General features: G+C 68.0%; 61 protein-coding genes (1 of these 61 only partly in view). 25 read left to right on the top strand and 36 right to left on the bottom strand.

The annotated features are described in order from the left end of the window. The 4 genes in view from gatB to gatC are tightly spaced (each overlapping or abutting the next) and all read right to left on the bottom strand, a layout consistent with a single transcriptional unit that may run on beyond the window. Positions 1–448, bottom strand: the start of a protein-coding gene (gatB, locus tag LRP66_RS14235) for an Asp-tRNA(Asn)/Glu-tRNA(Gln) amidotransferase subunit GatB (protein ID WP_230483263.1). The gene continues 1,034 nt to the left of window position 1, outside the view; 448 of the gene's 1,482 nt are visible here — the first part of the coding sequence; the start codon lies at positions 446–448; its stop codon lies beyond the left edge, outside the window. After that, the gene (locus tag LRP66_RS14230; RefSeq protein ID WP_230483262.1) at positions 445–861 is read right to left on the bottom strand and encodes a hypothetical protein; all 417 of its coding nucleotides are present in this window, start codon (positions 859–861) and stop codon (positions 445–447) included. The genes gatB and LRP66_RS14230 overlap by 4 nt, the downstream gene beginning before the upstream one ends. Further along, a complete protein-coding gene (gene gatA / locus LRP66_RS14225; RefSeq protein WP_230483261.1) occupies positions 855–2,336 on the bottom strand; it encodes an Asp-tRNA(Asn)/Glu-tRNA(Gln) amidotransferase subunit GatA in 1,482 nt (493 codons plus the stop codon). The genes LRP66_RS14230 and gatA overlap by 7 nt, the downstream gene beginning before the upstream one ends. Beyond that, complete coding sequence (gatC, locus tag LRP66_RS14220) at positions 2,336–2,623, bottom strand: Asp-tRNA(Asn)/Glu-tRNA(Gln) amidotransferase subunit GatC (protein ID WP_037568622.1); 288 nt, start codon at positions 2,621–2,623, stop codon at positions 2,336–2,338. The genes gatA and gatC overlap by 1 nt, the downstream gene beginning before the upstream one ends. 138 nt (positions 2,624–2,761) lie before the next feature. On the opposite strand from gatC, the gene LRP66_RS14215 reads away from it, so the two are divergent. The 4 genes from LRP66_RS14215 to LRP66_RS14200 all read left to right on the top strand — a co-directional run bounded on the left by LRP66_RS14215 (position 2,762) and on the right by LRP66_RS14200 (position 6,666). Continuing rightward, positions 2,762–3,868, top strand: a complete 1,107-nt coding sequence (locus LRP66_RS14215) for a DUF3089 domain-containing protein (protein ID WP_230483260.1) — start codon at positions 2,762–2,764, stop codon at positions 3,866–3,868. Continuing rightward, a complete protein-coding gene (gene ruvX, locus LRP66_RS14210) occupies positions 3,865–4,329 on the top strand; it encodes a Holliday junction resolvase RuvX (RefSeq protein ID WP_230483259.1) in 465 nt (154 codons plus the stop codon). Before LRP66_RS14215 ends, ruvX begins: the two co-directional genes overlap by 4 nt. 139 nt (positions 4,330–4,468) lie before the next feature. Beyond that, complete coding sequence (locus LRP66_RS14205; protein ID WP_230483258.1) at positions 4,469–5,452, top strand: aspartate carbamoyltransferase catalytic subunit; 984 nt, start codon at positions 4,469–4,471, stop codon at positions 5,450–5,452. Further along, positions 5,449–6,666 carry a dihydroorotase gene (locus tag LRP66_RS14200; protein WP_230483257.1) on the top strand — a complete coding sequence of 406 codons (1,218 nt, stop codon included), beginning with the start codon at positions 5,449–5,451 and terminating at the stop codon, positions 6,664–6,666. The genes LRP66_RS14205 and LRP66_RS14200 overlap by 4 nt, the downstream gene beginning before the upstream one ends. Before the next feature lie 638 nt (positions 6,667–7,304). On the opposite strand, the gene LRP66_RS14195 is transcribed toward LRP66_RS14200, so the two are convergent. Next, on the bottom strand, positions 7,305–9,050 hold the full coding sequence (locus LRP66_RS14195) for a DEAD/DEAH box helicase (protein WP_230483256.1): 1,746 nt from the start codon (positions 9,048–9,050) through the stop codon (positions 7,305–7,307). Positions 9,051–9,268: 218 nt separating this feature from the next. Between LRP66_RS14195 and LRP66_RS14190 the strand changes: the two genes are divergently transcribed. Both LRP66_RS14190 and LRP66_RS14185 read left to right on the top strand, forming a co-directional pair. Further along, positions 9,269–9,724, top strand: coding sequence for a GreA/GreB family elongation factor (locus LRP66_RS14190; RefSeq protein WP_230483255.1), 456 nt, complete (start codon positions 9,269–9,271; stop codon positions 9,722–9,724). Positions 9,725–10,351: 627 nt separating this feature from the next. Beyond that, the gene (locus LRP66_RS14185; RefSeq protein WP_230483254.1) at positions 10,352–11,539 is read left to right on the top strand and encodes an NAD(P)/FAD-dependent oxidoreductase; all 1,188 of its coding nucleotides are present in this window, start codon (positions 10,352–10,354) and stop codon (positions 11,537–11,539) included. A 4-nt stretch (positions 11,540–11,543) separates the two neighbouring features. On the opposite strand, the gene LRP66_RS14180 is transcribed toward LRP66_RS14185, so the two are convergent. Next, a complete protein-coding gene (locus LRP66_RS14180; protein WP_230483253.1) occupies positions 11,544–12,908 on the bottom strand; it encodes an SPOR domain-containing protein in 1,365 nt (454 codons plus the stop codon). 246 nt (positions 12,909–13,154) lie between these two features. Here LRP66_RS14180 and LRP66_RS14175 point away from each other — a divergent pair, with 246 nt between their 5' ends. Then, complete coding sequence (locus tag LRP66_RS14175; protein ID WP_230483252.1) at positions 13,155–14,186, top strand: SPOR domain-containing protein; 1,032 nt, start codon at positions 13,155–13,157, stop codon at positions 14,184–14,186. Between the two features lie 146 nt (positions 14,187–14,332). Here the strand turns inward: LRP66_RS14175 and serB are convergent, their stop codons facing one another. After that, positions 14,333–15,223, bottom strand: a complete 891-nt coding sequence (gene serB, locus LRP66_RS14170) for a phosphoserine phosphatase SerB (protein WP_230483251.1) — start codon at positions 15,221–15,223, stop codon at positions 14,333–14,335. On the opposite strand from serB, the gene miaA reads away from it, so the two are divergent. The 7 genes from miaA (at position 15,216) to LRP66_RS14135 (ending at position 23,746) form a co-directional block, all read left to right on the top strand. Further along, on the top strand, positions 15,216–16,154 hold the full coding sequence (gene miaA, locus LRP66_RS14165; protein WP_230483250.1) for a tRNA (adenosine(37)-N6)-dimethylallyltransferase MiaA: 939 nt from the start codon (positions 15,216–15,218) through the stop codon (positions 16,152–16,154). The two genes, serB and miaA, sit on opposite strands and share 8 nt — an antisense overlap. An 85-nt stretch (positions 16,155–16,239) precedes the next feature. Next, on the top strand, positions 16,240–17,997 hold the full coding sequence (gene ilvB / locus LRP66_RS14160) for a biosynthetic-type acetolactate synthase large subunit (RefSeq protein WP_230483249.1): 1,758 nt from the start codon (positions 16,240–16,242) through the stop codon (positions 17,995–17,997). A gap of 211 nt (positions 17,998–18,208) precedes the next feature. Beyond that, complete coding sequence (gene ilvN, locus LRP66_RS14155) at positions 18,209–18,724, top strand: acetolactate synthase small subunit (RefSeq protein ID WP_230483248.1); 516 nt, start codon at positions 18,209–18,211, stop codon at positions 18,722–18,724. Positions 18,725–18,790: 66 nt separating this feature from the next. Beyond that, entirely contained in the window at positions 18,791–19,810 is a 1,020-nt protein-coding gene (gene ilvC / locus LRP66_RS14150; RefSeq protein ID WP_230483247.1) for a ketol-acid reductoisomerase, read from the top strand. Positions 19,811–20,113: 303 nt separating this feature from the next. Continuing rightward, positions 20,114–20,719, top strand: coding sequence for a YceI family protein (locus LRP66_RS14145; RefSeq protein WP_230483246.1), 606 nt, complete (start codon positions 20,114–20,116; stop codon positions 20,717–20,719). A gap of 437 nt (positions 20,720–21,156) precedes the next feature. Then, on the top strand, positions 21,157–22,815 hold the full coding sequence (leuA, locus tag LRP66_RS14140) for a 2-isopropylmalate synthase (protein WP_230483245.1): 1,659 nt from the start codon (positions 21,157–21,159) through the stop codon (positions 22,813–22,815). Positions 22,816–22,936: 121 nt separating this feature from the next. Beyond that, entirely contained in the window at positions 22,937–23,746 is an 810-nt protein-coding gene (locus LRP66_RS14135; protein WP_230483244.1) for a hypothetical protein, read from the top strand. Between the two features lie 36 nt (positions 23,747–23,782). Here the strand turns inward: LRP66_RS14135 and LRP66_RS14130 are convergent, their stop codons facing one another. The 9 genes from LRP66_RS14130 to LRP66_RS14090 form a co-directional block, all read right to left on the bottom strand. After that, entirely contained in the window at positions 23,783–25,213 is a 1,431-nt protein-coding gene (locus LRP66_RS14130) for a porin (protein ID WP_230483243.1), read from the bottom strand. A 97-nt stretch (positions 25,214–25,310) separates the two neighbouring features. Beyond that, on the bottom strand, positions 25,311–25,664 hold the full coding sequence (locus tag LRP66_RS14125) for a dihydroneopterin aldolase (RefSeq protein ID WP_230483242.1): 354 nt from the start codon (positions 25,662–25,664) through the stop codon (positions 25,311–25,313). Beyond that, entirely contained in the window at positions 25,661–26,407 is a 747-nt protein-coding gene (locus tag LRP66_RS14120) for an SDR family NAD(P)-dependent oxidoreductase (protein ID WP_230483241.1), read from the bottom strand. Before LRP66_RS14120 ends, LRP66_RS14125 begins: the two co-directional genes overlap by 4 nt. Next, complete coding sequence (folE, locus tag LRP66_RS14115; protein WP_230483240.1) at positions 26,404–27,030, bottom strand: GTP cyclohydrolase I FolE; 627 nt, start codon at positions 27,028–27,030, stop codon at positions 26,404–26,406. Before folE ends, LRP66_RS14120 begins: the two co-directional genes overlap by 4 nt. Positions 27,031–27,111: 81 nt before the next feature. Further along, entirely contained in the window at positions 27,112–27,954 is an 843-nt protein-coding gene (fghA, locus tag LRP66_RS14110) for an S-formylglutathione hydrolase (RefSeq protein WP_230483239.1), read from the bottom strand. Next, positions 27,951–28,811 carry a formyltetrahydrofolate deformylase gene (gene purU, locus LRP66_RS14105; protein WP_230483238.1) on the bottom strand — a complete coding sequence of 287 codons (861 nt, stop codon included), beginning with the start codon at positions 28,809–28,811 and terminating at the stop codon, positions 27,951–27,953. Before purU ends, fghA begins: the two co-directional genes overlap by 4 nt. After that, positions 28,808–29,191: a VOC family protein gene (locus LRP66_RS14100; RefSeq protein ID WP_230483237.1), complete on the bottom strand. Its 384-nt coding sequence runs from the start codon at positions 29,189–29,191 to the stop codon at positions 28,808–28,810. The genes purU and LRP66_RS14100 overlap by 4 nt, the downstream gene beginning before the upstream one ends. Next, a complete protein-coding gene (locus LRP66_RS14095) occupies positions 29,191–29,577 on the bottom strand; it encodes a VOC family protein (RefSeq protein WP_230483236.1) in 387 nt (128 codons plus the stop codon). Before LRP66_RS14095 ends, LRP66_RS14100 begins: the two co-directional genes overlap by 1 nt. Next, entirely contained in the window at positions 29,577–30,689 is a 1,113-nt protein-coding gene (locus LRP66_RS14090) for an S-(hydroxymethyl)glutathione dehydrogenase/class III alcohol dehydrogenase (protein WP_230483235.1), read from the bottom strand. Before LRP66_RS14090 ends, LRP66_RS14095 begins: the two co-directional genes overlap by 1 nt. A 110-nt stretch (positions 30,690–30,799) precedes the next feature. Here LRP66_RS14090 and LRP66_RS14085 point away from each other — a divergent pair, with 110 nt between their 5' ends. Both LRP66_RS14085 and LRP66_RS14080 read left to right on the top strand, forming a co-directional pair. After that, positions 30,800–31,003 (top strand): DUF2945 domain-containing protein, encoded by a 204-nt coding sequence (locus LRP66_RS14085; protein ID WP_230483234.1) that lies wholly within the window; start codon positions 30,800–30,802, stop codon positions 31,001–31,003. Positions 31,004–31,060: 57 nt separating this feature from the next. Next, positions 31,061–31,321 (top strand): SWIB/MDM2 domain-containing protein, encoded by a 261-nt coding sequence (locus tag LRP66_RS14080; RefSeq protein WP_007405135.1) that lies wholly within the window; start codon positions 31,061–31,063, stop codon positions 31,319–31,321. A gap of 54 nt (positions 31,322–31,375) precedes the next feature. Here LRP66_RS14080 and LRP66_RS14075 read toward each other — a convergent pair whose 3' ends face one another. The 7 genes from LRP66_RS14075 to LRP66_RS14045 form a co-directional block, all read right to left on the bottom strand. Next, positions 31,376–31,792: a hypothetical protein gene (locus LRP66_RS14075; protein ID WP_230483233.1), complete on the bottom strand. Its 417-nt coding sequence runs from the start codon at positions 31,790–31,792 to the stop codon at positions 31,376–31,378. 250 nt (positions 31,793–32,042) lie between these two features. Next, on the bottom strand, positions 32,043–32,819 hold the full coding sequence (xth, locus tag LRP66_RS14070; protein WP_230483232.1) for an exodeoxyribonuclease III: 777 nt from the start codon (positions 32,817–32,819) through the stop codon (positions 32,043–32,045). Between the two features lies 1 nt (position 32,820). After that, on the bottom strand, positions 32,821–33,159 hold the full coding sequence (gene erpA / locus LRP66_RS14065) for an iron-sulfur cluster insertion protein ErpA (RefSeq protein ID WP_230483231.1): 339 nt from the start codon (positions 33,157–33,159) through the stop codon (positions 32,821–32,823). Between the two features lie 199 nt (positions 33,160–33,358). Continuing rightward, positions 33,359–34,105, bottom strand: coding sequence for a M23 family metallopeptidase (locus LRP66_RS14060; RefSeq protein WP_443026699.1), 747 nt, complete (start codon positions 34,103–34,105; stop codon positions 33,359–33,361). Positions 34,106–34,191: 86 nt separating this feature from the next. Further along, on the bottom strand, positions 34,192–35,022 hold the full coding sequence (locus LRP66_RS14055) for a ferritin-like domain-containing protein (protein ID WP_230483230.1): 831 nt from the start codon (positions 35,020–35,022) through the stop codon (positions 34,192–34,194). Next, positions 35,019–35,474, bottom strand: coding sequence for a peroxiredoxin (locus tag LRP66_RS14050; RefSeq protein WP_230483229.1), 456 nt, complete (start codon positions 35,472–35,474; stop codon positions 35,019–35,021). The genes LRP66_RS14055 and LRP66_RS14050 overlap by 4 nt, the downstream gene beginning before the upstream one ends. After that, entirely contained in the window at positions 35,461–38,133 is a 2,673-nt protein-coding gene (locus LRP66_RS14045) for a bifunctional [glutamine synthetase] adenylyltransferase/[glutamine synthetase]-adenylyl-L-tyrosine phosphorylase (protein WP_230483228.1), read from the bottom strand. Before LRP66_RS14045 ends, LRP66_RS14050 begins: the two co-directional genes overlap by 14 nt. Before the next feature lie 108 nt (positions 38,134–38,241). Here LRP66_RS14045 and LRP66_RS14040 point away from each other — a divergent pair, with 108 nt between their 5' ends. Next, positions 38,242–38,409 (top strand): hypothetical protein, encoded by a 168-nt coding sequence (locus tag LRP66_RS14040; protein WP_230483227.1) that lies wholly within the window; start codon positions 38,242–38,244, stop codon positions 38,407–38,409. Positions 38,410–38,519: 110 nt separating this feature from the next. On the opposite strand, the gene LRP66_RS14035 is transcribed toward LRP66_RS14040, so the two are convergent. The 3 genes from LRP66_RS14035 to LRP66_RS14025 all read right to left on the bottom strand — a co-directional run bounded on the left by LRP66_RS14035 (position 38,520) and on the right by LRP66_RS14025 (position 40,273). Beyond that, on the bottom strand, positions 38,520–39,167 hold the full coding sequence (locus LRP66_RS14035) for a sigma-70 family RNA polymerase sigma factor (protein ID WP_230483226.1): 648 nt from the start codon (positions 39,165–39,167) through the stop codon (positions 38,520–38,522). Between the two features lie 106 nt (positions 39,168–39,273). Continuing rightward, entirely contained in the window at positions 39,274–39,411 is a 138-nt protein-coding gene (locus LRP66_RS14030; RefSeq protein WP_230483225.1) for a hypothetical protein, read from the bottom strand. A gap of 61 nt (positions 39,412–39,472) precedes the next feature. Beyond that, positions 39,473–40,273, bottom strand: coding sequence for a response regulator (locus LRP66_RS14025; protein WP_230483224.1), 801 nt, complete (start codon positions 40,271–40,273; stop codon positions 39,473–39,475). A gap of 263 nt (positions 40,274–40,536) precedes the next feature. On the opposite strand from LRP66_RS14025, the gene LRP66_RS14020 reads away from it, so the two are divergent. The 3 genes from LRP66_RS14020 to LRP66_RS14010 all read left to right on the top strand — a co-directional run bounded on the left by LRP66_RS14020 (position 40,537) and on the right by LRP66_RS14010 (position 42,685). Further along, entirely contained in the window at positions 40,537–40,692 is a 156-nt protein-coding gene (locus tag LRP66_RS14020) for a NepR family anti-sigma factor (protein WP_230483223.1), read from the top strand. An 11-nt stretch (positions 40,693–40,703) separates the two neighbouring features. After that, the gene (locus LRP66_RS14015) at positions 40,704–42,290 is read left to right on the top strand and encodes a histidine kinase dimerization/phosphoacceptor domain -containing protein (RefSeq protein ID WP_230483272.1); all 1,587 of its coding nucleotides are present in this window, start codon (positions 40,704–40,706) and stop codon (positions 42,288–42,290) included. A 260-nt stretch (positions 42,291–42,550) separates the two neighbouring features. Continuing rightward, a complete protein-coding gene (locus LRP66_RS14010) occupies positions 42,551–42,685 on the top strand; it encodes an entericidin A/B family lipoprotein (protein ID WP_230483222.1) in 135 nt (44 codons plus the stop codon). A 142-nt stretch (positions 42,686–42,827) separates the two neighbouring features. On the opposite strand, the gene tatC is transcribed toward LRP66_RS14010, so the two are convergent. The 8 genes from tatC to argS all read right to left on the bottom strand — a co-directional run bounded on the left by tatC (position 42,828) and on the right by argS (position 49,495). After that, positions 42,828–43,625 carry a twin-arginine translocase subunit TatC gene (tatC, locus tag LRP66_RS14005; protein ID WP_230483221.1) on the bottom strand — a complete coding sequence of 266 codons (798 nt, stop codon included), beginning with the start codon at positions 43,623–43,625 and terminating at the stop codon, positions 42,828–42,830. Beyond that, positions 43,622–44,068 (bottom strand): Sec-independent protein translocase protein TatB, encoded by a 447-nt coding sequence (gene tatB, locus LRP66_RS14000; RefSeq protein WP_230483220.1) that lies wholly within the window; start codon positions 44,066–44,068, stop codon positions 43,622–43,624. Before tatB ends, tatC begins: the two co-directional genes overlap by 4 nt. A 29-nt stretch (positions 44,069–44,097) precedes the next feature. Further along, positions 44,098–44,334 (bottom strand): Sec-independent protein translocase subunit TatA, encoded by a 237-nt coding sequence (locus LRP66_RS13995; protein ID WP_230483219.1) that lies wholly within the window; start codon positions 44,332–44,334, stop codon positions 44,098–44,100. 141 nt (positions 44,335–44,475) lie between these two features. Continuing rightward, complete coding sequence (scpB, locus tag LRP66_RS13990) at positions 44,476–45,084, bottom strand: SMC-Scp complex subunit ScpB (RefSeq protein WP_230483218.1); 609 nt, start codon at positions 45,082–45,084, stop codon at positions 44,476–44,478. Continuing rightward, positions 45,081–45,803: a segregation and condensation protein A gene (locus LRP66_RS13985; RefSeq protein WP_230483217.1), complete on the bottom strand. Its 723-nt coding sequence runs from the start codon at positions 45,801–45,803 to the stop codon at positions 45,081–45,083. Before LRP66_RS13985 ends, scpB begins: the two co-directional genes overlap by 4 nt. Before the next feature lie 158 nt (positions 45,804–45,961). Then, positions 45,962–46,966, bottom strand: a complete 1,005-nt coding sequence (gene nagZ / locus LRP66_RS13980; RefSeq protein WP_230483216.1) for a beta-N-acetylhexosaminidase — start codon at positions 46,964–46,966, stop codon at positions 45,962–45,964. Positions 46,967–47,018: 52 nt separating this feature from the next. Beyond that, positions 47,019–47,759 (bottom strand): SPOR domain-containing protein, encoded by a 741-nt coding sequence (locus LRP66_RS13975; RefSeq protein WP_230483215.1) that lies wholly within the window; start codon positions 47,757–47,759, stop codon positions 47,019–47,021. Continuing rightward, positions 47,759–49,495, bottom strand: coding sequence for an arginine--tRNA ligase (gene argS / locus LRP66_RS13970; RefSeq protein WP_230483214.1), 1,737 nt, complete (start codon positions 49,493–49,495; stop codon positions 47,759–47,761). The genes LRP66_RS13975 and argS overlap by 1 nt, the downstream gene beginning before the upstream one ends. Positions 49,496–49,728: 233 nt before the next feature. On the opposite strand from argS, the gene LRP66_RS13965 reads away from it, so the two are divergent. The 5 genes from LRP66_RS13965 (at position 49,729) to LRP66_RS13945 (ending at position 52,083) form a co-directional block, all read left to right on the top strand. Next, positions 49,729–50,025 carry a hypothetical protein gene (locus LRP66_RS13965; protein ID WP_230483213.1) on the top strand — a complete coding sequence of 99 codons (297 nt, stop codon included), beginning with the start codon at positions 49,729–49,731 and terminating at the stop codon, positions 50,023–50,025. A gap of 178 nt (positions 50,026–50,203) precedes the next feature. After that, the gene (locus LRP66_RS13960) at positions 50,204–50,524 is read left to right on the top strand and encodes a hypothetical protein (protein ID WP_230483212.1); all 321 of its coding nucleotides are present in this window, start codon (positions 50,204–50,206) and stop codon (positions 50,522–50,524) included. Between the two features lie 44 nt (positions 50,525–50,568). Then, entirely contained in the window at positions 50,569–50,937 is a 369-nt protein-coding gene (locus LRP66_RS13955) for a CsbD family protein (protein ID WP_230483211.1), read from the top strand. 77 nt (positions 50,938–51,014) lie between these two features. Then, entirely contained in the window at positions 51,015–51,872 is an 858-nt protein-coding gene (locus LRP66_RS13950) for a hypothetical protein (RefSeq protein WP_230483210.1), read from the top strand. A gap of 67 nt (positions 51,873–51,939) precedes the next feature. Then, positions 51,940–52,083, top strand: coding sequence for an entericidin A/B family lipoprotein (locus tag LRP66_RS13945; RefSeq protein ID WP_230483209.1), 144 nt, complete (start codon positions 51,940–51,942; stop codon positions 52,081–52,083). Positions 52,084–52,173: 90 nt separating this feature from the next. On the opposite strand, the gene LRP66_RS13940 is transcribed toward LRP66_RS13945, so the two are convergent. Then, positions 52,174–53,340, bottom strand: coding sequence for a deoxyguanosinetriphosphate triphosphohydrolase (locus LRP66_RS13940; protein ID WP_230483208.1), 1,167 nt, complete (start codon positions 53,338–53,340; stop codon positions 52,174–52,176). An 8-nt stretch (positions 53,341–53,348) separates the two neighbouring features. After that, a partial coding sequence (locus tag LRP66_RS13935; protein WP_230483207.1) for an SPOR domain-containing protein occupies positions 53,349–54,477 on the bottom strand: 1,129 nt, incomplete at its 5' end.

Genomic DNA, 54,477 nt, shown 5'->3' with positions numbered 1-54,477 from the left:
GCTGATCGTGCATCAGCTTGCCCGCATCCTGCTCGACATGGATTCGCTCGACGCCGATCGACTTGGTCGGGCCGTCGGGGTTCTTCTCGTCCAGGCTGATCTCGACCGCGCCCTCGCCGACCAGCGGGTGGTAGAGCTGGCTGATCTGATAACCCTGCGGCAGATCGGCGTAGAAGTAATTCTTCCGGTCGAAGCGCGACCATGTGTTGATCCGCGCATCGATCGCCATGCCGGTGCGCACCGCCTGGCGGATGCACTCCATGTTGGGCACGGGGAGCATACCCGGCATCGCGGCGTCGACCAGCGAGACCTGGGTGTTCGGCTCCGCCCCGAACGCGGTCGCCGCGCCCGAGAACAGCTTGGCGTTGGAGGTGACCTGGGCATGGACTTCCAGGCCGATCACGACCTCCCATTCCCCCGTCGCGCCCTGGATGCGGTATTCGCTCATGTTCGATCTCGATGATGAAGATAGTTGATCGCCGTCAGGACGGCGTTGCTGCCCAGCAGCGCGACGATCCAGCAGGTCGACAGGATGCGCAGGATCGCGGTTTCGAAACCAAGATGCCGCGCCTCCATCAACCCCACATAGGCCGCCCCCGCGCCCAGCATCAGAAAGGCGATGCCCAACCGGAACTCACCCCGCAGGATCACGCTGTTGCCCACGCACAGGCACAGGATGAAGCCCGCCACGCCGAGGAAGAAACGCGCCAGCGTGTGATGGTCGAAGGGATGATTGTCGATATTGCTCAAGGATACGCCGACATAGGCGCTGAGGATCGCCCCGAACGCGACGTTCAGGGCGCCCTGCGCCTCCCGCAACACGGCGATGTTGCGGGCCGAGAAGGCGCGGTCGCTTACCACCAGGCCTGCGGACGGGCAGTGAAGCCCGCGCGCTGCTCGATGGCCAGCGCGGCGTTCAGCACGCCCTGCTCGTCCAGCGCCTTGCCGATGACCTGCAAGCCCAGCGGCAGCCCGTCCTTGTCCAGTCCGCCCGGCACCGACATGGCGGGCAGCCCGGCCAGCGAGGCGGGCACCGTGAACACGTCGTTGAGGTACATGGCCAGCGGATCGGCCTGCTTCTCGCCGAGCGCGAACGCCGCCGAGGGCGCGGTCGGGGTCAGGAGCACGTCGCAACTCTCGAACGCACGCTCGAAATCGCGGGCGATCAGCGCGCGGACCTTCTGCGCCTGGGTATAATAGGCGTCGTAGAAGCCCGCCGACAGCACATAGGTGCCGATCAGGATACGACGCTTCACCTCGTCGCCGAACCCGGCGGCGCGGGTCGCGGCATACATGTCCTGCAACCCCGCGCCCTCAGGCAGGTCGCGCAGGCCGTAGCGCACGCCGTCATAGCGGGCGAGGTTGGACGACGCTTCCGCTGGCGCGATGATGTAATAGGCGGGCAGCGCGTACTTCGTGTGCGGCAGCGAGACCTCGACGATCTCGGCGCCCGCGTCGCGCATCCAGTCGATGCCCTGCTGCCACAGCGCCTCGATCTCGCCGGGCATACCGTCGACGCGGTATTCCTTTGGCACGCCGACGCGCTTGCCCTTGAGGTCGGCCGACAGCGCGGCTTCCCAGTTGGGCACGTCGAGCTTCAGCGAAGTCGCGTCCTTCGCGTCGAAGCCCGCCATCGCCTCCAGCATGATCGCGCAGTCGCGCACGTCGCGTGCCATCGGCCCGGCCTGGTCCAGCGACGACGCGAAGGCGATCGTGCCCCAGCGCGAGCAGCGGCCATAGGTCGGCTTGATGCCCGAAATGCCGGTGAAGGCGGCGGGCTGGCGGATCGAGCCGCCGGTGTCGGTGCCGGTCGCGCCTGGCGCCAATCCCGCCGACACCGCCGTCGACGACCCGCCCGACGAGCCGCCGGGGGCGAGCGGAGCGGTGTCGTTCGGGCGGCGCCAGGGGGAGATGACATTGCCGAACGCGCTGGTTTCGTTGGACGAACCCATGGCGAACTGGTCGAGGTTCAGCTTGCCGAGCATCCCCGCACCGGCATTCCACAGATTCTGCGAAACCGTCGATTCGTAGGGCGGCACGAAGCCTTCCAGGATCTTGCTGGCGGCGGTGGTCGCGACGCCCTTGGTCGCGAACAGGTCCTTCATGCCGATCGGCACGCCCGCCAGCGGCTTCAGCGTCTCGCCAGCGGCCCGCGCCGCGTCGGCCGCATCGGCGGCGGCGAGGGCGTGGTCGGGGGTCTTGACCAGGAAGGCGTTGAGCGCGTCGGCGCCCGCGACCTTGGCATTGAAGGCCTCGGCGACTTCGCGCGCCTTGAACTGGCCGTCGCGCACGCCATCGCGGATGGCGGCGATGCCGAGTGTGGTGAGATCAGTCATTATTCGATCACCTTGGGCACCGTGAAGAAGCCATGTTCGGCCTGCGGCGCATTCTGCATGAGGAGGTCGCGGATGCCGCCGTCGTTGACGACGTCGTCGCGCAGGCGAAGCTGGTTCGGGATCACCGCGGTCATCGGCTCGACCCCCTGGGTGTCGACCTCACCCAGTTGCTCGATCCAGCCCAGGATGTTCCCAAGCTCGGGGGCGAGGCGCGTCGCGTCCTCCTCGGTGATCGCGATGCGGGCAAGGCTCGCGATCTTCTTCACGGTTGCGGTATCTACGGACATGGTTTTGCGGCTAGCATCGCCGCGCGGCTTCGCGCAACGCTTTTGCCATTCCGGCGATTGCATCGGAGACAAGCGGGGCATCATGGAGAGCAATTGCGGGCCTCGCCGATTTGCTGCACTGCACAACGGAGTGATGATTTGGCGCGCAAATTCCTTTACGTCGTGGCGGCGCTCATCGTGCTGACGATCGCGGCCGCCTTCGCCTACCGGCTGTTCGGCAACCAGTTGCTCCGCTGGTCGACCGTCCCGTCCGAGTCGTTCCGGCAACAGGCGGCGACGCGCGCGGAGCAATATGGCGACCGCAAGATGTGGCTGGCCCGGCCCGATATTTCGGGCAACCCCGCCTTGTGGACGCCGACCGGCTATACCCCGGGCCAGCCCGGCCGGGGCGCGGCGGTGTTCTTCATCCACCCGACATCGTACATCAGCAAGGCGCACTGGAACGCCCCGCTCGACGATCCCGAGACCAATGGCCGGGCGGAGCTGTTCCTGCGCGGGCAGGCGAGCGCGTTCAACGGGTCGGGCGATATCTGGGCGCCCCGCTACCGCCAGGCGACGTTCGGCGCCTTCCTGACCAGCATGGCGGATGCCGAGCGCGCGCTCGACCTCGCCTATCAGGATGTCGACGCCGCCTTCACCGCCTTTCTGCGACAGGTCGATCCCAGGCGCCCGCTGATCCTGGCCGGGCATAGCCAGGGCGCGCTGCACCTGTCGCGGCTGCTGACCGACCGGGTGGCCAAGGATCCGGCACTCAAGCGGCGGATCGTCGCGGCCTATGTCGTGGGCTGGCCGATCTCGATGACGGCCGACCTGCCCGCCATGGGGTTGCCGCCCTGCGCGACGCCCGATCAGGCGGGCTGCATCCTCAGTTGGCAGAGCTTCGGCGAGCCCGCCGATCCGTCACTGATCCTCGACGTGTTCGACAAGACCAACGGCTATACCGGCACGCCTCGCAAGGACACGGCGATGCTGTGCACCAATCCGCTGACCGGCACGCCCGGCGGCGTTGCGCCAGCGACCGCCAATCTGGGGACGCTCTTTCCCTCTTCCGACCTGACGACCGCGGCGATCGTGGCGGGCAAGGTTTCGGCCAGGTGCCAGGGGCGCGGTATCCTCAGCATCGGCGAGGGCCCCAGCGTCGGTCCCTATGTGCTGCCCGGCAACAATTATCACGTTTATGACTATAGCCTGTTCTGGGCGAACGTCCGCGCCGATGCGGAGCGCCGCTTGAAAGCCTTTCGATGAGCCTGATCACCACCGACCGTAGCGAATTCCGCGATGCCCTTCCCTCCGGCGGGCGGCTGATCGGGCTGGACGTCGGGACCAAGACGATCGGCACCGCGCTGTGCGATGCCGGGTGGAGCTTCGCCAGCCCCGCCACGCTGATCCGCCGGACCAAGTTCACGCACGACAAGGAACAGCTTGTCGCGACGATCGCGCAGCAGGGCTGCCGGGGCCTGGTCATCGGCCTGCCCCTCAACCTGGACGGCAGCGAGAGCCCGCGCTCGCAATCGACCCGCGCCTTCGCCCGCAACTGCGCCGATCTGGGGCCGATCCTTTTATGGGACGAACGCTGGTCGACCGTCGCGGTCGAGCGGACGATGATCGAACAGGATATGAGCCGCGCCAAACGCGCCGAACGCATCGACAACCTCGCCGCCGCGCACATCCTGCAAGCCGCGATCGACGCGCTGACAATGGCGTAACCCAAATCCTCCCCATCCTCGATGGGGAGGATTTGGGCGCGGCGGCAGTCGGGAAACCCCCGTCCTCCCCGTCCCCAAGCACGGCTTGGGGAGGAATTGGGTTGCCCATGGCCGCCTCCCTCGCTACCCGGCGGCTTTAATGCAGACCTCGGATCATCGCCCCGGCACGCTCATTCAGGGTGGCGCCGTTTTCCCGCACCGGCATCTGACCGGCATCGACGGCCTTCAACCGCATGAGATCATGTTCCTGCTCGACGAGGCGGAACATTGGCTCGATCGCGGCGCGACCGACACGCCGGACACCAGGCTGGCGGGCCTGACCCAGATCAACGCCTTTTTCGAGAATTCGACGCGGACGCTCCTGTCCTTCGAGATCGCGGGGAAACGCCTGGGCGCGGACGTGGTCAACATGCACGCCGCGCAGTCCAGCGTGAAGAAGGGCGAGACGCTGATCGACACGGCGATGACGCTGAACGCGATGCGCGCCGACGTGATCGTGATCCGTCATATGGCGAGCGGCGCGGTCCGCCTGATCGCCGACAAGGTCGACTGCCCGGTCCTGAACGCGGGCGACGGCCGGCACGAACATCCGACGCAGGCGCTGCTCGACATGCTGACCATCCGCCGTCGCCGGGGCAGCGTCGCGGGGCAGAAGGTCGTCATCTGCGGCGACATATTGCACAGCCGGGTCGCGCGGTCGGACATTCTTGCCCTGACCGCGCTGGCCGCCGAGGTACGGGTCTGCGCGCCCTCGACGCTGATGCCCAAGGGAATCGAGCGGATGTTCGTCACCCCCTTCACCGATTTCGACGAGGCGATCGAGGATGCGGACGTCGTCATGATGCTGCGCGTCCAGAACGAGCGGATGGCGGGCGGCTATATCCCCTCCACCCGCGAGTATCGGATGCGCTACGGCCTGACGGCGGAGCGGCTGAAGCGCGCCAGGCCGGGTGCGTTGGTCATGCATCCCGGTCCGATGAACCGGGGTGTCGAGATCGATTCGGAGGTGGCCGACGGCCCGCAATCGGCGATCACCGAGCAGGTCGCGATGGGCGTCGCGGTGCGCATGGCGTGCCTGGACGTGCTGACCCGCCGGGCTCGCAAGCTGGAGGGTTGGGCATGAGCATCACCGCGTTCACCAACGCCACTTTGATCTGCCCGGTCGGCGGAGAAACGCGCGGATCGACCCTGCTGGTCGAGGACGGCGTCATCACCGGGACCGGCGATGCGCCGAAGGGTGCGACCATCATCGACTGCGGCGGCAGGATGCTGGCGCCCGGTATCGTCGATCTCGGCGTCTTCAAGGTCGACCGGGCCGCGTTCCGGGCAGGCGGGATCGTGCGCATCGGCCTGATGCCCGACCAGTCGCCGGTGCTCGACGATCCCGGCGTGGTGCAGCGCGCCGCGCTGATCGGGCGGCCCGATTTGTGGATTCACCCGATCGCGGCGGCGACCCGCTCGCTGGCCGGGACGGACCTGGCCGAAATGGCGGTATGCGTCTCGGCGGGGGCCAAGGCGGTCGGGACCGGACGGGGCTGGATCGCCGATTCGGGCGTGATGCACCGCGTCCTCGCCTATGCGGGCGATCTGGGCCTGACGGTCATCGTCCATGCCGAGGATGGCGGGCTGGCGGCCGACGCGGTCGCGACCCAGGGCGAAACGGCCAGTCGCCTCGGCCTTCCCTCCGCCCCCGCGATTTCGGAGGCGCTCGCCATCGCGCGCGACCTGATGCTGGCGGAGGAGACGGGCGCGAAGCTGCATATCCGGCAGGTGACGACGGCGGCGGGGTTCGACCTGATCCGCGCGGCCAAGCGGCGCGGCGTGAAGGTGACGTGCGGCATCACGCCCGCGCATCTCCACCTGTCCGACATCGCGATCACCGACTTCCGCACCTTCGCCCGCCTCTCGCCGCCGTTGCGCGACGAAAGCGATCGGCAGGCGGCGCTGGCGGCAGTCGCCGACGGAACGGTCGATGTGATCGGGTCGGGCCACGACCCGCATGGCCCCGAGGCCAAGCGCCTGCCCTTCGTCGACGCAGAAGCGGGTATGGCGGGGGCCGAGACGCTGTTGCCGCTGGCGCTGATGCTGGTGCGTGACGAGCGGATCACGCTGCCCCGGCTCTTCACGCTGCTCGCCGCCAATCCGGCCAAGGTACTGGGGCTCGACACCGGCACGCTGGAGCCGGGCAAGCCCGCCGACCTGATGCTGTTCGATGCCGAAACGCCATGGATGGTGTCGGGCGAGGCCTTCGCCTCGGCGGGCAATACGCCGTTCGACGGCTTCCCCGTCCAGGGCCGCGCCCTGCGTCTGTGGAAGGCCGGGCGGGAAATTCTCTAACCCCAAGATCCTCCCCAGCTCCGATGGGGAGGAGGACCGCTCGCGTCAGCGAGGGGGCCCTGCCCCTCCACCACCGGGCTACGCCCGGCGGTCCCCCTCCCCAAGCAAGCTTGGGGAGGATTTGCGCGTGGCGGTGTCAGGGATACCCCAATTCCTCCCCATCTTCGATGGGGAGGGGGACCGCTCGCGCCAGCGAGGGGTGGTGGGGCTTGCAACGTCAGCGAGGGGCCCCGCCCCTCCACCACCGGGCTACGCCCGGCGGTCCCCCTCCCCAAGCAAGCTTGGGGAGGATTTGCGCGTGGCAGTGTCGGGGATACCCCAATTCCTCCCCATCCCCGATGGGGAGGGGGACCGCTCGCGCCAGCGAGGGGTGGTGGGGCGTGCAACCTCAGCGAGGGGCCCCGCCCCTCCACCACCGCGCTACGCCCGGCGGTCCCCCTCCCCAAGCAAGCTTGGGGAAAATTTGCGCGTGGCGGTGTCTGGGATACCCCAATTCCTCCCCATCCCCGATGGGGAGGGGGACCGCTCGCGTCAGCGAGGGGTGGTGGGGCTTGCAACGTCAGCGAGGGGCCCCGCCCTCCACCACCGCGCTACGCCCGGCCGTCCCCTTCCCCAAGCAAGCTTGGGGAGGATTTGGGTCAGCCGCGACGGGGCCCGCGTGGGGCGCCCTGGGTGGGGCGTGGCGAATAGCGGCGCGGACCGCCGCCGGGGCCACCGGCGGGACGGCCGCCCATCGGACGGTTGCCGCCGCCGGGCCCACGACGCGGACCGCCATGGCCCGAACCACCGGCGGGAGGACCATCGGCCTGCTCGATCGCGATATCGTCCTCGGCCTGATCCGCCTCGGTCCGCTTGAGCGCGGCGACGAAGCGCGACGCCAGCGCGGTCGGCACCTCGAACAGCGTCTCGGTCGGCTGGATGCGGATCGCGCCGATCTCGTTGCGCGTGATGTGCCCGCGACGGCAGATCAGCGGCAGCAGCCAACGCGGATCGGCATTCTGGCGACGGCCGACATTCATCCGGAACCAGACGGTGTCGTCAAAGCCTTCGCGACGCTCGCGCGGCGGCGGCGCATCGCCCTCGACCAGTTCCTCCGCCTGGGGCAGCGCGGCACGGTGCGCGCGGACCAGCGCGGCGGCGATGTCCTCGGCCGACTTCTCGGCGAGCAGGCGCGTCGCCAGTTCACGGTCGGCGTCATCGACTTCGACCGGCGCCAGTAGCGCGGTCAGCAGACGCTCGCGGTCCTGCTCGCGGATTTCCTCCAGCGTCGGCGCCCGGCGCCACTCGGCCTCGATCCGCGCGCCGCGCAGCATGCCCTCGACACGGCGACGGCGCGGATAGGGCACGATCAGGATCGCGGTGCCCTTGCGACCGGCGCGGCCGGTACGGCCCGACCGGTGCTGCAGCGCCTCGGCATCGCGGGGGATTTCGACATGGATGACGAGCGTCAGGCCCGGCAGATCGATCCCGCGCGCCGCGACGTCGGTCGCGACGCAGACCCGCGCGCGGCCGTCACGCAGCGCCTGAAGCGCATGATTGCGCTCGTTCTGCGAATGCTCGCCCGACAGCGCGACCGCCGAGAAACCGCGCTCGACCAGGCTGGCGTGGAGGTGGCGGACATTGTCGCGCGTGGCGCAGAACAGGATCGCGACCTCGGCCTCGTGCAGGCGCAGCAGGTTGACGACGGCGGCCTCGATATCGGCGGGGGCGACCGTCACCGCCTGATAGGCGATGTCGGCATGGCCCTTGTCCTCGCTGATCGTCTCGATCCGCTTGGCATTGGTCTGGTAGCGCTTGGCGAGCTGCACGATCGGGCGCGGCATGGTCGCCGAGAAGAGGAGCGTGCGCCGCTCGGACGGCGTACCGTCGAGGATCTGCTCGAGGTCTTCGCGGAAGCCCATGTCGAGCATCTCGTCGGCCTCGTCGAGGACGACGAACTTCAGCGACGACAGGTCGAGCGCGCCGCGCTCCAGATGGTCGCGCAGACGGCCCGGCGTGCCGACGACGATATGGGTGCCATGGCTGAGCGCGCGGCGCTCGCGCGAGGCGTCCATGCCGCCGACACAGGTGGCGATGCGCGCACGCGCCCCGGCATAGAGCCATTCCAGCTCGCGGCTGACCTGCAGCGCCAGCTCGCGCGTCGGCGCGATGACCAGCGCCATGGGCGCGCCCGGCTGCGGCAGGTGATCGCCGCCGCCCAGCAACTCGCTCGCCATCGCGAGGCCGAAGGCGACGGTCTTGCCCGAGCCGGTCTGGGCGGAAACGATCAGGTCGCGGCCTTGCGCGTCATCCTCGATGACGGCGGCCTGGACCGGGGTGGGCGCGGTATAGCCGCGCGCGGAAAGGGCAGCCGACAATACCGGCGGCAGAGCAGAGAAAGGCATGGGGACTCCAACAGAAAAAGGAGCGCGTACCGCCGAACCAAGGGACCCATCCCTCTTAGTTGGCGGATACACCCATGCGGCACGGGTGAATCTTTGCGTTCCGTGAAAGCGAGGCCCTATACACCCATTGGCGGAAAACTCAACCACCCATCCGGTGCTTGCGGCGAAACGATCCGACGGTCATGGAGCCACGCCATGTCCAGCCGCGTTGATCCCCGATGAGTGTCGCATTTCGCCGTGAATCCGATGAGGAACATCTCGAACCCAAGTTCGAGCTGCCGATCCCGCCCGGCCCCAATCTGGTCACGCCGCAGGGCCTGGCGCTGACCCGCGCCAGGGTTTCGGAGGTCGAGGCGGCGCTGGCGACGGCGTCGGAGGAGGACCAACGCACGCGGCTCCAGCGCGAATTGCGTTACTGGAACACCCGCGCCGCAACCGCCGAGATCGCACCGCCTCCGGAAGAGGGTGAGGTCGGGATCGGGAGCGTGGTGACGTTCCGGCTGAACGGCCAGACCCGGACCCTGACCATCGTGGGCCATGACGAGGCCGATCCGGCGCATGACCGGATCGGCTATGCCGCTCCGCTGGCCCGTGCGCTGATGGGCGCGATGGAGGGCGAGACGGTGACGTTCGGCGGCAAGGTGGATGCCTTGGAGATAGTGACGGTCGCCTGACCCGTTCTTCCTCTTGACCCGCGAGCGGGCGGGGATCGAGGGGGTGGAGAGGTGTCTCACAGAGCGCACCGCCCGTGGCCCGCCCCCTCCCCCATCCCCTCCCGCCTGCGGGAGGGCTGTGCGCGTGGCGAGCGGCAGGGACATTCGCCAGCCTTGCGCCCTTCTGCCTCCCCTCCCGCAGGCGGGAGGGGATCGAGGGGAGGGAAAGGTGTCTCGCAGAGCGCACCGCCCGTGGCCCGCCCCCTCCCCCATCCCCTCCCGCCTGCGGGAGGGGCGTGCGCGTGGCGAGCGGCTGGGACATTCGCCAGCCCCGCCCCCTTCTGCCTCCCCTCCCGCAGGCGGGAGGGGATCGAGGGGAGGGAAAGATGCCTCGCAGAGCACACCCCCCGTGGACCGCCCCTCCCCCATCCCCTCCCGCCTGCGGGAGGGGCGTGCGCGTGGCGAGCGGCAGGGACATTCGCCAGCCCCGCCCCCTTCTTCCTCCCCTCCCGCAGGCGGGAGGGGATCGAGGGGAGGGAAAGGTGTCTCGCAGAGCACCCCCCCGTGGCGCACGCCCGACGCGAGCGGGCAGGAGGCCGTCCACCGGCACACCTATCCCTGCCGCCAGATCCCCCCTAAAGCGCACCGATGCAATCCTATGACGCGATCATCCTCGGCGCGGGCGCGGCGGGGCTCATGGCGGCGGCGACCGCCGGGCAGCGGGGGCGGCGGGTGCTCGTCGTCGATCATGCCGATGCGCCGGGCAAGAAGATCCTGATCTCCGGCGGCGGGCGGTGCAACTTCACCAATATCGGCACCATGCCCGATCGCTTCCTGTCGGCGAACCCGCATTTCGCCAAGTCGGCGCTCGGACGCTACACGCCGGGCGACTTTCTGGAGCTGGTCGAGGCGCATGGCATCGCCTGGCACGAGAAGACCCTGGGGCAGCTCTTCTGCGACGGATCGGCGCGACAGATCGTGGCGATGCTGCTCGATGAGTGCGACCGTGCGGGCCGATCGGGAGGGGTGGTCGACATCGCGCTCGGCCTTGCGATCGACTCCGTCACGCATGACGGCACCGTATTTCGCGTGACGCGCGGCGGCACGACGGCGACCGCGCCAAGCCTGATCGTCGCGACCGGAGGGCCGAGCATTCCCAAGATGGGCGCGACCGGCCTCGCCTACGACCTTGCCCGCCAGTTCGGGCTGAAGGTGGTCGAGCCCCGCCCCGCGCTGGTGCCGCTGACGTTGGGTGGCGAGGAAACGCTGTTCCGGTCGCTGTCGGGCGTCGCCTCTGAGGTCGTGGCACGAGCGGACAGGATCCGTTTTCGAGAGGCGGCGCTGTTCACCCATCGCGGCCTTTCGGGTCCGGCGATCCTTCAGCTGTCGTCCTATTGGCGCCATGGCGAGGCGATCGGGATCGACTTCGTGCCCGATTGCGCGCCCGACTGGCTGATCGCGGCGAAGCGCTCGGCGCCGCGGACCAGCCCCCGGCGCGCGCTGGCGCAGCATCTGCCCGACCGGCTGGCCGAGACGCTGGCCGAACGGCTTGCGCTGCCCGTCGAACTGGGCGCCGCGACCGACAAGGCGCTGGCGGCGGCGCAGGCGCGGCTGGCCGACTGGCCGTTCCATCCCAATGGCAGCGAGGGCTATGCCAAGGCGGAGGTGACCGTCGGCGGCGTCTCGACCGCGGGGTTGTCGTCACGGACCATGGAGGCGAAGTCGGTGCCGGGGCTGTATTTCGTCGGCGAAGCGGTCGACGTGACCGGCTGGCTCGGCGGCTATAATTTTCAATGGGCCTGGGCGAGCGGCCGCGCCGCCGGGGACGCCGTCTAGGCGATCAGAGCGCGGCCAGCCCGATGCCGGGGCGCGCCCACTGTGCCATGCGGTCATTGGCCTGGCGCCGCACGAAGCAGGATCCGCCAGCGTCGCGGAAACGGTGGCACAGCGTGTCGGCCTCCGCGCGCGCAAGCCCGCCGACCGACAGGCGATGAAGTGGGCCGTCCGGCCCGTCGACCGTCCCGCTCTGCGGCACATAGCCGGACAGCCCCGCAAAGCGCTGGACGAGCCGCGACCATGCCTTCTGCGCGCCATCCTCTTCCCCGAACGCGCCGATCTGCACATTCCAGTCGCCTGACGGACGCACCAGATGGCGGCGCTCCTCGGCCCGGCGCAGAAGCGTCGGCGTGGTGACGAGGCCGGGCGCCAGCCGCGCGACGCGGGTCGCCTCGGCATCCGTGGATGCGACCGGGACCGGTGTCGCGACCGCGCGGGCGAGTAGCATCGTTGGTCGTGTCGCCATCGGCATCGGCGCCTGTGACAGCGGTTGCACCACCTCCTGCCGCGCGGCGAAGACGATGCGGGTGGCAGCGGGCGGCCGATCGACAGGCGCAGCGACCGGCTGCGGCAGGGCCTGGACCATATCCTGCATCACCGCCGCCGAGGGGGCGGCGTTGAGCGCCAGGACGAGCGGCTGGCCGCCATCGGCGACGCGCGCGATGCCGAGCAGCGAGGCGACCTGGTCCGCCGGGCTGGCGGCGCTGGCGAAGGCGGCCCATTCCTGCATCCGGCGTTCGACATCCGCGGGCGCCATGTCGGCGGACGCGGCCATCCGGGCCATGTCCCATTGCCCCGACAGCGCCAGCGACAAGGCGAGGTTCTGCCGTGTCTTGACGGTCGCCCCCGGCTCCCGCGCCGCGGCGGTGAGGATCCGCACGCCATCGGATGCGGCGCCGGTCAGCGTCATCGCCAGCCCCAGGTCGGCGGCCGGGATCGCCCCGGCATGTTCGGTCAGCAGCGCTCGCGCGCCGGCCCCGTTGCCGCCCGCGATCATCGCGAGCGCCAGGTTGAGTGCCGATCGTCCGTCCGCAGGATCAAGCTGCAACGCATCGGTAAAGGCCTGTCGCGCGGAGGCGAAGCGCCCTGCCCGCAAGTAGCTCTGTCCGAGAAGCGCGCGATAGGCCGCCTGGTGCGGTTCGGTCTCGACCAGCCGCTCGGCCAATATCACCGCGCCATCGCCGTCATGCTGCGCCAGGACGCGCCGCGTCCGATCCGCCAGCGCGGCGGTCGCGTGGCTCGGATCGGTGCCGTTCGCTCCGTCGCGAGCCTGGCCGAGACGGGGCGCCGTGGCCGCACAACCCGACAACACGCTCCCGACGATCAGCGTCCCGATGCTGGAAGTCAGAAGCGTGCGGAACGTCGTCATATTGGTCATCCGATCTGGACGGGCGGCCGGGAAACGCACGCGCAAGCTCGCTATTCCGGCCGTCACAGGACGCGCCGGATCGCAGAACCGCCTGACGTGCAGGTCCCCAATCTCCCCGATTTGGTCAGAGATTTAGGGGTCAACCGTCTAAAGAATGGTTAAGGATCGACAAGGCTTTACCCAAGCCCGCTTTACCCGCGACCGGGGCCGGGGCATGGAAGGCGGGCACCATGTTGGGGGAAGAAGATGTCGCGCAGGTTCCCGCTCGTCGGCGCAGGGTTCACCGCCCTTGCTCTCTGCCTTGCCGCCGCACCCGCGCTCGCCGATGTGAAGGCGGGCGTCGATGCCTGGGCCAGGGGCGATTACCGGCAGGCGGTCGAGGAATGGCGCGGGCCCGCGGTGGCGGGCGAAGCCGATGCGCAGTTCAACCTTGCCCAGGCGTATAAGCTGGGACGCGGCGTGCCCGTAGACGCCGGGCTGGCCGAAAGCTGGTTCCGCAAGGCCGCGTTGCAGGGGCATATCCCCGCTTCCGACAATTACGGGCTGGCACTGTTCCAGGCGGGCAAGCGCGCCGAGGCGCTCCCCTGGCTGGAAAAGTCCGCCGCGCGGGGCGAGCCGCGCGCCGAGCTGGTGCTGGGCACGATGCTGTTCAATGGCGACGGCGTGACGCGCGACTATCCCCGCGCCTATGCGCTGATGACGATGGCATCGCAGGACGGGTTGCAATCCGCCTCCGAAACGCTGGCGCAGATGGACCAGTATATCACCCCCGCCGACCGGCAGCAGGGCACGCAGCTGGTCCAGCAATATCGCGCCAGACTGGCCGCCACGCCTACCCCGACGCCGAACGGGCCAGCTCGTGTCCTGGTCGGCAGCGAGCCTTCGCGTGCCAAACCAGTGGAGGTCGCCGCAACCCGCACGGTATCGCCGGATACTGGCAAGCCCGGCGCGCGCTATCCCATGCCGGGCGCCCCCGCCGTTAGGGAAGCGCCTGAACCCAAGCCCGTGCGCCCGGCCACGCCGCGCGTCGCCAAGGCACCGCCGCCCGCCGTCCGCCGAAGCGAAGGCCCCTGGCGCATCCAGCTTGGCGCGTTCCGTGACAGGGAAAATGCGAGCGCGCTGTGGCAACGGGTTCGCGGTCGCCTTGGTGGCGCACAACCCTCCTATGTGACGACGGGCGGCGTTACCCGACTACAGGCCGGGGGCTACCCCAGTCGCGGCGAGGCACAGGCGGCGTGCAGCCGCTCGGGCCAGCCCTGCGTGGTGGTCGTTCCCTAAAGGCCCGGTCGACATTCAGCTTATTCTCCCCTCTCCCCTCCACGAGGGGCGAGGGAAGGACAGGCAGGCTGCTCGCGCCCCATTCCTCCCCTGCAAGGGGGGAATGGCGTGTGGGTCGGCCGGTCCTGCGTGCCTGTCCCGTCGATTCAGGCGGTGATCCAGTGCGCGCTGGATATGCCTTGCGCGTAAAGCAGCGCGGTGAGGTCGCCATAGTCCACCCGCGCCGCCGCCGCGCCCGCGACGATCGGCTTGGCGCGATAGGCGACCCCGAGGCCCGCCCGGCGGATCATCGCGAGGTCGTTGGCGCCGTCGCCGACAGCCATGCTCTCCGCCGCGCCGATCCCCAGTTCGTCGAGCGCGGCGAGCAGCGTCTGCTCCTTGGTGTGGGATCCGACGATGGGCTTGCGCACCGTGCCGGTCAGCTTGCCGTTCGCGATCTCCAGAACGTTGGCGATGGCCCGGTCGAACCCGATCTCGGCCGCGACCGGCTCGGCGAAGCGGGTGAAGCCGCCCGACACCAGGATCGCATGACCGCCCCGCGCCTTCATCGTGCGGACCAGCGCGCGAGCCCCGGCCATCAGCGTAACCCGCTCGGCCAGGCAGCGCGCGATGACTCCTTCGTCCAGTCCTTCGAGCAACGCGACGCGCGCGTCGAGCGCGGCGGCGAAGTCGAGCTCGCCGCGCATCGCCCGCTCGGTCACCTCGGCGACCTGATCCTTGATCCCGGCATAATCGGCCAGCTCGTCGATGCATTCGACGGTGATCATGGTCGAGTCCATGTCGGCGACCAGCAGACGCTTCTGCCGATGGATCGCGGGCTGGATCACCACATCGGTGCGATGCTCGGGCGTCGCGAAATATCCGTGCAGCACGCCGCTCGCATATTCCGGGTCGGCGTTGAAAAATATGTCCGCCGCGCGCCCTTCGTCGATCCAGTTCCAGTCCGCGACCTCGCACAGCGGCGCCATCTTCCCGACCGCGTCGGAAATATCGCGCTCGGCGATCGATTCGGCTGCTATCAGCGTGGCGATGAACATGGCGAACTCCCCTGACGGTCCCAGGGTCGCGCTCATTGCAGGGCCGACCGCCAGCGGCAAGTCCGCATTGGCGCTCGATCTCGCCAAGACGACCGGCGGCACGATCATCAACGCCGATTCGGCGCAAGTCTATCGCGACCTGTCCGTCCTGACGGCGCGACCGTCCCGCGAGGAAGACGCGCAGGCGCCGCACCGGCTGTTCGGCCATGTCGACGGCGCGGACACGGGCTATTCGGCCGCGCGCTGGGCGGCGGAAGCGCGGGCGGCGATCGACGACTGCGTGGCGGCGGGATCGCTTCCGATACTGGTCGGGGGCACCGGCCTGTATATGCGGACCCTGCTCGAGGGCATCGCGCCGGTGCCCGAGATCGATCCGGCCGTCCGGGCCGGGGTCCGCGCCCTGCCCGTCGCCGCCGCGCACGAGGCGCTGTCCCGCGAAGACCCGAACGCCGCCGCCCGCCTCAACCCCGCCGATACCACCCGCGTCGCGCGCGCGCTGGAGGTGGTGCGATCGACCGGTCGACCGCTGCACCAATGGCAGGCGCGGAAAGAGGGCGGGGTCGGCGACCGCATCGCCCTGTCCGCCGTCATCCTGCTGCCCGATCGCCAATGGCTGAACGCCCGGATCGACCGGCGCTTTGGCGAAATGCTGGACGACGGGCTGGACGAGGCCGCCGCCCTGCTCGCGCGGGAGGACCTGCCCGCCGATGCCCCGATCCGCCGCGCGATCGGCGTTCCCGAGGCCGCCGCGCTGCTCGACGGCCGGATGACCCGCGCCGAAGCGGAGGCCGCAGGCGCGCTCGCGACAAGGCATTATGCCAAAAGGCAATTCACCTGGTTTCGTCATCAGCCGGGGCCAGGCTGGGCAGCGATTTCCGACACCGCCCCTGATGTGCGCCGCAGCATAATAGAAACTTTATTGCGTTCATGACGGTTGACGCGCACTTTTTAAACTTGTAGCCGCGCCATTCCCGACACGCCCCGTCAGTGGGCACGGACGCAGAAGGACGAAGACGATGACCGAGAAAAGCGGAGCCGATATCCTGGTCGAGGCGCTGTGCGATCTCGGCGTGGAGGTCGTCTTCGGCTATCCGGGTGGTGCGGTGCTGCCGATCTACGACGCCATGTTCAGGGCGGCGAAGAACGGGGGGCGCATCCGCCACATTCTCGTCCGCCACGAGCAGGCGGCGACCCATGCGGCGGAGGGCTATGCCCGCTCGACCGGCAAGCCCGGCGTGGTGCTCGTCACCTCCGGGCCGGGCGCGACGAATGCGGTCACCGGCATCACCGACGCGCTGCTCGATTCGATCCCGATGGTGGTCATCACCGGCCAGGTGCCGACCGCGCTGATCGGCACCGACGCGTTCCAGGAGGCCGATACCGTCGGCATCACGCGCCACTGTTCCAAGCACAACTATCTGGTGAAGGACCCCGCGCGTCTGGGCGAGGTGGTGCATGAGGCGTTCCACATCGCGACCTCGGGCCGCCCCGGTCCGGTCGTGATCGACATTCCCAAGGACGTGCAGGTCGCCACCGCCCGCTACCAGAAGCCGGGTCCGATCCGTCACAAGACCTATCGCCCGCAGGTGAAGGCCGACCAGAGCCAGATCGAGCAGCTGGTCGACATGCTGGCGGCCGCCGAACGCCCGATCCTCTATACCGGCGGCGGCATCATCAATTCGGGTCCGGCCGCGTCGCAGCTGCTGCGCGAGCTGGCCCGCATCACCGGCGCGCCCGTCACCTCGACCCTGATGGGCCTGGGCGCCTTCCCGGCCAGCGACCCGCAGTGGCTGGGGATGCTGGGGATGCACGGCACCTACGAAGCCAATATGGCGATGAACCAGGCCGATCTGGTGGTCGCACTGGGCAGCCGGTTCGACGACCGCGTGACCGGGCGGCTGGACGCGTTCAGCCCCAACAGCCGCAAGGTCCATGTCGATATCGACCGGTCGAGCGTGAACAAGAATGTCCGCGTCGATCTGGCCATCATCGCCGATGTCGGCCACGCGCTGGAGGATGCGGTGCGCATCTGGAAGTCGCGCCAGCATCCCAGGCCGGACACGACCGAATGGCAGCGTCGCATCGCGGGCTGGCGCGCGGTCGGCTGCCTCTCCTTCCCGGAGACTGGCGACGCGATCATGCCGCAGCGCGCGATCCGCGCGCTGTACGACGCCACCAGGGCGCGCCAGCCGATCATCACGACCGAGGTCGGACAGCACCAGATGTGGGCCGCGCAGCATTTCGGCTTCGAAAAGCCGAACAAGTGGCTGACCAGCGGTGGCCTCGGCACCATGGGTTACGGCCTGCCCGCCGCGATCGGCGCGCAGCTCGGCAATCCGGGTGCGCTGGTGATCGACATCGCGGGTGAAGCCTCGATCCAGATGAACATCCAGGAACTGGCGACGGCGACGCAATATCGCCTGCCGGTCAAGATCTTCATCCTGAACAACGAATATATGGGCATGGTCCGCCAGTGGCAGGAACTGACCTATGAGAGCCGCTATGCCGAAAGCTATTCGGACAGCCTGCCCGACTTCGTGAAGCTGGGTGAGGCCTATGGCTGGAAGGGTATCCTGATCGAACATCGCCACGAGCTGGAGGACGGCATCGCCGCGATGCTGGACCATGACGGACCGGTGATCGTCGACTGCCGCGTGGCGAAACTCGCCAACTGCTTCCCGATGATCCCGTCGGGGGCTGCGCATACCGACATGATCCTACAGGCCAACGAGGTATCGGGCACCATGGACGACGAGGCCAAGGCGCTGGTGTAACTCTTAGCTCCTCCCCGCCCGCGGGGAGGGGGACCGTGACGCGAAGCGGCACGGTGGAGGGGGATCGCCGCATAGGACAGCATGGGTGGAGGGCCCCCTCCACCATGCTCCGCATGGTCCCAGTGGCAGGTCGATCATGCCCCCGGCATGATCTGGATTGCCTGGGAGGCAATCCACCTGCCACTCCGTTCCGGGGAGGAAGAGATTAGATATGCATATCAAGGCCGAACAGGTGGAACGCCACACGCTGGCGGTGATCGTCGACAATGAACCGGGCATCCTCGCGCGGATCGCGGGTCTGTTCACCGCGCGCGGCTATAATATCGAGAGCCTGACCGTGTCGGAGATCACCGCCGACAAGGCCGTCAGCCGCATCACCATCGTCACCAGCGCCTCGCCGCCGGTGATGGAGCAGATCATCGCGCAGCTCGACCGGCTGGTTCCCGTCCACAAGGTCACCGACCTGACCGTGCTGGGCGACCATGTCGAGCGCGAGCTGGCGCTGGTGAAGGTGTCGGGCACCGGCGACCGCCGGATCGAGGCGCTGCGCCTGGCCGAGGTCTATCGCGCCCGAGTGGTCGATGCGACCATCGCCAGCTTCGTGTTCGAGGTCACCGGCGGCATCGCCAAGATCGACAAGTTCGTCGAGCTGATGGGCGAAGTCGGCCTGGTCGAAGTCGCCCGCACCGGCATCGCCGCGATTTCCCGCGGCGCCGAAGCGGCCTGACCCTCCAAAATTTCCAGACTATCATGAGGCCCGACGGGGCCCGCCTATTTCGAAAGGGAAGTTGAAATGCGTGTGTATTACGATCGCGATGCCGATCTGAACCTGATCACCGACAAGAACATCGCCATCCTGGGTTACGGCTCGCAGGGTCATGCCCATGCGCAGAACCTGCGCGATTCGGGCGTCAAGAATGTCGCGATCGCGCTGCGCCCCGGTTCGGCCTCGGCCGCCAAGGCGGAAGCGGCGGGCTTCAAGGTCCTGTCGAACAAGGAAGCCGCCGGCTGGGCCGACATCCTGATGATCCTGGCCCCCGACGAGCATCAGGCCGCGATCTATGACGCGGACCTGAAGGGCAACATGAAGCCCGGCGCCGCGCTCGCCTTCGCGCACGGCCTGAACGTGCATTTCGGCCTGATCGAGCCGCCCGCCGACATCGACGTCATCATGATCGCGCCCAAGGGCCCCGGCCACACCGTGCGCAGCGAATATGTGCGCGGCGGCGGCGTGCCCTGCCTGATCGCCATCCACCAGGACGCCAGCGGCAATGCGCATGACGTGGCGCTGGCCTATGCCAGTGGCGTCGGCGGCGGTCGCTCGGGCATCATCGAGACCAATTTCCGCGAAGAGTGCGAGACCGACCTGTTCGGCGAGCAGGCCGTGCTGTGCGGCGGCGCGACCGCGCTGGTCCAGGCGGGCTTCGAGACGCTGGTCGAGGCGGGCTACGCCCCCGAAATGGCCTATTTCGAGTGCCTTCACGAACTGAAGCTGATCGTCGACCTGATGTATGAGGGCGGCATCGCCAACATGCGCTACTCGATCTCGAACACCGCCGAATATGGCGACATCAAGACCGGCCCGCGCATCATCACCGAAGAGACCAAGAAGGAAATGAAGCGCGTCCTCGCCGACATCCAGTCAGGCCGCTTCGTGAAGGACTTCGTCCTCGACAACCGCGCCGGCCAGCCCGAACTCAAGGCCAGCCGCATCGCCGCCAAGCGTCACCCGATCGAACAGGTCGGCAGCGAATTGCGCGCGATGATGCCGTGGATCGGCGCGAACAAGCTGGTGGACAAGGCGAAGAACTGATTGATCGTCTGGGGGGTGGGCTCGGTGAGACACCGTAGCCCTCCCCCATCCCCTCCCGTTTACGGGAGGGGCGTGCCGAGCGGAACCGTCCAGCGCCGAAACTGGCCTGCGGCTTCGAGGAAAGCGAAACCGCCGCCCCAAACCGCTCCCCTCCCGCAGGCGGGAGGGGATGGGGGAGGGCAACGGGGCCTCGCAGAGACCTCCCTCCCCACCCCAACCAGGAAACGCATCGTTGCAACTCTGGCCTTTGACGTGCCTAGTGCGCACCGACCACAAAGGCCTGGTCCAACAGGGAGTTTACCCATGCGTTTCGTCGTTCCCGTCGCCCTGGCGCTCGTCCTCGCCGCCCCCGCCGCCATCGCGCAGACCCAGCCCGGCGCGCCGGTCGCCTCGCGCGTCGTCGCGGGCACCTATGCCGTCGATCCCGCGCATACCCAGGTCACCTGGTCGCTCAATCATATGGGCTTCTCGACGCTCGAGGGGCAGTTCGGCGCGTCGGAAGGCACGCTGACCATCGATCCGGCCCGCCCACAGGCCGCCAAGGTCGACGTGACCTTCAAGATCGACAACCTCTCGGTCACCGCCGCGCCGTTTGCGAACCACCTGAAGTCGAAGGATTTCTTCGACGCCGCCACCTATCCGACCGCGCGCTTCGTCTCGACGGGCGTGAAGGTCATGGGCAACAAGGCGGTCATCACCGGCAACCTGACCATCAAGGACCAGACCAAGCCGGTCACGCTGAACGCGACCTTCTTCGGCGCGGGCACCAACCCGATGTCGAAGAAGCTGAACATCGGCTTCCGCGCGACGGGGAAGATCAAGCGTTCGGACTTCGGCGTCGGCACCTATGTGCCAGTCGTCGGCGACGAGGTCGACCTGACGATCAACGCCGCCTTCACCGCGCAGTAACGCCTTCGCGTTCCCACTCCCCTACACCATCCCGGCGAAGGCCGGGATCCAGTTGGGCCGACATCGGTAAGACGCTCCGATCGTTGGACAACTGGACCCCGGCCTTCGCCGGGGTGGTGCCAAGGATGATCGAAGGTTGGTTATCAGGGCGATCCCGACACGGCGAGGCCGCTTCCACAATGAGCGGCCTCGTTCGTTTGTGCCGCCGTCGTCAGGCGCGCGTCATCATTCTCGATATGGACAAGGCCGCCCCGACACGGCATGACCCCTGCCATCATGATCGCCGCGCTGCTGCTTCGTTCGCTTCGACTTATCCGCCCTTAGGGGAGGATCGGCGTGGCCATGCGCGACTTCCCTAAGGGCTGAATGAACCCAAGAGCCAATCCCCGCCGCGCGCTGGCCTGACGCGGCCGAGAATGCTGGAAGACCCGACGATCATGCTCCGCGATCCTTCGACCAAATACCGCCCCTTCCCGACCATCGCCCTGCCCGACCGGCAATGGCCGAACCGTAGCATCACCAAGGCGCCGCGCTGGCTGTCGACCGATCTGCGCGACGGCAACCAGGCGCTGATCGATCCGATGGACGCCGAGAAGAAGACCCGGATGTTCGACCTGCTCGTCAAGGTCGGGCTGAAGGAGATCGAAGTCGGCTTTCCATCCGCGGGCGCGACCGAATTCGACTTCATCTCCGGCCTGATCCGGGGCGACCGCATCCCCGAGGACGTGACGATCCAGGTGCTGACCCAGTCGCGCCGCGACCTGATCGAGCGCAGCTTCGAGAGCCTGGAGGGCGCGCGCGCCGCGATCATCCATCTCTACAACGCGGTCAGTCCGGCCTGGCGCAAGATCGTGTTCGGCATGACCCGCGACGAGGTGCGCCAGATCGCGGTCGAGGGCGCCAAGATCCTGCGCGACGAGGCGGCCAAGCGTCCCCATACCGACTGGTTCTTCGAATACAGTCCGGAAACCTTCTCGACCGCCGAACTGGATTTCTCGGTCGAGGTCTGCGCCGCCGTGATGGACGTGCTGAAGCCGACGCCCGACCATCCGCTGATCCTGAACCTGCCCGCCACCGTCGAATGCGCGACGCCCAACGTCTATGCCGACCAGATCGAATGGTTCGGCCGCAACATTCCGAACCGCGATTCGGTGGTCATCTCGCTCCACACGCATAACGATCGCGGCACCGGCGTCGCGGCGGCCGAACTGGGCGTGATGGCGGGGGCCGACCGGGTCGAGGGTTGCCTGCTCGGCAATGGCGAGCGGACCGGCAATTGCGATCTCGTGACGGTCGCACTCAATATGTACACGCAAGGGGTCGATCCCGGCCTGGACATCTCCGACATCGACGAGGTGGTGAACACGGTGCAATATTGCACCAACCTGCCCGTCCATCCGCGCACCCCCTATGCGGGCGACCTGGTCTTCACCGCTTTCTCGGGCAGCCATCAGGACGCGATCAAGAAGGGTTTCGCGGCGCAGGCGGCGCGCAACGACGACCTGTGGGAAGTCCCCTACCTCCCCATCGACCCCGCCGATCTGGGCCGCAGCTACGAAGCGGTGATCCGCGTGAACTCGCAATCGGGCAAGGGCGGCGTCGCCTGGGTGATCGAACAGGACAAGGGGCTCAAGCTGCCCAAGCGGCTGCAGGCCGATTTCAGCCGCCATGTCCAGGCACTGGCCGACGCGACCAGCCGCGAACTCAACGCCGCCGATATCTGGGGCGGGTTCGAGGCGACCTATCTGCCGCGCGACGGCGACCGGTTTGTGCTGCGCGACTATGAGGAAAGCGGCTCGGCGGGCCAGCGGACGTTTATCGGTCGCGTGCTGGTGGACGGTGAGGAACGATCGATTTCGGGTCGCGGCAACGGCCTGATCTCCAGCGTGATCGCCGCGCTCGCCGACACCACGGGCCCCAACCTGGAGGTGGTCGACTATAACGAGCATGCGATCGGCCACGGCGCCGATGCGCAGGCCGTCGCCTATGTCGAGGCACGGACCGCCGATGGCCGGATCGTCTTCGGCGTCGGGATCGACACCGACATCGCCACCGCCAGCGTTCGCGCGGTGCTGTCCGCCGCCAATCGGGCCTGATGCGTCCGACCGCCGCCCTTCTCGGCTAAGTCGACGACATGGCGGCGGTCGGAGCTTGGTTCATGTCCTCCCGCGCAGGGGCGGTGGCGGGCCGATGGTCTGACGCGGCGGTGTTCCGGTCATGAACGGCGGCGCCCCTTCCTCCGCACCCGGCCGGTGGGCCTTCATCCCGGAGCGCTATCGCGAGAAGCTTCGCGAGCGGGGTGCGTCGATCACGCTGACGGTGCTGGCGCACCTGTTGCTGGCCTGGCTTCTCTTCCATCTCGCGCCCAAGCTGATCGAGCCGGAAAAGTCCTCTTCGCTCAACAGCTTCTCCGTATCGCCCTCGGATCAGGAGGCCGGCGCGCCGGTGCCCAAGACCCGGACGGTGACGCGCAAGCCGGCGGCGGCGGGCGGATCGAAGGCGCCGGTGACACCCAAACAGCCCGTCACCCCCAAGCCGCCGACCGAGAAACAGGCCGACCAGTCCGCACCGACGCCCTGGCAATGGGGCGACAAGTCGCTGTTCAACGCCGGGGACATCGCCGCGCTACCCAAGGGATCGGGCAAGGGCGTCGGGTCGAGCGACGGCGACGATCGCGGGCAGGACAGCGCCTCGGCCTATGGTCCCGGCGAAGGGCCGGGCGGACAGCGGCTCTACAATGCCGAATGGTATCCGCACCGCCCGAGCAATGCCGAGTTGAACGGCTATCTGCACAGCGCGCCGCCGCCGGGGAGCTGGGCGCTGATCGCCTGCAAGACGATCCCCGACTATCGGGTCGAGAATTGCCGGATACTGGGCGAATCGCCGGTCGGCTCGGGGCTGGGACGCGCGATGCGGGAAGCCGCCTGGCAATTCCGCGTCCGCGCACCCCGCGTCGGCGGCAAGGTGATGGTCGGCGAATGGGTGCGCATCCGGATCGACTTCAACAGTCCGGGCGGCGGCGACTGAGCCGATCGATGCTCTTCGTGGCGGGACGGACCCGGCTCAATAGGTGAACTGCAACTGGGTCCGGATCAGGTCGCCCGTCGCGCGGCCGATGCGTCGCGCATCCGCTTCGCGCCGCTCCATCCGGGCATAGGCGATGGTCAACTCGAGCGCCTCGACAAGCTGGATCTCGGAGCCCAGTTCCCATTCGTCGGTCTCCATGCGCGGTGCATCCACATTGGCCTTCCAACCGCCGCGATAGCGTTGCCAGCGGACATAGGGGATGGCGCGGCCGACCGGCGTCCTGCCGATATCGGCCATCAACTGGACATACCCCCCGCCGAGGCGGCGCGATCGCACGATACCGGTCTGGCCGTCATATTGCGGCCCGACGCCCGCCGTCCACTCGGTCTGGATGCCGAAGGGCTGCGGATAGAGGATGGCGTGGAACGCGACACGGTCGTCGCCATAGTCGATCGGGCTGACCCCGCCGCTGCGAAGCTCGGGGCGGAAGCGGTTGAACATCGCCGATCCGCCCAGCTCGAGGACCTGCCCCCGGAACAGCGGCCCCAGCCCGTCGAGCGCGAAGGGCCAGGTCGCCATCGCCACCTTCATCAACACGCCGTTGCGCTCGGTCCGGTTGGTCCCCTGCCCGTTGTACAGCGCCACGCCGAATGCGCCGTAATTGCCGAACAGCTTCTGCTTGTTCTTCGCCAACCGGTCCCAGATCGCCTGGACCGGTGCGGGCGTGAAATAGGCGTTGATCCCGACATCGCGCTCACCCGGCACGCCGCTGTTGATCGCGTCCGACCGGTCGAGCGTCAGGCGGTTGGACGAGGATTGCAGATTCTCCCAGCCGAACGGGACCTTGGACTGGCCGAAGCGCAGGCGCAGGCGACGTTCGGGATCGAGGAACCAGTCGACATAGACATCGCGGAGCTGCCCGAAATTCTCGCGCCGCTCGCTGCTGGACTGGTTGTTCACCGCCGCGCCGAAGTCATGCTGGAAATAGAGCTGCAACCGGTCGGTGACATCGCCCTGAAGCACCAGCCGAACCCGGCGAAGCAGAAAGCCGCCATCGTCGTTGATCGAGGCGTCATGCACCGAGCGCAGTCGCGAGCCGTTCGGGCCCGGCGCATCCGCGCTGTCGAGCAGGCCGTTATAGCGGATCTGCGTATAGCCGCGTAGCTTCAACCGCTCATACCAGGGAGTCCGCGACGAGGGCGGCTGGGGCATGGTCGCCACCCGTTGTGGCTCGGGCACAGGAGCGGACGCGACGACCGACGGCGGGGAAATGGCGGCCGGTGCGGGGGCCGCCGGGATCGCCGCCGCCCGCTGCGCCTCGGTCAGCGTCTTGATCTGCGCCTTCAACTCGTCGATCTGGCGCTGGAGTTCCTGGATCGTCTGCCCGGCAGCGGGCACAGGCACCAGCGCGAGCAGAAGCGCGGCGGCGGTGCCATGGCGCGCCGCATGACGTCTCGACTTGTTCACCTGCTTGACCCCGGCCGTTTCGCGATCGCGGCTTAGGCCAGCGGCATGGAGGTTCGCAACAGATTGATGAAGGATCGATGACGAATTGGTGACAGGGTCAGCGTGTCCGCTCGATCTCGCAACCGATCCGGGCGTCGGGATAGATGCCGGTCTTGGTCGAGCGGACCTTCACCGCCGTCACGCGTGGATCGGCGAGGCAGAGCGCGGCCACCGCCTCGCACAGGCTTTCCTGCAACGCGAAGCCCGGCCCCCGCGCCATCGCCAATATGCCCTCGCGCAGAAAGTCATAGTCGAGCACCTCCTCGATCCGGTCGGCGCTCGGCGCGGCGGGATAGGTGACGGTCATCGCCACGGACAGGCTGACCGGCTGTGGCGCGACCTCGTGCGGGTGGATGCCGAGATGCATCGCCACCGTCATCTCGTCGAGCAGGATCGTATAGGTCGCGCTCATGCCCGCCCCTCGAACATCACGTCTCCGTCGCGGCGGCAGAAGCGCTGCCCGCAATCGACATACAGGGTCTGGCCACGAACGCCGCGCGCGGTCAGCAGAAAGGACACGGCCTGCGCGACCGCCGTCGCGCCGATCGGGCGGGCGAGCAGGTTCTTGACCGACGCCGCGGCGAATTCCGCGTCGCTCTGGTCGCCGCTTTGCAGGGTGAGGCCGGGCGCGACGGCGTTGACGGCAATGCGCGGACCCAGCGCCTGCGCCAGCATGGTGTTCGCCCCCGCCAGCGCGAACTTGGCGCAGCTATAGGCGAAGAAGTCGGGATTGGGATTGGCGAGCTTCTGGTCGAGGATGTCGACGACCGCGCCGTCCGTCACGTCGTCCTGTCGCGCCAGTGCCGATGCGAGTAGCGCGGGGGCGGCGGCATTGATCGCGTATAACGTCGCCATCAGCGCGGCGTCGGTCTGTGGCGGACGGTCGAAGACGAAGGCCGAGGCGCTGTTGACCAGCCCGTCGATCGGCCCGCCCGCCGCCGCTCGCGCGCGCGCGAAGAGCGTATCGACGCCGTCCAGATCGGCCAAGTCGCCCCGTACCGTCACCGCGCCCAGCTCCGCCGCCAGCGTCGCCGCCGCATCGGCCGAACCGTTATAGTGAATCACCACCCGATGCCCGTCGGATGCCAGCCGCCGGGCGACGGCTGCGCCCAGCCGCTTGGCCGCACCTGTCACCAGGACGGTGCGGACGGTCATCCGCTCAGGCCCATCAGCGACAGCACTTCCTTGCGGCTGCGCTCGTCATCGCGGAACACGCCCATCATCCGGCTGGTCACCATCGACACGCCCGGCGTCCGGACGCCGCGCGCGGTCATGCAGGCATGGGTCGCCTCGATCACCACCGCGACGCCCAGCGGTTTCAGATTGTCCCAGATACAGTCGGCGACCTCGGCGGTCAGCCGTTCCTGCACCTGCAGCCGGCGCGCGAAGCCATGCAGGACGCGAGCGAGCTTGGAGATACCGACGACATGGTTGCGCGGCAGATAGGCGATATGCGCGCGGCCGATGATCGGCGCCATGTGATGCTCGCAATGCGACTGGAACGGAATGTCCTTCAGCAGCACGATCTCGTCATAGCCGCCGACCTCCTCGAAGATCCGCGACAGGTGGACGGCGGGGTCGTCGCCATAGCCCGCGCAATATTCCCGCCAGGCGCGTGCGACCCGCTTGGGCGTGTCGACCAGCCCCTCGCGCGTGGGATCGTCCCCGGCCCAGGCGATCAGCGTTCGGATGGCGTCGGCGACATGGTCCGGCACGGCGATCTTGCCGTCCTGACCGATCAGATCGCCATCCTCCGGGTCGCCATGCGCGCAGGTCATAGTAAGTCCTTCATACCAAAGCCGGGGCGATAGCGGATCGTTTGTCGGGGTGCAAAAACTACTCTGAACGGGCGTGGGGATTCATTTCCGCAACCGCGCCGCCGCCCAGGCGACGTGATCGGCCATGAAGGTCGCGATGAAGTTGTAGCTATGATCATAGCCCGGCTGCATCCGGAGGGTCAGCGCGATGCCCGCCTTCTCGCACGCCTCGGCCAGCAGTTCGGGGCGGAGCTGTTCGGCCAGGAACTGGTCGGCATCGCCCTGGTCGACCAGCAGATCGGGCACCCGCGCGCCATCCTCGATCAAGGCGACGGCATCCGCCTGCCGCCACGCGGCGCGGTCCGAACCGAGATAACCGCCCAGCGCCTTTTCGCCCCATGGCACCCGGGACGGCGCGACAATCGGCGCGAAGGCCGACACGCTGCGAAAGCGATCCGGATTGCGAAGCCCGATGGTCAGCGCGCCGTGGCCGCCCATCGAATGACCGGTGATCGCTTGTGCCCCCATGTCCGCGACCGGAAAATGCTCGGCGATCAGTGCGGGCAGTTCCTGTTCGATATAGGTTCGCATACGGAAATGCTTCGCCCAGGGCTCTTCCGTCGCATCGACGTAGAAGCCCGCGCCCTGCCCCATGTCATAGGCGTCGTCATTCGCCACCCCTTCCCCGCGTGGCGAGGTATCGGGCGCGATGAAGATCACCCGGTGTTCGGCGCAAGGGCCCCGAAACTCGCCCTTGTCCGTGACATTGGCATGAGTGCAGGTCAGGCCCGACAGATACCAGAGGATGGGCAGTGTCTCGCCATCCTCATGCGCCGGCACGAAGACAGAGAAGGTCATTCGCGTCCCCGTCGCCGCGCTGTCATGGGCATAGACGCCCTGCACGCCGCCAAAGGCCTTGGAGGTCGAAATCGTCTCGATCGTCATCGGAACACCACCGTCCGGTTGTCATTGAGGAAGACCCGCCGCTCGCCCACCCAGGCGACGGCGCGGGCGAGTACCTGCGCCTCGATATCGCGGCCGATGCGGATCAGGTCGTCGACGCTGGCGCGGTGATCGACCCGCTCGACCGCCTGTTCGATGATCGGCCCTTCGTCGAGGTCGGCGGTCACGAAATGCGCGGTCGCGCCGATCAGCTTGACGCCGCGCGCATGGGCCCGGTGATAGGGCTGCGCCCCCTTGAAGCCGGGCAGGAAGCTGTGATGAATGTTGATGCACCGCCCCGAAAGGCCCGAGACCAGCCGCTCCCCCAGCACCTGCATGTAACGGGCAAGCACGAGATAATCGGCCCCGCTATCGTCCATCAGGGCCAGCATCGCGGTCTCCTGCTCGGCGCGGTTGGCGTCGCTGACCGGCAGGTGGTGCCAGGGCAGGCCGTGCCATTCGACCAGCGGGCGCAAGCTATCGTGGTTGGAGACGACGCCGACGATCTCGACCGGCAGCGTGTTGGTGCGCCAGCGATGGAGCAGGTCGTTCAGGCAGTGCGAGCCCTTGGACACCGCGATCAGCATCCGGGGTCGCTCGGTGGCAGGCGCCAGATGCCAGTCGAAGCCGAACCGCGCCGCCGGGTCCGCCAGCGCCGCCCTCACCCCCTCGACCGACGTTGGGAAGCGCGCGCCCTGGCCGGTGAAGACGATGCGCAGGAAGAAGCGCCCCGTCTCCAGATCGGCATATTGCTGGCTGTCGAGGATGAATCCGTCGATCCCCGCCAGCGCGCCCGACACGGCGGCGACGATGCCGACCCGGTCCTGGCACGCCAGCGTCAGGATATAGTCGTCGCTCATGCGGCGGGCAGGCGACAACCCAGGCAAAGCTTGTTGCCGTCGGGATCGCGCAGATAACCCAGATAGGCTGGCCCGAGCCCCGTCTGGCGCTCGCCCAGCGGCCCTTCGATCGCCGTACCGCCATGGGCGACGCCCGCCGCATGGGCCGCCGCGACCTGCGCCGGATCGGCGGCGCCCAGGCCGATGGTGCCGCCATTGGCGGGAGTGGCGGGCTGGCCGTCGATCGGGCGGGTGACGATGAAGGTCGCACCATTGTGGCGGTACAGGATCCGGTCGCCATTCTGCATTCCCGCCTGCCCGCCGAGCGCGCCGAACAGGGCGTCATAAAAGGCCTTGGACCGCGCGATGTCGTTCGATCCGACCATGATATGGGTATACATCAGGCCGCCTCCACCAGATGCCGCGCGCACAGCTTGTTGCCGGTCGGATCGCGCAGGTAAGCCAGATAGACCTTCCCCACCGGCACCTCCCGGATACCGGGCGGGTTCTCGATCGCGGTGCCGCCGTTCGCCAGGCCCGCCGCGTACCAGGCATCGGCCTGTTCCGGCGAGTCCATCACGAACCCCAGCGTCGCACCATTGGCATATGTGGCGGGCTCGCCATTGATCGGCTTCGAGATCAGGAAGCGTGCGCCCTTGTGACTGTAGACCAGTCGCCCGAGCGGATCGATCACCCCCTCCGCCGCGCCCAGCACGCCCAGCGTCGCATCATAGAAGCGCTTGGCCGCGGCGATGTCGTCGGCCCCCAGCATGACATGGCTGAACATCAGAAGATCACCACGCTGCGAATGCTTTCCCCTGCGTGCATCAGGTCGAAGCCCTTGTTGATCTCCTCCAACGTCAGGCGATGGGTGATCATCGGGTCGATCTCGATCTTGCCGTTCATATACCAGTCGACGATCTTGGGCGTGTCGGTCCGCCCGCGCGCGCCGCCGAACGCGGTGCCGCGCCAGTTGCGTCCCGTCACCAGCTGGAACGGCCGCGTGCTGATCTCCTTGCCCGCCTCGGCCACGCCGATGATGATGCTGGTGCCCCAGCCGCGATGGCACGCCTCCAGTGCGGTGCGCATCACCTCGGTATTGCCGGTCGCGTCGAAGCTGTAGTCCGCGCCGCCGTCGGTGAGTTCGAGGATCCTGGCGATCGTCTCCTCACGGCTCAGCCCCCTGGAATTGAGGAAGTGGGTCATGCCGAAACGGCGCCCCCATTCCTCACGCGCCGGATTGATGTCGACGCCGATGATCCGGCCCGCGCCAGCCAGCTTGGCGCCCTGGATGACGTTGAGGCCGATGCCGCCCAGGCCGAAGACGACGATATTCTCGCCCGGCTGCACCTTGGCGGTGTTGACCACCGCGCCAACGCCCGTCGTCACGCCGCAACCGATATAGCAGCTCGTGTCGAACGGCGCGTCCTCGCGGATCTTCGCCACCGCGATCTCAGGGAGAACGGTGAAGTTCGAGAAGGTCGAGCAGCCCATATAATGGAAGATCGGCTGCCCCTTGTAGCTGAAGCGGGTCGTGCCGTCGGGCATCAGCCCTTTCCCTTGCGTGGCGCGGATCGCGGTGCACAAATTGGTCTTGCCTGACAGGCACGACTTACACTGGCGGCATTCCGGCGTGTAGAGTGGGATGACATGGTCACCCGGCACCACGCTGGTCACGCCAGCACCCACCTCCCGCACGATCCCGCAACCCTCGTGGCCCAGCACGCTGGGGAAGATGCCCTCGCTGTCCAGCCCGTCCAGCGTATAGGCGTCGGTGTGGCAGATGCCGGTCGCCATGATCTCGACCAGCACCTCACCGGCCTTGGGGCCTTCCAGATCGAGTTCGACGATTTCGAGCGGCTTCTTCGCTTCGAAGGCGACGGCGGCGCGGGTCTTCATGGTGTTCCTGTCTCCTTGGGCTGGCGCCCTGATGCCGCGTCGCGCCGCCCCGTGCAACCAACCAGCGCGCGCGAGGATTGATGCCGATCAGAACGAACGGGAGAGCGACGATGACCGAGTTCAAAAAAGGCGATCATGTCGAATGGAATAGCCATGGCGGGACCGCCGAGGGCAAGGTCGTAAAAAAACAGACGACCGACACCAGCATCAAGGGCCACACGGTCCGCGCGTCCAAGGATGAGCCGCAATACATAGTAGAGAGTGACAACGGCGGAAAGGCGGCGCACAAGGCGGACGCGCTCAAAAAGGCGTGATTCACGCGCGGCCCGCCGGTAAGGCCGGGACGCAGAAGGATTAAGGGAAGGAAACACATGGCCACCGCAACCACGGGCACCGGCATCCACGCGCCGGTCCAGCCGTCCGAGGAACTCGGCGCGATCGTCGGCAACGAGAAGCTGCCGCGCAGCCAGGTCATCAGCAAGGTGTGGGATTACATCAAGGCCAACAACCTGCAGAACCCTGAAAACAAGCGGGAAATCCTGGCCGACGACAAGCTGAAGAAGGTGTTCGGCAAGGACAAGTGCACCATGTTCGAGATGAACAAGTTCATCTCGGCGCACCTGAAGAAGTAAGCCTTCGCGCGCGCTCCGGTCACCGTGCCGGAGCGCCCTTCCCCCGCCGCGCCGCTATCGCAGGTCGAGGACCAGTGGTTTGCGCGCGGCGGGTGTCGCGGACGCCGCCGGTGCGCGAGCCGGTGCCGCCGTCTTGCCCCCCGGCGGGGCGACCGGGGACGGCGATGGCGCTGGACCGCCCGCATCGCGCGCCTCGATCTGGTTCAGCCGCTGTTCGACCAGTTGCGCGTCGAGAAGCTTCCGATCGCCCTGCATCGCGGCAACCTGCGCCTCGAGCGCGGAAATACGCTGTTCGAGCATCCTGACCCGGACCTGATCCTCGGTCTGCGCGACCGCGTCGCGCGCCGTCTTTTCCTGCCGCGCGCGATCCTGCGCTTCCGCCTCCGCCACCCGGTCGTCGATCGACCCGGCGCGTTGCTGGCAGGCGGCCAGCGTCAGGGCCATCACGAAGAGAGGAGCGGCACGGCGCATCGGCGGGTCTCGGTCAAGTCTGCTCAGGCCGCCGATAAACCCTTTTAACCGCTCCGCGACAAGGGGAGATGGATCGCGGGACAGGCGAGATGCCAAGCGATCGGCGATGCTTACCGGACGTCGCTGGTGACGAAGGGCGAGGAACTTGCCCCACCCCATCACCAGCCGGGGGCCGGTATATCCCGCCAGTGCCGAAACCGGATCCCGGCCTTCGCCGGGATGGACCATGGGAACGGCAGGAACCCGCGCCTTACGCGTCGCGCAGTTTCACCCAGGTCGGGGCATGATCGCTGGCCTTTTCGCGCCCGCGATAGCTCTTGTCCACGCCCGCATCGACCAGCCGGTCGGCGGCCTGCGGACTGAGCAGCAGATGGTCGATCCGGAACCCCGCATCGCGTTGCCACGACCCGGCCTGATAGTCCCAGAAGGTCCACACACCGCCCCTGGGCGCCCGCGTGCGCAGCGAGTCGGTCCACCCCTGTGCGAGCAACCGGCGATAGGCGGCGCGGCTTTCGGGCTGCATCAGCGCGTCGCTCGCCATTGCGGGAACCGAGAATGTGTCGTCGTCATTGGGAATGACATTATAGTCGCCCGCCAGCACCGCAGGGACTTCCTCCGCCAGCAGGGCACGCGCACGCGACGCCAGCCGCTCCATCCAGCGCAGCTTGTAATCGAATTTCGGCCCCGGCTGCGGATTGCCATTGGGCAGGTAGAGCGACGCGACGACCAGACCGTTCACATCGCATTCGAGGTAGCGGCTATGTTCGTCCTCGTCCTCGCCTGCCAGGCCGCGCTGACGCTCGAGCGGCTGGGCCCCGCGCGCCAGGACCGCGACGCCGTTCCAGCTCTTCTGGCCATGCCAGGCCGCGCCATAGCCCGCCGCCTCGATATCCTTGACGGGGAAGGTGTCGTCGCTGGCCTTCAGTTCCTGAAGGCAGACGATATCCGCGTCGGCCTCGCCCAGATATTCGAGCAGCCGTGGCAGACGGGCCTTGATCCCGTTGACGTTATAGGTCGTGATCTTCACGTCAGACCGAGAAGCTGGTGCCGCAACCACAGCCCGAGGCCGCGTTGGGGTTCTTCACCTGAAACGCCGCGCCGCCCAGCGATTCGACATAATCCACCTGCGCACCGCGCACGAGGTCCAGGCTGATGCTGTCGACGACCAGCGTGACGCCATCGGTCAGCGCGACGGCGTCGTCCTCGGCTGGGGCATCGGCCAGGCCGAATTTATACTGGAAGCCCGAACAGCCGCCGCCCTCGACCGACAGGCGCAGGATGGCGGGCTTATGCTGTCGCTCGGCGATCGTCGCGACACGCGCCGCGGCGGCCGGGGTCAGCGCGATTTCGGAAATGCTGGTGGCCATGAAGGTCAGATAGGCGCGGGGGGCGAACGGGGCAATCCCCGCCGGGCCCTTGCCCCTCCACCATCGCTTTGCGATGGCCCCCCTCCCCAAGCATAGCTTGGGGAGGATTTGGAAAACCTTCCTTCTCCCGAGGCTTGCTTGGGGAGGTGGCGGGCCGAAGGCCCGACAGAGGGGCTTCAGCCGCAGCGAAAGAGGTGTATCAGTCCTGCGCGGCCGGGCCGTCGGTCGACACCGGTATCTGGTGGATCGCGTGATCCTGCGACGCGGTCAGATAGTCGCCGGTCGTCAGGAAGGGGATCGGGTTGACCGCATGACCGTCCATGCGGACCTCATAATGGAGGTGCGGACCGGTCGAACGGCCGGTCGAGCCCATCAGCGCGATCAGTTGGCCGCGCGTCACGCGGGTGCCATCGGCGACCAGGATCTTGGAGAGATGGCCATAGCGGGTGGCGATGCCCTTGCCATGATTGACCTCGACCAGATTGCCATATCCGCCCTGCCAACCCGCATGATCGACGATGCCATCGGCGGTGGCGTAGATCGGCGTGCCGACCGGACCGGGAATGTCGACCCCGGCATGCATCGCGGCGGTGCCCCGGAACGGGTCCGAGCGGATGCCGAAATTGCTGGTGAACTGGAGCTTCTCGACCGGATGGACCGACGGGATCGCGATCACGCCCTTTTGCAGCGTGTCCATCTTCTTCCACGTCTGGAAGATGGTGCGGAACTGCTGGTCGGTGCGCAGATCGGCCGAGGCTTCGGCGCTGTTGGCGGGGATGAATTCGCCACCGACCGCGGCCGGGGCCTGATGCGGCGCCGTGGGCGCGACCGGTGCGGAGGACGCCGCGATCGCGGCATTGCCGGTCATTGCGATGACGGCGGTGGTGGCAAGGACGGATCGGACGCGCGAAGCAATCGATTTACCCGAAAACTGAAGCTGCTTCATCGAACCCCGACATCTGTATGCCGAGCGCCCCCGCAGTCGGGTTTGCCGGCTTGTCCCATCCAATCCTGTTTCGCAGCCCCACCGCGTTACAGACGGTCAGCTTGTGCCGTCATGGGTTCCATGTCCGCAAGAGGTTCGTAGAAATCCCGCGTCAAACCGGCTGACTCGCGCGCCGAAACGTTGAACGGTGGCTTAACGACGCCCCGGAAGTAGCGGCGGACCAACATCTGCCAATGCGCCGCTGGCTCTATATCGTGCCCCGCAGCGAGATAACCGAACCATTTCGCGCCGAAACCGACATGACGAATCTCGTCGGTGAAGATGCGGTGGAGGATGCGGGCCGATGTCTCGTCGCCGCCCCCGCGAAACCGCGCGACCGTCTCGGGCGTGACGTCCAGTCCGCGCGCTTCCAGCACCATCGGTACGATGGCCAGGCGCGCCATCGCGTCATGCGCCGTCGCCTCCGCCGCCTCCCACAGGCCCGCATGGGCGGGAAGCGCGCCGTACCCCGAACCCAGCGTGCGCAGCCGCCGGTGCAGCACGGCGAAATGCATCGCCTCGTCCGCGCCGACCGAGATCCAGTCGTTGACGAAGCGGCGTGGGAACTGCCCGCCGAACCGCCCCGCCGCGTCGAACGCCAGGTCGATCGCCGAAAACTCGATATGCGCCAGCGCATGGAGCAGCGCGATCCGCCCCTTTTCCGAACCGCCGCGCCCCCGCTTCGGCATCCGGTTGGGCGGCAGCAGTTCCGGCCGGTCGGGCCGCCCGGGCGAATCCGGCATGGCGGTGTCGAACCGATGCGCCAGCATCCCCCGCCGCCAGTCGCGCGCGACACGGCGTGCCAGCTTCACCTTGGCAAGCGGTTCGCCCTCGCGCAGCACGGCCGCGCAGGCTTCGGCGATCGACCCCGTCGTCAAAGCGCGCGCGCCGCCTCCAGCACCGCCGCGGCATGGCCCGGCACCTTCACCTTGCGCCAGCTCTGCACGAGCGTCCCGTCGCGACCGAACAGGAAGGTTGCGCGCTCGATCCCCATATAGGTCTTGCCGTACAGCATCTTCTCGCCCCAGACGCCGAACGCCTCGCACGCCGCGCCAGCCTCGTCGCTCGCCAGCTCGACCGTGAGCGAATGCTTCTCGGTGAACTTACGATGCCTGGCGGGGCTGTCCTTCGAGATGCCGATGACCCGAACGCCCGCATCGGCGAACGCATCGGTGAGCGCCGTGAAGTCCTGCGCCTCGCGCGTGCAGCCGCTGGTGTCGTCCTTGGGGTAGAAATAGACGACCAGCGGACCCGACACGTCGGCCAGCGCCAGTGTCTCGTCGTTCGCGGTTTTCACCGTCACCGCCGGAATCGCGTCACCCTGCTGCATCGCCGTCTCCTTGCCATATCCGCGAGACCTCCTGCCGCGTCGCCCCCAGCGTGGCAACCACGGTGTTCCAGTCCGCCAGCGCCATCGCCCGCGCGATCAGCGGGCGGGTCGATTCGGGCGGTTCCTGGCCGTCGGGGACCAACAACCGGAAGGCGACCAGCGCGCGGGTCAGCACGTCATGCGCGGTCTTCATCGCGGGCGGCATCAGCCGCTGCTCGACCAGCGCCGCGATGGCGCGCGCCAGATCGGGGTCGAAGCCGGTGCGGTGGACCAGTTGCGCGCGATGCACCGCGAATTCCAGATCGACCAGTCCGCCAGGCAGCAGCTTGATGTCGAGCGGTCCCTGCGGCGGCTTGTGCCGCGCCATCTCGGCGCGCATCGCGGTCGCCTCGCCCGCCACATCGCGCGTGGGCCGGTTTCCGCGCAAGACGTCGCCGATGATCGCCGCGACCGTCTCGCGCGCCGCCGTCGAGCCAAAGATCGCCCGCGCCCGGGTCAACGCCATATGCTCCCAGGTCCAGGCATCCTCGCGCTGGTAGCGGGCGAAGCTGTCGATCGAGACGACCAGCGGCCCCTGCGTGCCCGAGGGCCGAAGCCGGGTATCGACCGGGTAGAGCGGACCCGCCTGGGTCGGCACCGACAGCGCCGCCGTCACCCGCTGCGCCAACCGATTGTAGTAAAGCGTCGCGCCCAGCGGCTTGGGGCCGTCCGACTCCGCCGCGAAATCGCCCGTGAACAGATAGATGAGATCAAGGTCGGAGGCATGGGTCAGCGCCGCGCCACCCATCCGACCCAGCGCCAGGATGACCAGCTCGCTGTCCGGCACCCGGCCATGCGCGGTGACGAACTCATCGACCGTCGCCTGCGCCAGCACCCCCACCGCCGCCTCCGCGACGCGCGCATAGCCGCCCGCCACCTCGAGCGGATCGGCCCGCCCCGCCACGATCTGCGCGCCGAGTGCGAAGCGCAGCTCTCCGACGACGCGCCGGACATGGTCCAGCCGGTCCTGATAATCCTGCCCCGCCTCGCCGCCACGCATCGCCCGTTCGAGAAAGCGCACGGCTGGCAGGGGTTCGAAGGCGGAGGCATCGATAAGGCCATCGAGCAGCGCCGGCCGCCGGGCCAGCTCGGCGGATAGCGGCGCGGCGTGGCTGAGGATCGCGACCGTCAGGCTGGCCAGGCCGGGCCGCGCCTCCAGCAGACGGAAGATGTTGATCGCGCTGGTCATTCGTTCGAACAGCGCATCCAGCTTCACCAACGCGGCGTCCGGATCGGGCGCCTCGCGCAACGCCTCGACCAGCGTCGGAAGCACCGCGTCGAGCGCCTCGCGTGCCGCCGGGCTGCGCAGCGCCGCATAGTCGCCGCCCCGCCACGCCGCGATCCGCCGCGCCGCCGCCTCGGTATCGCGCAACCCGGCCTCCGTCAGTCGCGCGTCGAGCAGCACCGGATCATGCGGCAGGCGCGGCCGTTCGTCGGCGTCGAGCGCGTCGTACAGCCGCCCGACCCTTTCGGTCACCGGCGCCAGCTTCGCGATCAACGCGTCCCCGTCGGCCAGGCCGTGAAGCCGCGCCACCCGCGCCATGCCGTCGCCCAGCGGCAGTTGATGCGTCTGGCGATCGTCGATCATCTGCACCCGATGCTCGATGGTACGCAGCAGGACATAGGCATCGGACAGCGTCACCGCCTCGACCGGATCGATCCGCCCCGCCTCGGCCAGCCGCGCCAGCGCATCGCGGGTCGCGGGTGCGCGCAGGGCCGGATCGCGCCCGCCATGGATCAGCTGATGGATCTGCGCGAAGAATTCGATTTCCCGTATCCCGCCGCGTCCGCGCTTCAGGTCATAGCCGGGGCCCATGGCCTGACCCTGCGCATGATGGTCGCGGATCCGCCGGGTCAGGTCGCGGATCTCCCCGACCGCGCCGAAATCGAGTGCGCGACGCCAGACGAACGGCCGGATCGCATCGAGAAAGCGCTGGCCCAGCGCCATATCCCCCGCCGCCGCGCGCGCGCGGATGAAGGCCGCGCGCTCCCACGTCAGCGCCTGGCTTTCATAATAGGCGATCGCGCCTTCCACCGGGATCGCGATCGGCGTCGCCTCGGGCGAGGGCCGAAGGCGGAGGTCGACACGCAGGACATAGCCATCGCCGTCCCGCGCCTGGAGCAGTTCCACCACCCGCTTCGCGATGCGGACCGCCGCCTCCTCCGGCTCCTCGCGCGGGCGATGCGGCAGTGTCTTCGGGTCGAACAGCAGGATCGGATCGATGTCCGACGAATAGTTGAGTTCGCGACTACCCTGCTTGCCGAGCGCTATGGCGGTGAAGCCGACCGGCTCCGCACCGGGCGTCCGCTCCTCGATCGCCGCCCGGATGGCCCGGTCGAGCGCTCGGTCGGCGAAATCGGTCAGACGACGGGTCACCCCCGTCAGATCGTACAGGCCCGCCAGATCGCCCAGCGCGACGGTCAGCGCCAATGCGCGCCGCTCGCGACGGAGCGCCGTACCGATGGGCAGGTCGCCGTCCAGCTCCCACGGGTCGACCAGCCGACCGGCCAGTGCCGCCGCCTCTATCTCCGGCTCGCGATCGAGCACCATCGCCAGGAAGGAGGAATGGCGGCGCGCGCGCGCCACCGCGTCGGACAGCGAGGGGGAAGAGCTGGTCATCGCATCAGCTGTACCCCGTGGGGCGCGGTCGACCAAAGATTTTCAACAGCTTTGGCCCGCCGGTTCAGAAGAGAGGAAACTTGTCAAGGGCTGCATGGTTATGTTGCCATGACGAGCACCGATCCTGGCAGCGGCGAGATCCGCATCGTTCGCGCGCCCCGGCGCACGGACAATATCGGTAGCACCCTGCGCTCGGCCTTCTCGAAGCCGATGCGGCTGCCGGATCACTGGGTGCGTCTGCTCGATCGACTGGATCGCACGCCGCGGCGATCCTGACATGATGCCCTTATTGTCCCGTCGGGCGGTGGGTCACCGGCTTCGGACACAAAAACGCCGCCGCGATCGGGGATCGCGACGGCCATCGCCATAAACGAACGAAAAAATTCCTATCGGCCGCCGCTCAGCTGGTCGACATCGCCCATGATGCTGTCGAGCGCGGTCTTGCTGGTGTCGGTCTCGTGCAGGCGACGCGAGGGCAGCGCACCGTCGGTCAGGATCGCTTCCAGCGCGACCCGACCGCGTGCGACGCGGCTCTTGATCGTGCCGACCGCGACGTTGCAGATTTCTGCCGCCTCCTCGTAGGCGAAACCGCCCGCGCCGACGAGGATCAGCGCCTCGCGCTGGGGCTGCGGCAGGTGCATCAACGCCCGCTGCATATCGCCCAGTTCGACATGGCGGTCCTGGCTGGCCGGTGCCGCCAGGATGCGGTCGGCGACCAGATCGTCCCACTCGCCCTTGAAGCGCGCGCGGCGCATCTGGGACAGATACAGGTTGCGCAGGATGATGAAGGTCCATGCGCGCATGTTCGTGCCCGCCTGGAAGCGCTTGCGTGCCGCCCAGGCCTTGAGCAGCGTTTCCTGCACCAGATCGTCGGCCAGATCCCGGCTACCCGAAAGCGAGCGGCCGAAGGCGCGGAGATGGGGGATGACACGGGCCAACTCCGTCTTGAACTCGGAATCATCCAGCGCGACGTGTTCGACGGGCGCCTCGGTCGCGTCGTCCTCGATCTCGTCCCGCGTCAGTGGCTGCGTCATGTAAATCCGATCATCGGAAGCTGCCGAACACACGGCCGCCTCAAAATATAAGGTAGGGTCTCAGAAATAGCCAGTCGTGCCAGAGCCCTAATCGACTGTCCAAGCGTCAGCGCAACACCAGATAGGCGAAGATCACGATCACGAGGACGAGCGAAATGGGCAGGACGTACCGCGTGACATGCGGCGTCGCTCCTGCCCGTGCTTCCTCTTTGGAGACATGAATGGGTTCATTGGGATCAGCCATGTCTGCCTCAACGTCCGGGAACCGTTTTGGGTCCGAAACCGATGCGCTTCCCGATATGCGCTTATTCGGCCGGAATGGTCGTCTGATCGAAGAACAGCGCCTGGCTGATCGCGGCCTTCACCGTCGACCGCTGGAACGGCTTGGTGATCAGGAAGGTCGGCTCGGGCCGCTCGCCCGTCAGCAGACGCTCGGGGAAGGCGGTGATGAAGATCACCGGCACCTCGAACTCGGCCAGGATGTCCTTGACCGCGTCGATGCCCGAGCTGTCGTCGGCAAGCTGGATGTCCGCCAGCACCAGGCCGGGACGGTCTTCCATCGCCAGCGCCACGGCCTCGTCGCGGGTCACGGCGACGCCGGTCACCTCATGACCCAGGTCACGGACGATCGTCTCGATATCCATCGCGATGATCGGCTCGTCCTCGATGATCAGGACGCGAGCGCGGGTCTGCTTCTCGATTTCGGCCAGCGCCTCGGACACCAGCGCCTCGACCTCGCTGGGCTCGACATCGATCAGATAGGCGGCATCCTCGGGCGTGAAGCCTTCCATCGCGGTCAGCAGCAGCGCCTGGCGCGAGAGCGGCGTCATGCGGGCCAGACGCGCCCGCGCCACGCCCTCATTGCCGTCGGCATCGATGCCTTCGCGATCCAGCTCGTCATAATTCGCCGAGGACCAGATGCCCTGGAACATGCGGTAGAGACCCAGCCGCGGATCGACGTCGCGCGGAAACTGGTCGGGGGCCGCCACGATCGCTTCCAGCGTCGCGCGAACATATTTGTCGCCGTGCATCTGGCTGCCCGTCAGGGCCCGGCCGTAGCGCCGCAGAAAGGGAAGATGGGGCGCAAGCTGCTGTCCAAGCGACATGGGTAATAATCACTCCCTGAGGTATTCGCGGTGACTCATGTGCTGGCCCCCGCGCCGGTTTTCAATGCCGTTCCCTGAAATCCCCGCTGGTCGAGCCGGATCGATCCGCCCATCGGTTTTTTCGTATCGCATCGGGAACCAACAAGATCGAATTTGGTTTCATCGCCACATCAACTATGGCTCTGGCGTCACGCCGATCGGCGGCGCCATGGCGCATCACCACGTCGGTTGCCCCGCTTAGTGGGTCGTTGCAGGGGGATATTTTGAGTTTGGGCAACAAGACGAAGAAGACGCCGTCATCCGCTCCTCAAAAGGGTGGCGAGAAGGATGCGGGCTCGGCACTTCGCCAGGCGTATCAGAAGACGGTCGCCGAAAAGATCCCCGACGAGATGCTTGACCTTCTCAGCAAGCTGGGTTGACGTCCGGCCGTATGGCCAATGCCCTCCCCCAAGACGCCGAAGTCGTTGAACGGCTCCGTCCCGCCCCGCCCCGCCTGACCACGGGCGCGAAGCTCGTGCTCGTGCTCGGCAGCACGCTGCTCATCCTGGCCGCGATCGCGGTCTTCGCCACGTTGCAGACCACCCGACTGGCCGATAGCGAGGCCAATGGCCGACTGCGCATCGCCGCCAACGAGGATGCGCGCGCCCTCGCCGCGGAGTTGATGGGCGACATGACCGCGTTGCGCGTCGCGGTCCGCGCCATGGGCCAGGATCCGCTCGACATGCCGAGCTGCGCGCGGGCACAGGGCGTATTCGCGCAACAGTCGCTGACCGGCGCGCGTTTCCTGATTACCGATCGCTCGGGGCGGACGCTGTGTGGCGATCCCCTGCCCGCCGCGCTCCCCGTCCCCGTCGACGGATCGCCGATCGGCGCCGACATCCTGCCGGGCAACGGCCTGGTCCTGTCGGTCACGCACCAGGGCGGCCGTGCCCAGGCGCGCGCCTTCTTCCCGCTCCCCTTCCTCCAGTCTCTGATCCAGCAGAACAACCACAGCAGCCCGATCGCCTCCGCGCTCGAACTCGATGGCGAATCGCTGTCGCTGGTCGAACTCGACAAGCGCGGGCCACTCGACCGGATGAAGTCGATCCGCACCGAACTCGGCATCGCTGGCCTCGTGCTCCGCACGTCTGCGCCCAGCGCGCCGATCACCTCGTCGCTGATCGTCGCGCTTGCCCTACCGCTTCTGATGTGGCTCGCGGCGGTGCTGATCGGATGGATCGTCGTCGACCGGCTGCTGATCCGCCCGCTGCGCCAGCTGCGCGGCATCGTCGCGACCTATCAGCCGGGCGAGATCCTCGACATCAGCCGGGTCGAGGCCGCCCCCGCGCAGGAGATCCGCGACCTCGCGGACACCTTCGAGGCGATCACCCGCACCGTCGCCACGCACGAGGCCGGCCTGGCCGAGGGGCTGGTCCGCCAGACCAAGCTGACGCGCGAGGTGCATCACCGGGTCAAGAACAACCTCCAGGTCATTTCCAGCCTCATCAACTTCCACGCACGCGGCGCGACCGGGCCCGAGGCGATGGCGGCCTATTCCTCGATCCAGCGGCGGGTGGACGCGCTGGCGGTGGTCCATCGCCATCATTTCGCGGAGCTGGAGGAAAATCGCGGACTGAACCTGCGCACGATGATCGGCGAGCTGGCGGCCAATATCCGCGCCACCGCGCCCGAGAACGCGTCCGGTATCGGCATCTCGCTCGACGTCGCGCCGCTGCTGGTCAATCAGGACGTCGCGGTGGCGGTCGCCTTTCTGGTCACCGAGACGATCGAGCTGGCGATGAACTGCGATCCGGCGGCGCAGATCCGCGTCGCGATCAAGCCGACCGAACAGGAAGGCCGCGGCGTGGTTCGTGTCGTGTCGCGCGCCCTGGTGGAAACCGACGAGCTTCGCCACTTGATCGGCAAGCGCTATGGCCGCGTGATGGAGGGCCTCGCGCGCCAGCTTCGCGCGCCGCTGCACCACGATCCCTTGACCGGCGCCTATGAAATCGGCGTTCCGATCGTCGGACGCGATTGATTTCAAAAAAGATTCACCGGCAGCGAAAAAGACGGGAACCCCTGCCTCGGCAGGGTGTTCTGCTCTTCGGATAGCGAACTTATGCCCCCCCGCTCTCGCTGTCCAAGCCATAGGCCTGGAAGCGTCCACCCTCCCCCCCCCCGGTGACGCTTCCAGGCCTTAATCTTTTCAGGGCATATCTCTCTCCAGCCGTGACAGCACCGGAACGAATGTCGCGTTGAGGCATTTGGCCGAGACGGATTTCGTAGAGGAGACAGAGAATGCGTAAGCTCATGGGTCTGGCGATCGTCGCCGGTGCGCTTTTGGTCAGCGCCTGCAACACCGTCGAAGGCATGGGCCGCGACGTGAGCTCGGCAGGCAATACCGTGGCCAAGACCGCGGACGACGCCAAGTAAGCCCCTCACCCGGCTGACAGGCAAAAGGGCCTCGACGGACAGCGTCGGGGCCCTTTTCCGTTTTGGGGTCTGGGGGCGTGGCCTCCAAAGAAAAAAGGCCCCGACTCCCGCCGAGGCCTTTCTCCCTGGTCTTTCCCCCCGATCACACCGCCGGGTCGGCGTCCGCGTCGGCCTCCTCGAGCGCCGCCTGTTTGGACCGCGCGCGTTCGGTGAACCAGATGCCGATGATCGCCAGCTCGTAGAGGATGATGAGCGGCACCGCGAGCAGCACCTGCGACATGAGGTCGGGCGGGGTCAGCACCGCCGCGATCGCGGTCGCCGCGACGATCGCATAGCGCCTTGCCCCGATGAGCTGCTTGCGGGTCACGATCCCCGCACGCTCGAGCAACATCAACAGCACCGGCAGCAGGAAGGCCAGCCCGAAGGCGAACAGGAACTGCATCACGAAGGACAGGTAGTTGCCGATCGCGGGCAATGCCTCGCGCTTGACGCCCCCGACCATGCCGTCGAAGCCCAGCAGGAAATGCAGCGCCATAGGGATGGCGACATAGTAGGCCATCGCCGCGCCCATCAGGAACAGCACCGGCGTCGCCAGCAGGAAGGGCAGCAGCGCGCGCTTTTCCTGTCGGTACAGCCCCGGCGCGACGAACTGCCAAAGCTGGTTGGCGATCACCGGAAAGGCGATCATGACCGAGGCGAAGAAGGCGACCTTCACCTGGACGAAAAAGGCCTCGAAAATCTCGGTATAGACCAGCGTGCCCTGACCCGCCGCCAGCAGTGGCTTGGCCAGGAAGCCGAAGATCGTCTCCGAAAAATACATCGACACGCCGAAACCCAGCGCGATGGCGATGATGCAGTAGAGCAGCCGCCGCCGCAGCTCGATCAGATGATCGAGCAAGGGTGCGCGACTGGCGTCCATCTCGTCGGGCGTGTCGCTCATGACGCCGCGCCTTCGTTCGGACGCGGGGTCGGCGGAACGACGTCGGCGGGCGCCGGTGCGACCACCGGCTTTTCGACCATCACCTGCCGGTCGCTATGATCCGCGTGGTCCGGCTGACCGACGACACCCTCATACGCTGGCGTCGCGTGCGGCGTCTCGGTGGGCGCGGCGTGAGCCTCGTCGAGCGATGGAGCGGGCGGCGCGTCGGCGGCATGTTCGCGCATGATGCGCTCATTCTCCGCCGCCCAGCGCTTTTCCATCTCCTCCAGTTCGGCCTCGCGGACCATATTGTCGAAGCCCTGGCGGAACTGGCGCGAGACGCCGCGCGCCTTGCCCACCCAATAACCGACGACACGCATCGCCTTGGGCAAATCCTTGGGACCGATCACGACCAGCGCCACGATGGCGACCAGCAGGAACTCGCTCGAGTCGATGTTGAACATGGAGATCCGGTGTTAGAAGGCGAACCGGATCAACGATCGTCGCGCACGCGCTCGCCGTCGCGATCGAACGCGGGCTCGGCGGACTTCTGCGCCTCGATCCGCGCGGACGGCTTGACGGGCTTCTCGTCTTCCTCGGCCATGCCCTTCTTGAAATTCTTCACACCCTTGGCGACGTCGCCCATCAGATTGGAGAAACGCCCGCCGCCGAGCAGCAGGATCGCGACGACCGCGAGGACGAGAAGGTGAATCGGGCTAAAGCTGCCCATGGCACGTCTCCTAGGAATCTATGGTCTATCTAAGCCTTGGCACCGCCAGCGGCAATGGTCGAGCGATGCGGACGGCACCATGTTGATGAGACAAGGCCGTGCCGGGGCATTGTGACGTGGCCGTGACGCAAAGGAAAGCGGTCAATCGCCCCGTTCGCCAGCGTCGCTGTCCGCATCGGGCTCGTCCTCCCCCAGCCGCTCCAGCGCGAGGTCGACGGGGTCGAGCAATCCGGCGGCCCGCAGATCCTCGATCCCCGGCAGGTCCCGCCTGCTGGCCAGCCCGAAATGCTGGAGAAAACCCGGCGTCGTCGCATAGAGGAGCGGCCGCCCCGGCACCTCGCGCCGTCCGGCGGGACGGACCCAGCCCGCCTCCATCAGCACGTCGAGCGTGCCCCTGGAAATGGCGACGCCGCGAATCGCCTCGATCTCCGCGCGACTTACCGGCTCGTGATAGGCGATGATCGCCAGCGTCTCGATCGCCGCCCGCGACAGGCGGCGGGTCTCCTCTCGATCGCGGCGGAGCAGATGCGCGAGGTCGGGCGCGGTCTGGAAGTGCCAGCGATCCCCCCGACGCGCCAGGACGATGCCCCGTCCGCGATATTCGGCCTCCAGCGTGTCGAGCGCCGAACGAATGTCGCCGCCGCCGCGCGCGACGCCGACATGCGCGCGGATCGAATCGATCCCCATCGGCTCGGGCGAGGCGAACAGCACCGCCTCCACCGCGCGGACGGTCGGGTCGTTTCCGCTCATACCGGACGCCGTATCATCAGCGGCGCGAAGGGTGCCGCCTGGCGAAGCTCGACCTTGCCCTGCCGCGCCAGTTCCAGCACCGCCAGAAAGCTGGAGGCCAGCGCCGAGCGCCGCAGCCGCTCGCTTCCGTCGGGCAGGAAGCTTTCGATCGCCGACCAGTCGATCCGGCTGCCAACCAGCATCGACACCCGCTCCAGCGCGGCCTCCAGCGTCATCACCTGACGGTCGGCGACGACGTGCATCACCGGCCGGGTGCGCGCGGTTATCCGGCCATAGGCGGCGATCAGGTCGTACAGCTCGGCCTGCCACATCGCCTTGCGCTGAACCGCCAGCCCCTCGGGCGCGCCGCGCGCGAACACGTCGCGGCCCAGCCGGTCGCGTGCCATCAGCCGCGCCCCCGCCTCGCGCATCGCGGCGAGCCGTTCGAGCCGCAGTTGCAGCCGCAGCGCCATCTCCTCCGGATCGGGCTCTTCCTCGGGCTGCCGGGGCAGCAGCAACGCGGATTTGAGATAGGCGAGCCATGCCGCCATCACGAGATAGTCCGCCGCCAGTTCCAGTTGCAGGCGACCCGCTCGGTCGACGAAGCGGAGATATTGCTCGACCAGTGCCAGGATCGAGATGCGGCGCACATCGACCTTCTGCGACCGCGCCAGCGACAGCAACAGGTCCAGGGGCCCTTCCCACCCGTCCAGATCGAGCGTCAGCTGTTCCCCCGTCATGCGACGGGACTCTAGCTCGGCCCGACCGGATTGGCGAGGTGTGCGTATTCCTCCCTGCGCGAAACGCAGGGAGGGGCGTGGTGGAGGGGCATGTCCCCTCGCCCCACAACCATCGCTCTGTGGCGGTCCCCCTCTCCAGGCCAAAGCCCGGGGAGGAATTAGTCGGTGAGCGCGAGCAGCGCGTCGCGGCGGGCGATCAGGTCGGCGCAGTCGCCCTCCCCCGCCCCGACGCTCGCCATGGCGCGGTCCAGCCGCGCACGTGAAAGGTCGGTGATCGGCGGCACGCGTCCGGCGATCTCGACCATCTCGTCCATCCGCGCCCAGCAGTCGAGCACCAGGTCGCAGCCCGCCGCCAGGGCACCGGCGGCCTTTTCGCCCGCCGTGCCGCTCAGCGCCTTCATGTCGATGTCGTCGGTCATCAACAGCCCGTCGAACCCGATCCGCCCCCGGATGATCCGATCGATGACCACCGGCGAGAGCGTTGCCGGGCGATCGGCGTCCCAGGCTTCGAAGACGATATGGCTCGTCATGCCCATCGGCGCGTCGGAGAGCGTGCGGAACGGCTCGAGGTCGGCCTCCAGCGCCGCGTCGCTTGCCGTCACCGTCGGCAACAGGTGGTGCGAGTCGACCAGCGCGCGACCATGGCCCGGCATATGCTTGACGACACCGACGATCCCCGCCGCGGCCAGCCCTTCGAGCATCGCGCGGCCCAGCGCGGCGACCTGCATCGGCTCGGCGCCATAGGCGCGGCAGGCGATCGCCTCAGTCGTGTCGGGTTGCGCTACGTCGAGCAGCGGTGCGCAGTCGACCGTGATGCCGACCTCACGCAGCATCAGGCCCAGCGCCTGGCCATTGGCGCGCATTGCCTGGATCGCCGACATCGGCGCCTTGTCGTAGAGTCTCGCGAAGGCTGGCCCCGCCGGGAAAGCGGGCCATTCGGGCGGCCCCATTCGGGCGACGCGCCCTCCTTCCTGGTCGATCAGGATCGCCAGATCGTCACGCCCCGCCAGCGCCCGAAGCGCGTCGGTCAGCGCGCGAACCTGCGCACGGTCGACGATGTTGCGCTTGAACAGGATGTAACCCGCCGGTTCGACCGAGGCGAAGAAGGCGCGCTCGTCGGGGGTCAGCACCGGGCCCGACAGGCCGAAGATTACGGGGATCATGGCAACAGGCTCCGGCCCCCCGCCCGCCGGAGCGAGCGGGGAGCGTGATCGATCAGCTTGCGACGAAGCAGCTTTCGCCCGCCACGCGCAGGCGTCCGCAGATATCGGCGGCCTGGTTGGCCGAACCGGCGTTCACGCGCAGACGGTAAAGGGTCTTGCCGTTCGAGGCGACCGGCTGGACCACCTTGCCCAGCGCACCGACATAGGAGAAGCGCTTGGAGAAGCGATCCCAGGCGGCGTTGGCGGACGATTCGCTGGGATAGGCGCCCAGCTGTACCATCGCGCCGTTGCCGGTCGGTTCGGCGACGCGCGCCCGCGCGGCGGTGACCGGCGCGGGGGCGACCAGCTTGCCGCCCGATTCGGGCACCTGCGCCACGGCATTGCGACCGCCGCCGGGCTCGGTCGGCTTGTGCACGACGCGGGTGCCGTTCATCGGCGCCTCGGGCACCGCGCGCAGGTCGATCGCGCCATTGCCGCCGGGCTTGCCCGCGCTCGTCGCGATCGCCGTGTTGCCCTCGCCCTTGACCTTCAGCCCGCCCGGATCGGCCGGACGCACCTTATAATCGCCCTCGGGCGCGGCGATCACCGCGCCGTCGCCATCCGCCGCCGCGCGGTGGGCCTGCCACTTGTAGAGCGCGAAGCCGATCGCGGCGAGGATCGCCAGGCCCAGGATGACGAGCGCGACTACCTTGCCGATGCCGACCCCCTCGGGCTCGTCGGGCTCGACGGTTTCCAGCCAGGGGAGGCGATCCTCTTCCTGGTCATAGCCGCGCAGGTCCATCTCGTTCGCCATCACTTCATCTCCGAAACCGCTTCGACACCCATGAGCGCCAAACCGTTACGAATGATTTGCCCGATCGCATCGCTGAGGAAAAGACGTGCGCGCGTGACCCCGGCATTCTCGACGATCAGGAAACGACGATCGGGGCGATCGTTGCCGACGTTCCACGCCGCATGGAATGCCGCCGCCAAGTCATAGAGATAGAAGGCGATCCGGTGCGGCTCACGCGCCGCCGCCGCAGTCTCCACGATGCGCGGGAACTGCGCCGCGAGCTGGACCAGCGCCAGCTCTTCCGTATCAAGCAGGGACAGGTCAGCCGCGCCGCCCCCATTGTCCAGGCCGATCCCCGCCTCGGCCGCCCGACGCTTGAGCGACGCGATGCGCGCATGGGCATATTGGACGTAGAAGACCGGGTTGTCCTTCGACGCCTCGACCACCTTGGCGAAGTCGAAGTCCATCTGCGCGTCCGACCGCCGGGTCAGCATGGTGAAGCGCACCACGTCCTTGCCGACCTCGCGCACCACATCGGCCAGCGTCACGAAATTGCCCGCGCGCTTCGACATCTTCACCGGCTCGCCGCCGCGCAGCAGACGGACCATCTGGACCAGCTTCACGTCGAACTTGGTCCTGCCGCCGGTCAGCGCCTCGACCGCCGCGACGATCCGCTTGACGGTGCCCGCATGGTCCGCGCCCCAGATGTCGATGAGCTGGTCGGCGCTCTGCGCCTTCTGGTAGTGATAGGCCAGGTCGGCGCCGAAATAGGTCCAGGCGCCGTTCGACTTCTTGATCGGGCGATCCTGGTCGTCGCCGAACTGGCTGGAGCGGAACAGCGGCAGTTCGACCGGCTCCCAATCCTCGGGCGTCTCGCCCTTGGGGGCCTCCAGCACGCCGTCATAGACCAGACCGCGAGAGCGCAGCTCGGCTTCCGCCGCCTCGGGCTTCCCCGCCGCCTGCAACTCGGCCTCCGAGGAGAAGAGGTCGTGATGAATGCCCAGCAGCGCCAGATCCTCGCGGATCATCGCCATCATCGCCGCGACCGCGCGGGTGCGGAACAGGACCAGCCATTCGGCTTCGGGGGCGGAGACGTAGCGATCGCCGAATTCGGTCGCGAGCGCCTCGCCCACCGGCTTCAGATACTCGCCGGGATAGAGCCCCTCGGGAATCACGATCGTCTCGCCCAGCGCCTCGCGGTAGCGCAGATGCGCCGAGCGGGCGAGCACGTCGACCTGGCCGCCCGCGTCGTTGACATAATATTCGCGGATGACCTTGTGCCCCGCGAACTCCAGCAGCGTGGCGAGCGCGTCGCCCACCACCGCGCCGCGGCAATGGCCCATATGCATCGGTCCGGTCGGATTGGCCGAGACATATTCGATATTGACCGTGACGCCCTGCCCCCGCGTCGAGCGACCATAATCGGCCCCCGCCTGCGGGATCGCGGCCAGTTCGTCGCGCCACGCCGCATCGGTCAGCCGCATGTTGAGGAAGCCCGGCCCCGCGACCGAGACGCTCGCCACCTCGTCCAGCTTGCCCAGTTCGACCGACAGCGCTTCGGCGAGCGCGCGCGGGTTGGTGCCCGCGGGCTTGGCCAGCACCATCGCGGCGTTGGTCGCCAGGTCGCCGTGCGACGTATCGCGCGGCGGCTCGACCGTCACGTTGCGACGATCCAGCCCGCCGGGCAGCGTGCCGGTGGCGACCAGCGTGTCCAGCGCCGCATCGATATGCGCGGCAAAGCGGGTGTAAAGCGTCATCACATCGTCCGATCGGGGTAGCAAAGCGTTGCGCTCTAGCGAAATCGGACCCGCGCTTCAAATCATGGCTTGCGAGCCGCCGACGTCCGATTGCGCTTCGTGCATCCAGCATACAGCCCTTTGCAGTTGCCGGTCATGCTGCAACGCAATATTTCGGTATACGAAAGTTAAGCGCGAAAAACGCGCGAGAGGACCTGATCCGGCTCCACGCCAACAGCGAGAGAGTTTCGATCATGCGCAAGACCATCCTGATCCTGGCCGCCGCCCTTGCGGCCGTTCCCGCCATCGGCGCCGTCGCGGCCGAGGGCGAGCAGACCTTCGTCCATGAAGGCAGCACCTATGTCTACACCCGGACGAACGCCAACGGCCAGGCGGTGATCCAGGGCCATCGCTATCCCGGTGGCGAGCCCTTCCGCTTCGTTGTCAAGGGCCACCGCGTGACCGGCACCGCCGGTAACACGAAGGTCGCGTTCACCACCGACGAGGCGCGCGGCGCGCTGGGTGCGGGCATCGAGTCCAGCGCCCGCTAAAACCCCATCGCCTGCGGGTCTGAAACGGCCCGTCCTTCCACGCGGAAGGGCGGGCCGTTTTGCGTTCGAACATGACAAAAGCGAAACGTTTTAACCGACCGAGGAACAGACTAACCTATTATAAGTTTAATGGGCCCGTATCGGTCGCATGGTGCAGCCGGTCGCATGGAGAACATGCATGGCCCGAACGACCGCCGCCATCGCCGCGACTCTGCTGATCACCGCCTGTGCCGCACCGTCGACGCGGATCGCGACGGGTCTCGAACGCTATGGCCTCGACGCGCAACGCTCGACTTGCGTCGGTCAGCGGCTGGAACGCAACCTGTCGCTGGGGCAGTTGCAGCAACTCGGCAACGCGGCAGCGGCCTATCGCCGCGACGATCCCAATCCCGGCCAATTGACCGTGGGCGATCTGATTCGGGTCGCTGGCGAGATCAAGGATCCGCGCATCGCGCTGGAGGTCGGCAAGGCGGCGGCGGGATGCGGCATCGCGCCCTGAGGCGCCCCCCTCTTCATTTCAAAATTTGCGAAGGAGCAAGGCTCATGAACAAGCATGAACTGCGCGGTGACGCGCGTTATCTGGGCGGCAAGGTCGAAAAGGCCGTTGGCGACGTCGTCGACAGCCGCGACTGGAAGGTCGCCGGCGTCAAGGATCAGGTCGTCGGCGGGGCCGAGCACCTGTACGGCCGCGCGCAGTCGGTCGCCGGGAATATCGCCGACGCGACCCCCAGCCTGATCGAGGAAGCCCGCGAGCGGACCGGCGACGCGCTGGAGCGGTCGCGCGACCTCGCCACGCGAGAGGGGCGCCGGGCCGCCGACGCGGTGCGCGGCAACAGCGCCGCCGCCTGGGCCGTCGGTGCGGCCGTGCTGGGCTATGCGATCGGTGCGCTGATCCACGGCCGTCGCGACTGATCCGACGACCCACCCGCCCGATATCTGCAACAAGAACGATAACAGGAGTGAATATGGCAACGCGCGTAGCAAACGGCATGACGCCATTCGAAGAAGGCGCAATCGCCCGTGCGGCCCGTCGCGTGTCATGGGGCGCGATCTTTGCCGGGGTGGTGATCGCCGTCGCGGTCCAGCTGGTGATGGGCATTCTCGGCACCGGCATCGGCCTGTCGATGGTCGATCCGGTCGAGGGCAGCACGCCCGGCGCGACCGGATTCGGCATCGGGGCCGGGCTCTACTGGCTCATCACCACCGTCGTGGCGCTTGGCGCGGGTGGCTATGCCGCGGCACGCGTGTCGGGGGTGACCGAGCGGTTCGATGCGCTGGTTCACGGCCTGGTCGTCTGGGGCGTCACGCTGATCCTGACGCTGTACATGCTGACGTCGGCGGTGGGCGGCATCATCGGCGGAGCGTTCCGCACGGTGGGCAGCGTCGCTGGCGCGGCCGGTTCGACGGTCGGTGCCGCCGCGCCGCGCGCCGCGCAGCTGGCCGGGGTGGATGCGGGCGATGTCCGTCAGGAGGCCGCCAAGTATCTGTCGGACACGCCGTCCGATCCGGCGCAGATGACCCCGGAGCAGGCGCAGAAGGAAATCGCCAAGCAGCTTCCCGCCATGGCGCGTGGCGGGGCCGACGGTGCCCGTGCCGAATCGCGCGTGGTCGACATCGTCGCGGCCCAGCGCAAGATCAGCCGCGCCGATGCCCAGGCGCAGGTGAACAAGGCCAAGGCCGACTTCGTCCAGGCCAAGAACGAAGCCGTCCAGTCGGCCAAGACCGCCGCCGACGCCGCCGCCGGGGCCGCCGCGAAGACCTCGTTCCTGCTGGTGATCGCGCTGCTGGTCGGCGCGGGCGCCTCCGCTTTCGGTGCGACCTCGGCCACTCGCCGCCGGCTGCACTGAGTGTCTGCGGCGGGCCGGCGTATCGGGTCCGCCGCACCTTCATCCCGTTCCCGATAAGGAGATCGTCATGACCAAGACCATCGCACTGGGTGCCACGCTGAGCGCCATATTGCTGCTGTCTGCCTGCAACACCGTCAACGGCGCAGGCAAGGATCTGCGCTCGGCTGGGTCCGCCGTATCGGACGCTTCGGGCGAGAGCGGCAAGAAGTAAGCAAATGGGGTGGCCGCGAGGTCACCCCATTTTTCCGGGGGCCTGGCACGCCCTTCCCCCTCCCCTCATCGCGGGGCGAGGGGAAAAGCCTCAGAATCCGTCAGGCAGGTCGATCGTCCCGACAATCTCGCGATAGCACCGCACCGCATAGCGATCGGTCATCCCCGCGATGAAGTCGGCGATATGGCGGCTCCGCTGCGGTTCCCCCTCGGGTAGGCGATCGCGCCACTCTTCGGGCAGACGCGTCGGATCGGCGCGGTACGCGGCGAACAGCCCCTGCACGATGCCATGCGCCGCATCCGCCGCCGCCAGCTGACGCGGGTGATGGTAGAGATTGGCGTACATGAACCGCTTCAGGTCGCGTTCCTCGACCCGCATCGCGTCGGAGAAGCCGACCAGCGCGCGTCCGGCCGCACGGACGTCCGCGACGTCGCCAACGCCGCTTTCGGCGATGCGCCGCCGGGTCTCGGCGACCAGATCATTGACCATCACCCCGATCTGCGACCGGATCAGTTCGCTGGCCAGCCGCTTGGGGGCGACATCCGGAAACTTCGCCCGCGCCGCGTCCCAGCCGCGCGCGACCAGCGGCACCGCCAGCATCTGGTGCAGCGTCAACAGACCGGCGCGAAGCCCGTCGTCGATGTCGTGATTGTCATAGGCGATATCGTCCGCCAGCGCCGCGACCTGGGCCTCCAGCGAGGCATGGCTCTCCAGATCGAGCGGGAATCCCGCATCCGCCTCGCGCAGCGCCCAGCCGGGATGACGGACCGGCCCATTATGCTTGGCCAGCCCCTCCAGCGTCTCCCAGCTGAGGTTCAACCCGTCCCAGCGTGGATAGGGACGCTCGATCTCGGTCAGGGTGCGCAGGGTGTGGCCGTTATGGTCGAAGCCGCCATGATCGGCGAGCGCGGCCTTCAGCGCATCCTCACCGGCATGACCGAAAGGTGGATGGCCGATGTCATGCGCCAGGCACAGCGCCTCGGTCAGATCCTCGTTCAGCCCAAGCGTCCGCGCGATGGTCCGCCCGATCTGCGCCACCTCCAGGCTGTGGGTCAGCCGGACGCGGAAATGATCGCCATCGGGGGCCATGAACACCTGCGTCTTGTGCCGCAGGCGCCGGAAGCTGATCGAGTGGATGATCCGGTCGCGATCGCGTTGAAACGCATCGCGTGGCCCCCGTTCCAGTCCCTGGGCTTCGCCATGGCGACGCCCCCGGCTCTGCTCGGGATAGGAGGCCCAGGGGGCGAAGCGGGTCACGGGCGCGGTTATTTCGCGTCGAGCCGCGTCACCGCCTGCCCAGCCTCGCTGGTCACCGGAAACGCCGAAACGCCCTTCTTCGCCAGTTGGTTGATAAAGGCGCGGGCCTCCGCATCGGTCTTGAACGGACCGGTCAGAACGCGGTGCGTCGCGCGGAGCGGAGCCTTGTACCCCTTATGCCCGGCAAAGACGGTCGGCGCCTTCGCCTTGGTCGCCGCCCAGGCCTTGGGCAGATCGTCCTCGTTCGCGCCGCCCGCAACCTGGACCCATATCCGCTCGGGATTGGCCTTGGCGCGCCGCTTCTCCTCGGCTTCGGCCTTGTCGGCCAGCGCCTTCTTGGCCGCCTCCGCCTTCTTCGCGGCGAGCGCCTTCTTCTCGGCCGCCGCCTTGGCCGCTGCCGCCTTCCGCTCCGCAGCGGTCGGCGCGCGGGGCGCCGTCTCTACCACTTCGGCGGCCTTTTCGCGCGCCGCCTCGTCCCGCTCCGCCTTGGCGCGTGCCTCGGCCAGGACGCGTTGCGTCGCGTTGTTCACCGGTACGTTCGCCGCGACGGCGACGGGACGTTCCGGCCCCTCGACACCCAGTTCGGAGGCCGGAATCGAAAGATTGGCGACGATCCGCGCGAGCACCGAATCCTCGCGAACCGCATGGGCGGCGGCGAGCGACGGCTTGCGCTCGGTCCGCCTGGGCGGCGTGACGGGTGCAACGTCGCGGTCCGACCCGGTCGCGGCAAGCGCGGCTGGCGCCTGGGTCGACACCGGCTGCACCGTCGCGACCACGGGCGTCGGCGCAGGTTCGGGCTTTTCGACGGGTAGCGGCTGCACCATCGCCGTCGACGCGCCGCTGCTCGATGGCGTCGGGCTGGTCGGCGTCGATTGCGTCGCAGGCAGCGGCTGGATGACGGGGCGGGGCGGCGTATTCGCGGCCAGCGCCACCGGCTGCGGCGCTTCGGCGGCACGAGTCGGCGCGACCACGGGAGTCGGCGCCGCCGCCACGCTGGGCAAGGGCTGGACGGTCCGCATCGGTGAAGCCGCCGCGACGACCCGCGATGCGGAGGAGGGCTCGGCGGTGGGCGCCGCCGCCGCCATCTGAACAGGTACGGGCGCGACGGGTGCGGCCCGAGACGGCGGCACCGGCGTC

It is taken from the genome of Sphingomonas sp. Leaf21 (assembly GCF_916858675.1).
Taxonomy (GTDB): Bacteria; Pseudomonadota; Alphaproteobacteria; order Sphingomonadales; family Sphingomonadaceae; genus Sphingomonas.
Note: the sequence above shows the minus strand (reverse complement) of the source record. Positions and strands in the feature narration are given on the sequence as shown.

Excerpts from the sequence above, each read along its gene's own strand:
- gatA (WP_230483261.1), bottom strand. The coding sequence starts at position 2,336 with ATGACTGATCTCACCACACTCGGCATCGCCGCCATCCGCGATGGCGTG.
- gatC (WP_037568622.1), bottom strand. The coding sequence starts at position 2,623 with ATGTCCGTAGATACCGCAACCGTGAAGAAGATCGCGAGCCTTGCCCGC.
- ruvX (WP_230483259.1), top strand. The coding sequence starts at position 3,865 with ATGAGCCTGATCACCACCGACCGTAGCGAATTCCGCGATGCCCTTCCC.
- LRP66_RS14205 (WP_230483258.1), top strand. The coding sequence starts at position 4,469 with ATGCAGACCTCGGATCATCGCCCCGGCACGCTCATTCAGGGTGGCGCC.
- LRP66_RS14200 (WP_230483257.1), top strand. The coding sequence starts at position 5,449 with ATGAGCATCACCGCGTTCACCAACGCCACTTTGATCTGCCCGGTCGGC.
- LRP66_RS14195 (WP_230483256.1), bottom strand. The coding sequence starts at position 9,050 with ATGCCTTTCTCTGCTCTGCCGCCGGTATTGTCGGCTGCCCTTTCCGCG.
- LRP66_RS14190 (WP_230483255.1), top strand. The coding sequence starts at position 9,269 with ATGAGTGTCGCATTTCGCCGTGAATCCGATGAGGAACATCTCGAACCC.
- LRP66_RS14185 (WP_230483254.1), top strand. The coding sequence starts at position 10,352 with ATGCAATCCTATGACGCGATCATCCTCGGCGCGGGCGCGGCGGGGCTC.
- LRP66_RS14180 (WP_230483253.1), bottom strand. The coding sequence starts at position 12,908 with ATGACGACGTTCCGCACGCTTCTGACTTCCAGCATCGGGACGCTGATC.
- LRP66_RS14175 (WP_230483252.1), top strand. The coding sequence starts at position 13,155 with ATGTCGCGCAGGTTCCCGCTCGTCGGCGCAGGGTTCACCGCCCTTGCT.
- miaA (WP_230483250.1), top strand. The coding sequence starts at position 15,216 with ATGAACATGGCGAACTCCCCTGACGGTCCCAGGGTCGCGCTCATTGCA.
- serB (WP_230483251.1), bottom strand. The coding sequence starts at position 15,223 with ATGTTCATCGCCACGCTGATAGCAGCCGAATCGATCGCCGAGCGCGAT.
- ilvB (WP_230483249.1), top strand. The coding sequence starts at position 16,240 with ATGACCGAGAAAAGCGGAGCCGATATCCTGGTCGAGGCGCTGTGCGAT.
- ilvN (WP_230483248.1), top strand. The coding sequence starts at position 18,209 with ATGCATATCAAGGCCGAACAGGTGGAACGCCACACGCTGGCGGTGATC.
- ilvC (WP_230483247.1), top strand. The coding sequence starts at position 18,791 with ATGCGTGTGTATTACGATCGCGATGCCGATCTGAACCTGATCACCGAC.
- LRP66_RS14145 (WP_230483246.1), top strand. The coding sequence starts at position 20,114 with ATGCGTTTCGTCGTTCCCGTCGCCCTGGCGCTCGTCCTCGCCGCCCCC.
- leuA (WP_230483245.1), top strand. The coding sequence starts at position 21,157 with ATGCTCCGCGATCCTTCGACCAAATACCGCCCCTTCCCGACCATCGCC.
- LRP66_RS14135 (WP_230483244.1), top strand. The coding sequence starts at position 22,937 with ATGAACGGCGGCGCCCCTTCCTCCGCACCCGGCCGGTGGGCCTTCATC.
- LRP66_RS14125 (WP_230483242.1), bottom strand. The coding sequence starts at position 25,664 with ATGAGCGCGACCTATACGATCCTGCTCGACGAGATGACGGTGGCGATG.
- LRP66_RS14120 (WP_230483241.1), bottom strand. The coding sequence starts at position 26,407 with ATGACCGTCCGCACCGTCCTGGTGACAGGTGCGGCCAAGCGGCTGGGC.
- folE (WP_230483240.1), bottom strand. The coding sequence starts at position 27,030 with ATGACCTGCGCGCATGGCGACCCGGAGGATGGCGATCTGATCGGTCAG.
- fghA (WP_230483239.1), bottom strand. The coding sequence starts at position 27,954 with ATGACGATCGAGACGATTTCGACCTCCAAGGCCTTTGGCGGCGTGCAG.
- purU (WP_230483238.1), bottom strand. The coding sequence starts at position 28,811 with ATGAGCGACGACTATATCCTGACGCTGGCGTGCCAGGACCGGGTCGGC.
- LRP66_RS14100 (WP_230483237.1), bottom strand. The coding sequence starts at position 29,191 with ATGTATACCCATATCATGGTCGGATCGAACGACATCGCGCGGTCCAAG.
- LRP66_RS14095 (WP_230483236.1), bottom strand. The coding sequence starts at position 29,577 with ATGTTCAGCCATGTCATGCTGGGGGCCGACGACATCGCCGCGGCCAAG.
- LRP66_RS14090 (WP_230483235.1), bottom strand. The coding sequence starts at position 30,689 with ATGAAGACCCGCGCCGCCGTCGCCTTCGAAGCGAAGAAGCCGCTCGAA.
- LRP66_RS14085 (WP_230483234.1), top strand. The coding sequence starts at position 30,800 with ATGACCGAGTTCAAAAAAGGCGATCATGTCGAATGGAATAGCCATGGC.
- LRP66_RS14080 (WP_007405135.1), top strand. The coding sequence starts at position 31,061 with ATGGCCACCGCAACCACGGGCACCGGCATCCACGCGCCGGTCCAGCCG.
- LRP66_RS14075 (WP_230483233.1), bottom strand. The coding sequence starts at position 31,792 with ATGCGCCGTGCCGCTCCTCTCTTCGTGATGGCCCTGACGCTGGCCGCC.
- erpA (WP_230483231.1), bottom strand. The coding sequence starts at position 33,159 with ATGGCCACCAGCATTTCCGAAATCGCGCTGACCCCGGCCGCCGCGGCG.
- LRP66_RS14060 (WP_443026699.1), bottom strand. The coding sequence starts at position 34,105 with ATGAAGCAGCTTCAGTTTTCGGGTAAATCGATTGCTTCGCGCGTCCGA.
- LRP66_RS14050 (WP_230483229.1), bottom strand. The coding sequence starts at position 35,474 with ATGCAGCAGGGTGACGCGATTCCGGCGGTGACGGTGAAAACCGCGAAC.
- LRP66_RS14045 (WP_230483228.1), bottom strand. The coding sequence starts at position 38,133 with ATGACCAGCTCTTCCCCCTCGCTGTCCGACGCGGTGGCGCGCGCGCGC.
- LRP66_RS14040 (WP_230483227.1), top strand. The coding sequence starts at position 38,242 with ATGACGAGCACCGATCCTGGCAGCGGCGAGATCCGCATCGTTCGCGCG.
- LRP66_RS14035 (WP_230483226.1), bottom strand. The coding sequence starts at position 39,167 with ATGACGCAGCCACTGACGCGGGACGAGATCGAGGACGACGCGACCGAG.
- LRP66_RS14030 (WP_230483225.1), bottom strand. The coding sequence starts at position 39,411 with ATGGCTGATCCCAATGAACCCATTCATGTCTCCAAAGAGGAAGCACGG.
- LRP66_RS14025 (WP_230483224.1), bottom strand. The coding sequence starts at position 40,273 with ATGTCGCTTGGACAGCAGCTTGCGCCCCATCTTCCCTTTCTGCGGCGC.
- LRP66_RS14015 (WP_230483272.1), top strand. The coding sequence starts at position 40,704 with ATGGCCAATGCCCTCCCCCAAGACGCCGAAGTCGTTGAACGGCTCCGT.
- LRP66_RS14010 (WP_230483222.1), top strand. The coding sequence starts at position 42,551 with ATGCGTAAGCTCATGGGTCTGGCGATCGTCGCCGGTGCGCTTTTGGTC.
- tatC (WP_230483221.1), bottom strand. The coding sequence starts at position 43,625 with ATGAGCGACACGCCCGACGAGATGGACGCCAGTCGCGCACCCTTGCTC.
- tatB (WP_230483220.1), bottom strand. The coding sequence starts at position 44,068 with ATGTTCAACATCGACTCGAGCGAGTTCCTGCTGGTCGCCATCGTGGCG.
- LRP66_RS13995 (WP_230483219.1), bottom strand. The coding sequence starts at position 44,334 with ATGGGCAGCTTTAGCCCGATTCACCTTCTCGTCCTCGCGGTCGTCGCG.
- scpB (WP_230483218.1), bottom strand. The coding sequence starts at position 45,084 with ATGAGCGGAAACGACCCGACCGTCCGCGCGGTGGAGGCGGTGCTGTTC.
- LRP66_RS13985 (WP_230483217.1), bottom strand. The coding sequence starts at position 45,803 with ATGACGGGGGAACAGCTGACGCTCGATCTGGACGGGTGGGAAGGGCCC.
- nagZ (WP_230483216.1), bottom strand. The coding sequence starts at position 46,966 with ATGATCCCCGTAATCTTCGGCCTGTCGGGCCCGGTGCTGACCCCCGAC.
- LRP66_RS13975 (WP_230483215.1), bottom strand. The coding sequence starts at position 47,759 with ATGGCGAACGAGATGGACCTGCGCGGCTATGACCAGGAAGAGGATCGC.
- argS (WP_230483214.1), bottom strand. The coding sequence starts at position 49,495 with ATGACGCTTTACACCCGCTTTGCCGCGCATATCGATGCGGCGCTGGAC.
- LRP66_RS13965 (WP_230483213.1), top strand. The coding sequence starts at position 49,729 with ATGCGCAAGACCATCCTGATCCTGGCCGCCGCCCTTGCGGCCGTTCCC.
- LRP66_RS13960 (WP_230483212.1), top strand. The coding sequence starts at position 50,204 with ATGGCCCGAACGACCGCCGCCATCGCCGCGACTCTGCTGATCACCGCC.
- LRP66_RS13955 (WP_230483211.1), top strand. The coding sequence starts at position 50,569 with ATGAACAAGCATGAACTGCGCGGTGACGCGCGTTATCTGGGCGGCAAG.
- LRP66_RS13950 (WP_230483210.1), top strand. The coding sequence starts at position 51,015 with ATGACGCCATTCGAAGAAGGCGCAATCGCCCGTGCGGCCCGTCGCGTG.
- LRP66_RS13945 (WP_230483209.1), top strand. The coding sequence starts at position 51,940 with ATGACCAAGACCATCGCACTGGGTGCCACGCTGAGCGCCATATTGCTG.